At 61.4% G+C, this 56,374-nt stretch carries 52 protein-coding genes (1 of these 52 running past the window's edge); 32 read left to right on the plus strand and 20 right to left on the minus strand.

Going from position 1 to position 56,374, the window contains the following annotated elements; genetic code table 11:
- Nucleotides 1–70: 70 nt before the first annotated feature.
- From J3P79_RS13395 to J3P79_RS13430, 8 genes are all read left to right on the plus strand, one after another.
- On the plus strand, nt 71–1,087 hold the full coding sequence (locus tag J3P79_RS13395; protein ID WP_434611300.1) for an SDR family oxidoreductase: 1,017 nt from the start codon (nt 71–73) through the stop codon (nt 1,085–1,087).
- Between the two features lie 67 nt (nt 1,088–1,154).
- Nucleotides 1,155–2,660 carry a class I adenylate-forming enzyme family protein gene (locus J3P79_RS13400; protein WP_434611301.1) on the plus strand — a complete coding sequence of 502 codons (1,506 nt, stop codon included), beginning with the start codon at nt 1,155–1,157 and terminating at the stop codon, nt 2,658–2,660.
- Nucleotides 2,650–3,261 (plus strand): HAD-IB family hydrolase, encoded by a 612-nt coding sequence (locus J3P79_RS13405; protein WP_434611304.1) that lies wholly within the window; start codon nt 2,650–2,652, stop codon nt 3,259–3,261. Before J3P79_RS13400 ends, J3P79_RS13405 begins: the two co-directional genes overlap by 11 nt.
- A gap of 3 nt (nt 3,262–3,264) precedes the next feature.
- On the plus strand, nt 3,265–5,028 hold the full coding sequence (locus J3P79_RS13410; RefSeq protein WP_434611305.1) for an FAD-dependent monooxygenase: 1,764 nt from the start codon (nt 3,265–3,267) through the stop codon (nt 5,026–5,028).
- A gap of 100 nt (nt 5,029–5,128) precedes the next feature.
- Nucleotides 5,129–6,211 carry an acyl carrier protein gene (locus J3P79_RS13415; protein WP_434611307.1) on the plus strand — a complete coding sequence of 361 codons (1,083 nt, stop codon included), beginning with the start codon at nt 5,129–5,131 and terminating at the stop codon, nt 6,209–6,211.
- Nucleotides 6,212–6,295: 84 nt separating this feature from the next.
- Nucleotides 6,296–9,706, plus strand: a complete 3,411-nt coding sequence (locus J3P79_RS13420) for a beta-ketoacyl synthase N-terminal-like domain-containing protein (protein ID WP_434611309.1) — start codon at nt 6,296–6,298, stop codon at nt 9,704–9,706.
- Nucleotides 9,707–9,722: 16 nt separating this feature from the next.
- A complete protein-coding gene (locus J3P79_RS13425; RefSeq protein WP_434603146.1) occupies nt 9,723–10,199 on the plus strand; it encodes an SRPBCC family protein in 477 nt (158 codons plus the stop codon).
- A 74-nt stretch (nt 10,200–10,273) separates the two neighbouring features.
- Nucleotides 10,274–10,972 (plus strand): outer membrane protein, encoded by a 699-nt coding sequence (locus J3P79_RS13430; protein WP_434603148.1) that lies wholly within the window; start codon nt 10,274–10,276, stop codon nt 10,970–10,972.
- A 54-nt stretch (nt 10,973–11,026) separates the two neighbouring features.
- On the opposite strand, the gene J3P79_RS13435 is transcribed toward J3P79_RS13430, so the two are convergent.
- From J3P79_RS13435 to J3P79_RS13460, 6 genes are all read right to left on the minus strand, one after another.
- Entirely contained in the window at nt 11,027–12,184 is a 1,158-nt protein-coding gene (locus tag J3P79_RS13435; RefSeq protein WP_434603150.1) for a TIGR03364 family FAD-dependent oxidoreductase, read from the minus strand.
- A gap of 76 nt (nt 12,185–12,260) precedes the next feature.
- Nucleotides 12,261–13,280: a putative 2-aminoethylphosphonate ABC transporter substrate-binding protein gene (locus J3P79_RS13440; protein ID WP_434603152.1), complete on the minus strand. Its 1,020-nt coding sequence runs from the start codon at nt 13,278–13,280 to the stop codon at nt 12,261–12,263.
- 30 nt (nt 13,281–13,310) lie between these two features.
- Nucleotides 13,311–14,138, minus strand: coding sequence for a phosphonoacetaldehyde hydrolase (gene phnX / locus J3P79_RS13445; RefSeq protein WP_434603154.1), 828 nt, complete (start codon nt 14,136–14,138; stop codon nt 13,311–13,313).
- Nucleotides 14,139–14,158: 20 nt separating this feature from the next.
- A complete protein-coding gene (locus tag J3P79_RS13450; RefSeq protein ID WP_434611463.1) occupies nt 14,159–15,862 on the minus strand; it encodes a putative 2-aminoethylphosphonate ABC transporter permease subunit in 1,704 nt (567 codons plus the stop codon).
- 13 nt (nt 15,863–15,875) lie between these two features.
- A complete protein-coding gene (locus J3P79_RS13455) occupies nt 15,876–16,928 on the minus strand; it encodes a putative 2-aminoethylphosphonate ABC transporter ATP-binding protein (RefSeq protein WP_434603156.1) in 1,053 nt (350 codons plus the stop codon).
- Between the two features lie 119 nt (nt 16,929–17,047).
- On the minus strand, nt 17,048–17,911 hold the full coding sequence (locus tag J3P79_RS13460; RefSeq protein WP_434603158.1) for a LysR substrate-binding domain-containing protein: 864 nt from the start codon (nt 17,909–17,911) through the stop codon (nt 17,048–17,050).
- Nucleotides 17,912–18,071: 160 nt separating this feature from the next.
- Here J3P79_RS13460 and J3P79_RS13465 point away from each other — a divergent pair, with 160 nt between their 5' ends.
- Genes J3P79_RS13465 through phnE form a run of 4 tightly spaced genes read left to right on the plus strand, consistent with a single transcriptional unit; the run spans nt 18,072 to nt 21,302 of the window.
- Entirely contained in the window at nt 18,072–18,923 is an 852-nt protein-coding gene (locus tag J3P79_RS13465) for a putative selenate ABC transporter substrate-binding protein (protein WP_434603160.1), read from the plus strand.
- The gene (locus tag J3P79_RS13470) at nt 18,920–19,717 is read left to right on the plus strand and encodes a phosphonate ABC transporter ATP-binding protein (protein WP_434603162.1); all 798 of its coding nucleotides are present in this window, start codon (nt 18,920–18,922) and stop codon (nt 19,715–19,717) included. The genes J3P79_RS13465 and J3P79_RS13470 overlap by 4 nt, the downstream gene beginning before the upstream one ends.
- Nucleotides 19,711–20,538 (plus strand): PhnE/PtxC family ABC transporter permease, encoded by an 828-nt coding sequence (locus J3P79_RS13475; protein ID WP_434603164.1) that lies wholly within the window; start codon nt 19,711–19,713, stop codon nt 20,536–20,538. Before J3P79_RS13470 ends, J3P79_RS13475 begins: the two co-directional genes overlap by 7 nt.
- The gene (gene phnE / locus J3P79_RS13480; protein WP_434603166.1) at nt 20,535–21,302 is read left to right on the plus strand and encodes a phosphonate ABC transporter, permease protein PhnE; all 768 of its coding nucleotides are present in this window, start codon (nt 20,535–20,537) and stop codon (nt 21,300–21,302) included. Before J3P79_RS13475 ends, phnE begins: the two co-directional genes overlap by 4 nt.
- 12 nt (nt 21,303–21,314) lie before the next feature.
- On the opposite strand, the gene J3P79_RS13485 is transcribed toward phnE, so the two are convergent.
- Nucleotides 21,315–22,556, minus strand: coding sequence for an OprD family porin (locus tag J3P79_RS13485; RefSeq protein ID WP_434603168.1), 1,242 nt, complete (start codon nt 22,554–22,556; stop codon nt 21,315–21,317).
- Nucleotides 22,557–22,808: 252 nt separating this feature from the next.
- Here J3P79_RS13485 and J3P79_RS13490 point away from each other — a divergent pair, with 252 nt between their 5' ends.
- The 8 genes from J3P79_RS13490 to J3P79_RS13525 all read left to right on the plus strand — a co-directional run bounded on the left by J3P79_RS13490 (nt 22,809) and on the right by J3P79_RS13525 (nt 30,958).
- The gene (locus tag J3P79_RS13490; protein ID WP_434603170.1) at nt 22,809–23,747 is read left to right on the plus strand and encodes a LysR family transcriptional regulator; all 939 of its coding nucleotides are present in this window, start codon (nt 22,809–22,811) and stop codon (nt 23,745–23,747) included.
- Nucleotides 23,748–23,844: 97 nt separating this feature from the next.
- On the plus strand, nt 23,845–24,648 hold the full coding sequence (locus tag J3P79_RS13495; RefSeq protein ID WP_434603172.1) for a putative hydro-lyase: 804 nt from the start codon (nt 23,845–23,847) through the stop codon (nt 24,646–24,648).
- A gap of 23 nt (nt 24,649–24,671) precedes the next feature.
- Entirely contained in the window at nt 24,672–25,223 is a 552-nt protein-coding gene (locus tag J3P79_RS13500; RefSeq protein ID WP_434603174.1) for a nuclear transport factor 2 family protein, read from the plus strand.
- 55 nt (nt 25,224–25,278) lie between these two features.
- A complete protein-coding gene (locus tag J3P79_RS13505; RefSeq protein WP_434603176.1) occupies nt 25,279–26,220 on the plus strand; it encodes a LysR family transcriptional regulator in 942 nt (313 codons plus the stop codon).
- Nucleotides 26,221–26,307: 87 nt separating this feature from the next.
- Nucleotides 26,308–27,684 (plus strand): UDP-glucose dehydrogenase family protein, encoded by a 1,377-nt coding sequence (locus tag J3P79_RS13510; RefSeq protein ID WP_434603178.1) that lies wholly within the window; start codon nt 26,308–26,310, stop codon nt 27,682–27,684.
- Between the two features lie 170 nt (nt 27,685–27,854).
- On the plus strand, nt 27,855–28,562 hold the full coding sequence (locus tag J3P79_RS13515) for an HPP family protein (RefSeq protein WP_434603180.1): 708 nt from the start codon (nt 27,855–27,857) through the stop codon (nt 28,560–28,562).
- 134 nt (nt 28,563–28,696) lie between these two features.
- On the plus strand, nt 28,697–29,803 hold the full coding sequence (locus J3P79_RS13520; RefSeq protein WP_434603182.1) for an enoyl-CoA hydratase/isomerase family protein: 1,107 nt from the start codon (nt 28,697–28,699) through the stop codon (nt 29,801–29,803).
- Nucleotides 29,804–29,806: 3 nt separating this feature from the next.
- The gene (locus J3P79_RS13525) at nt 29,807–30,958 is read left to right on the plus strand and encodes an acyl-CoA dehydrogenase family protein (protein ID WP_434603184.1); all 1,152 of its coding nucleotides are present in this window, start codon (nt 29,807–29,809) and stop codon (nt 30,956–30,958) included.
- Between the two features lie 125 nt (nt 30,959–31,083).
- On the opposite strand, the gene J3P79_RS13530 is transcribed toward J3P79_RS13525, so the two are convergent.
- From J3P79_RS13530 to pssA, 7 genes are all read right to left on the minus strand, one after another.
- Nucleotides 31,084–31,857: an enoyl-CoA hydratase gene (locus tag J3P79_RS13530; RefSeq protein WP_434603186.1), complete on the minus strand. Its 774-nt coding sequence runs from the start codon at nt 31,855–31,857 to the stop codon at nt 31,084–31,086.
- A gap of 13 nt (nt 31,858–31,870) precedes the next feature.
- On the minus strand, nt 31,871–32,998 hold the full coding sequence (locus J3P79_RS13535; RefSeq protein WP_434603188.1) for an acyl-CoA dehydrogenase: 1,128 nt from the start codon (nt 32,996–32,998) through the stop codon (nt 31,871–31,873).
- A 9-nt stretch (nt 32,999–33,007) separates the two neighbouring features.
- Nucleotides 33,008–34,195: an acetyl-CoA C-acyltransferase gene (locus tag J3P79_RS13540; protein ID WP_434603190.1), complete on the minus strand. Its 1,188-nt coding sequence runs from the start codon at nt 34,193–34,195 to the stop codon at nt 33,008–33,010.
- A gap of 11 nt (nt 34,196–34,206) precedes the next feature.
- The gene (locus J3P79_RS13545; protein ID WP_039588542.1) at nt 34,207–34,968 is read right to left on the minus strand and encodes an SDR family NAD(P)-dependent oxidoreductase; all 762 of its coding nucleotides are present in this window, start codon (nt 34,966–34,968) and stop codon (nt 34,207–34,209) included.
- 16 nt (nt 34,969–34,984) lie between these two features.
- Entirely contained in the window at nt 34,985–36,649 is a 1,665-nt protein-coding gene (locus tag J3P79_RS13550) for an AMP-binding protein (RefSeq protein WP_434603192.1), read from the minus strand.
- Between the two features lie 155 nt (nt 36,650–36,804).
- Nucleotides 36,805–37,821 (minus strand): AraC family transcriptional regulator, encoded by a 1,017-nt coding sequence (locus J3P79_RS13555; protein ID WP_434603194.1) that lies wholly within the window; start codon nt 37,819–37,821, stop codon nt 36,805–36,807.
- An 11-nt stretch (nt 37,822–37,832) separates the two neighbouring features.
- Nucleotides 37,833–39,176 (minus strand): CDP-diacylglycerol--serine O-phosphatidyltransferase, encoded by a 1,344-nt coding sequence (gene pssA / locus J3P79_RS13560; protein ID WP_434603196.1) that lies wholly within the window; start codon nt 39,174–39,176, stop codon nt 37,833–37,835.
- A 124-nt stretch (nt 39,177–39,300) separates the two neighbouring features.
- On the opposite strand from pssA, the gene J3P79_RS13565 reads away from it, so the two are divergent.
- Nucleotides 39,301–39,867, plus strand: coding sequence for a TetR/AcrR family transcriptional regulator (locus J3P79_RS13565; RefSeq protein ID WP_434603198.1), 567 nt, complete (start codon nt 39,301–39,303; stop codon nt 39,865–39,867).
- Between the two features lie 70 nt (nt 39,868–39,937).
- On the plus strand, nt 39,938–40,417 hold the full coding sequence (locus J3P79_RS13570; RefSeq protein ID WP_434603200.1) for a DUF1348 family protein: 480 nt from the start codon (nt 39,938–39,940) through the stop codon (nt 40,415–40,417).
- Between the two features lie 39 nt (nt 40,418–40,456).
- Here the strand turns inward: J3P79_RS13570 and J3P79_RS13575 are convergent, their stop codons facing one another.
- A complete protein-coding gene (locus J3P79_RS13575) occupies nt 40,457–41,527 on the minus strand; it encodes a M42 family metallopeptidase (RefSeq protein ID WP_434603202.1) in 1,071 nt (356 codons plus the stop codon).
- 246 nt (nt 41,528–41,773) lie between these two features.
- Here J3P79_RS13575 and J3P79_RS13580 point away from each other — a divergent pair, with 246 nt between their 5' ends.
- On the plus strand, nt 41,774–42,172 hold the full coding sequence (locus J3P79_RS13580; RefSeq protein ID WP_434603204.1) for a hypothetical protein: 399 nt from the start codon (nt 41,774–41,776) through the stop codon (nt 42,170–42,172).
- 15 nt (nt 42,173–42,187) lie between these two features.
- On the opposite strand, the gene J3P79_RS13585 is transcribed toward J3P79_RS13580, so the two are convergent.
- Nucleotides 42,188–43,561 (minus strand): heavy metal sensor histidine kinase, encoded by a 1,374-nt coding sequence (locus J3P79_RS13585; protein ID WP_434603206.1) that lies wholly within the window; start codon nt 43,559–43,561, stop codon nt 42,188–42,190.
- Nucleotides 43,561–44,265 (minus strand): heavy metal response regulator transcription factor, encoded by a 705-nt coding sequence (locus J3P79_RS13590; RefSeq protein WP_039588550.1) that lies wholly within the window; start codon nt 44,263–44,265, stop codon nt 43,561–43,563. Before J3P79_RS13590 ends, J3P79_RS13585 begins: the two co-directional genes overlap by 1 nt.
- Before the next feature lie 409 nt (nt 44,266–44,674).
- On the opposite strand from J3P79_RS13590, the gene J3P79_RS13595 reads away from it, so the two are divergent.
- The 6 genes from J3P79_RS13595 to J3P79_RS13620 all read left to right on the plus strand — a co-directional run bounded on the left by J3P79_RS13595 (nt 44,675) and on the right by J3P79_RS13620 (nt 50,823).
- Entirely contained in the window at nt 44,675–45,355 is a 681-nt protein-coding gene (locus J3P79_RS13595) for a class I SAM-dependent methyltransferase (protein ID WP_434603208.1), read from the plus strand.
- Between the two features lie 36 nt (nt 45,356–45,391).
- A complete protein-coding gene (locus tag J3P79_RS13600; RefSeq protein WP_434603210.1) occupies nt 45,392–46,933 on the plus strand; it encodes a class I adenylate-forming enzyme family protein in 1,542 nt (513 codons plus the stop codon).
- Between the two features lie 78 nt (nt 46,934–47,011).
- Nucleotides 47,012–47,980: a class I SAM-dependent methyltransferase gene (locus tag J3P79_RS13605; protein WP_434603212.1), complete on the plus strand. Its 969-nt coding sequence runs from the start codon at nt 47,012–47,014 to the stop codon at nt 47,978–47,980.
- Nucleotides 47,973–49,154 carry an acyl-CoA dehydrogenase family protein gene (locus tag J3P79_RS13610; RefSeq protein ID WP_434603214.1) on the plus strand — a complete coding sequence of 394 codons (1,182 nt, stop codon included), beginning with the start codon at nt 47,973–47,975 and terminating at the stop codon, nt 49,152–49,154. The genes J3P79_RS13605 and J3P79_RS13610 overlap by 8 nt, the downstream gene beginning before the upstream one ends.
- A 34-nt stretch (nt 49,155–49,188) precedes the next feature.
- Complete coding sequence (locus J3P79_RS13615; protein ID WP_434603216.1) at nt 49,189–49,575, plus strand: ectoine synthase; 387 nt, start codon at nt 49,189–49,191, stop codon at nt 49,573–49,575.
- 48 nt (nt 49,576–49,623) lie between these two features.
- Nucleotides 49,624–50,823 (plus strand): MFS transporter, encoded by a 1,200-nt coding sequence (locus J3P79_RS13620; RefSeq protein WP_434603218.1) that lies wholly within the window; start codon nt 49,624–49,626, stop codon nt 50,821–50,823.
- A 13-nt stretch (nt 50,824–50,836) separates the two neighbouring features.
- Here the strand turns inward: J3P79_RS13620 and J3P79_RS13625 are convergent, their stop codons facing one another.
- A complete protein-coding gene (locus J3P79_RS13625) occupies nt 50,837–51,769 on the minus strand; it encodes an MBL fold metallo-hydrolase (RefSeq protein ID WP_434603220.1) in 933 nt (310 codons plus the stop codon).
- Nucleotides 51,770–52,013: 244 nt separating this feature from the next.
- On the opposite strand from J3P79_RS13625, the gene J3P79_RS13630 reads away from it, so the two are divergent.
- Both J3P79_RS13630 and J3P79_RS13635 read left to right on the plus strand, forming a co-directional pair.
- Nucleotides 52,014–52,487 carry a (2Fe-2S)-binding protein gene (locus J3P79_RS13630; RefSeq protein ID WP_030140625.1) on the plus strand — a complete coding sequence of 158 codons (474 nt, stop codon included), beginning with the start codon at nt 52,014–52,016 and terminating at the stop codon, nt 52,485–52,487.
- 13 nt (nt 52,488–52,500) lie between these two features.
- A complete protein-coding gene (locus J3P79_RS13635; protein ID WP_434603223.1) occupies nt 52,501–54,741 on the plus strand; it encodes a molybdopterin cofactor-binding domain-containing protein in 2,241 nt (746 codons plus the stop codon).
- Nucleotides 54,742–54,812: 71 nt separating this feature from the next.
- Here the strand turns inward: J3P79_RS13635 and J3P79_RS13640 are convergent, their stop codons facing one another.
- Together J3P79_RS13640 and J3P79_RS13645 are read right to left on the minus strand one after the other, a co-directional pair.
- Nucleotides 54,813–55,076 (minus strand): DUF2790 domain-containing protein, encoded by a 264-nt coding sequence (locus J3P79_RS13640; protein WP_434603225.1) that lies wholly within the window; start codon nt 55,074–55,076, stop codon nt 54,813–54,815.
- A gap of 180 nt (nt 55,077–55,256) precedes the next feature.
- Complete coding sequence (locus J3P79_RS13645) at nt 55,257–56,219, minus strand: AraC family transcriptional regulator ligand-binding domain-containing protein (RefSeq protein WP_434603227.1); 963 nt, start codon at nt 56,217–56,219, stop codon at nt 55,257–55,259.
- Between the two features lie 67 nt (nt 56,220–56,286).
- Between J3P79_RS13645 and J3P79_RS13650 the strand changes: the two genes are divergently transcribed.
- On the plus strand, nt 56,287–56,374 hold the 5' end (the start) of the coding sequence (locus J3P79_RS13650; protein ID WP_434603229.1) for a sterol desaturase family protein. Its footprint extends 767 nt past the window's final position; 88 of the gene's 855 nt are visible here — the first part of the coding sequence; the start codon lies at nt 56,287–56,289; its stop codon lies off the right edge, out of view.

Genomic DNA, 56,374 nt, shown 5'->3' on the forward strand with positions numbered 1-56,374 from the left:
TTGGATGAGCCAACACCTGTCCGGACGATGACATTGCTCGAACAGGTACCTCACAGGGAGCAGGATTTTAATGGAATATGCCTTCGTCACAGGCGCTACGGGCCTGCTTGGCAACAACGTTGTCCACGCGCTGTTGAAGCGCAACATCAAGGTCAAGGCGCTTGTGCGTTCCGTGGAAAAAGCCAAGAAGCAATTTGGCGGTCTGCCGGTCGAGTTCGTCGAGGGCGATATGCTTGATGTGAAGGCATTCAGCCACGCACTTGAAGGCTGCGATGCGTTGTTCCACACCGCCGCGTATTTCCGCGATAGCTATAAAGGTGGGAAACACTGGCAGAAACTTTATGACACCAACGTAACGGGCACCGAGCGCCTGCTTCAGGCCGCCTATGCTGCGGGGATTCGGCGGGCAGTCCATACCTCCTCGATTGCAGTGTTGAAAGGCGCCAAAGACCAGGTCATCGACGAAAGCATGTCCCGGGACGAGTCGGAAGCCGACGATTACTATTTGAGCAAGATCCTCTCTGAACAGAAGGTCCGGGAGTTCCTGGCTGTGCATCCGGACATGTTTGTTGCAATGGTGTTACCCGGCTGGATGTTCGGCCCCGGGGACATTGGTCCTACCTCCTCCGGGCAGTTCCTGCTCGACTTCGTTGGAAAAAAGTTACCCGGTGTTCTGCCAGGGAGCTTTTCCGTGGTGGATGCGCGGGACGTCGCGGAGCATCAAATCGCAGCTATTACCCGCGGTAGATCCGGTGAGCGTTATCTGGCAGCCGGCAATCATATGGATATGAAGAGTATTTTCCGCGCACTGTCCAATGTCAGTGGGATAAAGGCACCTGAGCGAGCTGTGCCATTGTTCATGTTGCGTGTTATCGCCTTCGCCTATGAGTGCTATTACCGAGTCACGAAGAAGCCGGTACTGATCAGTACTTCCACGGTCAAGCTCATTGAACAAGAACAAGGACGAACGCATTTCAGTCACAGTAAAAGTTCCAGCGAACTTAAATGTGCGTTCCGCCCTGTCAGCGAAACACTGACCGATACCTTGGATTGGTATCGCAACAACAATTATATAAAGCCCAACTGAACCGAATAGCCTGCCTCTGCAGTACTTTTTTATCTGGCCATAACTTCAAGGATTGAGAGGTTGGTGAATGAAAAGCCTTACCCATAAACAAGGTTTCCTGCATCGTTTCGTCGATTTTTCGGAGACTCACCCAGACAGCGTTGCGATCAGGAATCTGGACGCAGACGAAACCGTCACTTATAGGGCGTTGCGCATCCGCGCCGAAGAGTGCAACGGCCTCCTCCATGGCCTGGGCATATCCCCCGGCGAAAAAGTCGCGCTGGTCTTGCCCAACGGCGTTGATTTCATCGCCTATTACCTGGCGATCATCGGACGTGGCGCCATCCCCGTGATCTTGAATCACAAACTGACGGCATTCGAGCTGAGCAACGTGCTGAGGATTGCGCAGCCAGTGCTGATCGTGACGACCGATACGTTGTGTGAACAACACCTGGAAATATTGCAGCCGTTCCATTCCCTGATACTGGGTACCGGCGATGAGCCTTCGGCGTCATTACCAAAAAACGCAGTGGTCGCGTCCGTCTTGCCGCGCCTGGCATCGCCCTTGTCGTTACCGGAAGACGATGCAATCGTCTCGGTCCAGTTCACGTATCGGGGCGTCGGCAAACCCCTGGCCGTCACTCACCGCTACCTTGATCTGACGCAGTCAAGTGATGGCCTGCATGAGCAGTTCCATCCCCAGGGCGTCGGTTCGGTCCACTTGGTGACGCTGCCGCTGTACGCCATTTTCGGCCTGTCCGTGATGATGGTGTTTCCGTTGAGCATCGGCGCCACGTTGCTGATGACCAACACCCTGCTCAACCGCGACCTGGCGCAGGTCTTGTCTGAGTACCAGGTCACCTTTGCCTGCCTGGTGCCGGACGTCATTCGGTATTTCAACGCCCGGCTGGTAAAACGCAAAGGCGCGCTGTTGCCCCTGCACCCTCGACTGATGATCTATTCCGGCGGCAGCCATCTACCCGCCGATGAAGCCGAGAAGCTTGGAAGGCTGCTGGGTTGCGCCCCTGTACTGCAAGGCTACGGCTTGACCGAAAGCATGCCGGTGATCGTCCAAAGCTCCGTTGGCCCGGTTCATCGTGGCGCCATGGGCCAACCCATCAGCGGCGTCGAACTGAGGGTTGTCGACGCGCACGGACGGGACGTTGCGGCTGGGGCCATTGGCGAACTGTGGGTTCGTGGACCGATGGTCACGCCAGGCTATGAGGATGAGCCGCAGCTCAATGCCTATTCTTTTCGTGACGGTTGGTTTCATACCGGTGACCTGGTCTGGCGCGACGACGAAGGCCACGTGTTTTTCTACTGCCAACGCCTGCGCATCTCAAAAATAAAAGCGCAGATGGTTGATCTTGCGGAAATCGAATCCATCGCGCTCCGGCATCCCGATGCGGTACGTGCCAAGGCCTACATCGTCCCGGACCAAAAAGAAGTCAACGTATTGCACTTGTCCGTGGAGGGCAACGGCGGCCTGAGCCAGAACGATGTATCCACCCTGCTTGCGCAATATCTCTCTGGTTTCAAACTGCCCAAATTCATCGAGATTATCCCTCTCAAGGAAGAGATTCATGCACGCTGACAGCACGCAACCGGTACTGGCCGTTTTCGATTTCGACGGCACATTGACCGACAGGCACACCTTCTGGCGCTACATGCGCTTCATTGTAGGCACCCGGGCATTCTGGCTCAGGATCATCCCCCTGTTGCCGAAAATGCTCAGCGTCATTCTCGGGATCACTCCGTTGATGCAGGCGCGTCTGGCATTCATCGCCTGTTACCTGGGCGGTTTGACCGTCGAGCAAGAACGCGAGCACGCCAGGTATTTCATCACCGAGCAATTGCCGCTCTGGCTCAGGCCTGAAGCCATGCGGCGCCTGCAATGGCACCAATCCATGGGACACGTCACCGCGCTCGTCAGCAATTCACCAGAAAACTACCTGATTCCCTGGGGACAGGCCGTGGGTTTCGATCATGTCTGCGGCACCCGCCTGGCGGTCGCCGGTAACAAGCTGACGGGAGGAATATCCGGTACCAATTGTGTCGACCGGGAGAAAGTCGCTCGGCTCAGGGACTGCCTGAGCAACCTCGACGATTTCTACATCTACGCCTATGGCGATTCGTCAGGTGACGCAGCGCTGCTGGGCCTCGCCAATTCTCCCTTCTACAGAAACTGGTACTGATCGATGAACACTCTGAGCACGTTGGCCCAAAAGCCTTGCAAACAGCCAGGCAACGCTCCGACGGTGATGATCGTCGGTGCCGGTCCTATCGGCCTGTCGCTGGCGATCATGTTGAAGCAATGGGGCGTTTCTTTCCGCATCATTGAAAAGAACGCGGGTCCTTCCACCGCGACCAAAGCGATGGCCATCCATTCCAGGACCCTGGAGATTTTTCGTGACCTGGGCATTGCCGACCAGGCGATCGCCGAGGGTTTCACCATCAATCAGTTCTCGGTCCAGTCAAACGCCAAGCGTGTGCTGAACTATAACTTTTCCTACCTGGATGCGACCTATCCCCTGCTACTCAGCCTGCCGCAGCCGCAGACGGAGAAGCTCCTGCTGCAGCGGTTGAATGAGTTGGGCGCGGACGTCGAATGGAACACCGAACTGGTAGATCTTGAAAACCAGGCTGGGGCCGTGGCGATGACCTTGCGGCACGCCGACGGCCGCGACGAGTCCTTCACCAGCCGCTGGGCGGTGGCGTGCGACGGCGCCCGCAGCAATATCCGCAAACGCCTGGGCATGACCTTCGAGGGCTCCTCCTACGATCGTTTTTTCATGCTGGCCGACGCCGACATCGAGTGGTCCGGCAGCAAGGACGAGGGAGCGTTTTTCCTCGGTGCCCAGGACGGCTATGTCGCGGTTGCGCCGATCAGCGACCGGTCCCGCTATCGCCTTTTCATCGAGATGCCTTACGACCTGCCACCCGAAGGCGAGAACCCTCCCCTCACCCTGCAGAATTTCCAGCGGCTGTGCGAGGGGCGTGGGCAAAAGATGACGCTGTCAAACATTTCGTCGACCACCATTGCCTCGTTCCAGCATCGCCGGGTGGAGTCGTTGCAGCAGGGCTCGGTCTTCCTGGTGGGTGATTCGGCGCATATCGGCAGCCCCATCGGCGGCCAATGGATGAACCTGGGGATTTCGGAGGCCTACAACCTGGCGTGGAAACTTGCCTATGTCGATCAAGGTCTGGCCGAACCCTCGTTGCTGGACAGCTACAACGCCGAACGCTATCCGGTGGCCCTTGAAGTGGAAAACACTGCACATCGGCTCACCGGACTGATCACGGTCAGGCATCCCGCCCTGGTGTGGTTGCGCGATAACGTCCTGCCGCTGTTAAGCAATCGGCAAAAGATCCAGCGCAAGCTGCCGTCGATGATCTCGGGGCATCAATACCACTACGGTAAAAGTGAATACATCCAGGAATCGCTGACCCAGCAGCAGCGCTGGAGCTGGAAAAAGAAAGGCAAGAGAACCCCGTTCCAGCCACCAGCACCTCGCGCGGGCCAACTGGCGCCCGACGTCGAGCTGTGGGAACGGCAAGGTAAGCAGCCCAAGCGCTTGATCGATCTGTTCCAGGGATCGTTCACCCTGTTGATCTTCAGCGCGACCGACCAATTTTCCCCGGTGTTGCCAAGCCTTTATTCATTGGCCGCATCGGTAGAGAGAGACTACCCGGCCATCAAGGCCTACTGCGTCGTCGACGCGTTGAGCAGCATCGGGCTGCCGGCGGAGCAATCCACCCTGCTCGACCCGGACTGGCGTCTGCACAAGCGCTACCACGCCAAGGAAGGCACGCTGATGCTGGTTCGTCCCGATGGCTACATCGCTTTCCAGGGCGCCGACGCCATCACGCTGATGACGTACCTGATCGTCAGGTCCGGGCTGCGCAAGGGCGTCGGTAGAACACTGTTTTCCGAGATGGATGCGCTGGAACTGCAGCTTTAAGTCGCGACTGCTTGCCTCTTGATGACAGGGCCCCGGCGCGGGCCCTGGCATTCGACTATCGATTCAGAACACCTACCTATTCAGGGTTAAGGAGAACCTCATGCGCTTGCAGCTCAACGACGTCGTGCAGGAATTCATCGTGTCCAACGGAAAAATAGCCCATAGCTATTTTTCTCTTTCGGAAAAGATCATCGATTCGCTGTGCGAATCAAACATCGCCAAGGAATCGATCCTGATGCGCCTGCTGGAACAGGCGGAGACGGTCACGGCACATTATTTCAATGCGCATCAGCAGGTGCTCGAGGGCGTCTATGCCCATGGCATTGAAGCGCCCGCCAGTAAAAGCGTCGCGACGCTTGAGCCAGTACAGGGGCATTCTCCGGTTCTACCAGCGGCGCCTGTCGCCGAGCAACCTGTGGCGCCCAACTACGCGCAATGGCTGCGCGCCGAAATAAGCAAAGTTACAGGCTTCAGGAACGAACAAATCGATTTCGACCAGAGTTTTGAAAGCCTGGGCATCGACTCCCTGGGGCTGGTAGACGTCTTCGAGTCGTTGGCCCAGCACTTTCCGGACAAAAAGGACCTGACCTCGGCGCTGTTCGACGCCCCGACGCCAACGGCATTGCTCGCCAGGCTCGAAACCGATCCGCATGCGCCCGCAGAGGGTATAGAGGCCTGGGTAGTCGCACAGTTGGCGGTCATGACCGGTTTCACTGTTGAGCAGATTGACAGTGAACAAAGCTACGAAAGCCTGGGGATGGACTCATTGGTGCAGTTGGACTTCCTCGAAGCGGTTGTCGGCCAATGGCCACAGCTCAAGGCCAGGAGCAGCGAGCTGGCCAACGCCAAATCTGCCATGCAAACCGTTGCCTTGATTGAAGACATGCTCGCCAACGCCGAGGTGCCCGGCGCTGTTCCCGAGACGCCTGCATCCGCCGGCGCCCGCTCCGACACGCCGATCAGCGATGCGCTTTTCGATGCCCTCACACCGTTGGTTCCGCAAGCCGCCCAATCATTGGACATCCAGACGCCCTTCGCACAATTGGGGCTCAACGGTTTCGACCGGGAAGCCCTTTGCCAGTCACTGGCGCAGGCAACCCCCGCCAGCGAGTTCGCCGGCGAAGCCTTGATGTCGCGCCGCACGCCACAAGATGCGCTGTCGCTCCTGGCGAGAATGGGCTGACGCCATAGGGCAAGCGCAGCCAACACATGGAATGGAAACCGGGTGGTCGACAGGCCACCTGCTTAGAGTAGTCAGGAGACAGGTATGAGTGGCGCGGTTACAACAGACGCCGAGTTGTGTTTCAGCGCAATGGCCGGCGAATTTCCGGGGGCGCCTTCGATGGAGGCCCTCTGGCAGTTACTTTCCCAGGGCCGGATCGCGCCGATCCAGGCGATGCCGGCACGCTGGGAGCTGGACAGGCAGGCGATATTCTCGGCAAAGACTGGCGAGAAGGACCGTACTTACCTCGACAGCGCGTTTTGCCTGACCGACGATGCTTCGATCCCTTCGCGCCATGACGGTCGGCAGGTCGCCATCGGCAAGAAAGTGCTCCAGGCGCTGCTCTCCGAGCTGGCCGCCCAGGGCTCGGTGCCGGATACCGGGCGAACGGCGTTGATCGTCGCCACCTCCTGGTGCGACGAAAGCTATTTCGCGACCGGAACGACAACCAACACCGCCTTGCCGCGCGGGTTCACACCCGGCGAACAAGTGGCCGAACTGGCCCGCGCGCTTGGCTTGGGTGGGCCGGCGTTATCGGTGGACACCGCCTGCAGTTCCTTCCCTTACGCAATCGATATGGCCAAGGCGTTGCTCGACAGCGGGCAGGCGGACAACGCAATCGTGATGGCCCTCAACACCGTGCTGCCACCGGCGCTGTTCCTGGGCTTCTCGCAGCTGACGGCTTTCTCCGCCCGGGCCAGCATGCAGGCGTTCGGCGCGGACGCCGACGGGATCGTGCCGGGAGAATGTGCGGCGGCGTTCCTGATCGAGCCCGTCTGCGCGGCCGTGGCCGCCAAGCGCCAGCCCCTGGGTGTCCTGCGGGCTTTGGGCTTGTCTGCCGACGGTGCCGAAGGCTCGGTGTTCGCCCCCGGCAAGCAGGCTCAGTTCTCTGCCTATCAACGTGCCTATCGTGAACTCGATCCAGGCAGCGTGGACTATATCGAGACCCATGGCACCGGCACCCCGTTGGGTGACGCGACGGAGTTGGCTTCGCTGCATAGCTTCTTCACGCCCCATCGCCCGGCCGGCGAGAAGTTGACCATCGGCTCGATCAAATCGGTGATCGGTCACCCGCTGGCCGCCGCAGGAGGCGCGTCACTCGCCAAGGCCTTGATGATCCTGCGCCACAAGGGCATCCCGCCCCAACCCGCCTATCGGCCCAGCGCGAAAGTCGACGAGACTTGCCTGCGCCTTGCCACGCAGCAGGTACAACCCTTGGCCGAGCGTCAATCGGCGATCCGTATCGGCATTTCCAGTTTCGGCTTTGGCGGTGCCAACGCGCATCTGGTGGTGGATGAGTACGTTGCCGCCGAGCGCCCCGTCGCGGCCCGTGTCGTGCCAGGCGTCCTGACGCTGGACCTGGCCATTGTCGAGGCGGAAGCGGCGTTCGGAGCCTGCGATTCGCTGCAATCATTCAAGCAACAGCTCGACCAATCTGCCGCCCCGTCCGTGGCATTCCCTTATGGACGTTTCGTTGATTACAGCGGCGACGTGAGCCAACCGTTGTCGGGGAAATTCCTCGCCCGGGACCAAGTGATCGATATCGCCGGTTTCGGCATGGGCCCCAAACCCCTGGCCCATGTCGATCCGTTCAAGCTGTTGATCACCGATCGGGTCAACCATCTGCTGCGGCGTTTGCCAGGCGTGGCGGGCTCGCCCGGCACCGCCATGGTGATGTGCTGCAACATGGGTGGGGAACGGTTCAGCAACGCCTACAGCAGCGCCGAGCATTTTTACGCCCGCGGTCAGGGCACGCCGCCAGGTGTTGAGGTGACCGATGTGGCGACCATGCTGCCGAACATGCTGTCCGGCTACCCGGCGCAGATTTTCGATTTCAAGGGTTTCCATCAGACGCTGGCCGGCACACCAGGGCTGTTCTGGCATACCCTGCTGGCTTCGCCACAATGGTTTGGGCAAGGCATCTCGACGCTCCTGCTCGGCGCCGGACGCTTCATCAGTAGCGAGATCGAGATCGACCGTGCCCGGCGCAGCAGAGCGGTGCAAGGTGAAGGGCTTGGGCTGGTCGCCCTGCGTCCGTACCAGCCAGATGCCGGCGAAAAACCACTGCTGGTGATTCGCTCGGCGGTGCTTGCCCATGCCGCCGGTTCCCTTGACGAAGCCTGCCAGTTGGTGGGGAAAGCGACCGGCGAGTACCCGCATCAGCAAGTCTGCGAACTGGCAGCCGATGGGGTTCAAGCCAGCGGATCGCTTCGAGAGAAAACCGGATTCCTGGCGGAAGCCAGCGGCATCGAAACCTTGCTGGCCGTGACCTTGAATCCATCGGTTCACTCGGTGATCGAAGTCCGCGAAGCGGGCAAGCCATTGATGTGGCTGTTCACTGAACGGCTTCGGGAATGGGCGCCAGCGGCAGAGCCGGCCCCTGCCATCAAACATCCGTTCACGCTGCGGTTTGCCCATCCGGTGCCTCACTCGGCACAGGAAGTCGTTGCGCCGACACGTCCCGGCCATGTTGTCCGCGAACCGCAACACGACGGTGTCGACGTGCTGCAACTCAGCGACATGCTGACCAGCACCGTCCTGGCCGGTTTGCGTGTTCGCGTCCGCGCCATGGAAGGGCTTTTCGCCTTGCAGCGGGGAACCGGATCCCAGCGGCCGAGCAACTGGCAACGGCGTGGGCAAAACACCGTGATCACGCACATCCAGCGCGACTCGCGGTCGCTGCGCGCCGAGCTGGTGGTGGACGAAGCACACCCCTACTTCTTCGATCATCCGCTGGATCACGTCCCCGGCATCCTCCTGCTCGAAGGCGTCATGCAACTGGCTGAGCTGGCCATGCCTTCACTCAACGGACGGGTTGCCTACGTCGAGACGCTGAGCATCAGATTCCAGCAGTACGTGCAAAAGGAAGGGACCATCGAGCTGCACCTGGAACAAGAGCAGGACGCCCTCTTCCAGGCCAACGTGTTCCAGGGCGGCAAGCTGATGTGCACCTGCGCCCTGGGATTGGCCTACAGCTCGGCCTTCGAAATCTCACCACCGGGCGAATTCACGGCCCGTCGTTGTGGCAACAAGGCCCTGTTGCACAAGGCCAGGGAGGAAAACGTCATCGTCAGCGACATGAGCGGCGTTGCCCAAGGGTTGAGTGTCGATACGATCAAGCTGCCGGATGGGCATTTTTTCCATGAAGGCGACCCCGCGCATTTTTCGATGGTGTATTTCCTCGAAGTCGCGCGCCAATGCTACATGCAGATCGCCCACGGCCACTTGCGGATCCCATTGAATACGCCGATGAACCTGTTGACCCTGAGCTTCACCCTCGACAAGCCAATCCCCAGGAACAGCCCACTCTCGCTTGCGCCGCAGGCCGACGTTGTTGCGCAGCTGCAATCCTTCAAGACCAACCGCATCCATATCGACCTATTCAACCAGGGCGAGAAAATCGGCCAGGCCAACATCACTGCCCAGGTGCTGAGCCACACCGCGCCGGCAGCCTGAGAGGCGAGGAAACCCCATGAACGATGTCACCGTGAAACGCATAGTCAAATCGCCGCCTGCGCTTATCTGGAATATCTGGAGCGACTTCCCGCAAGCGCCACTGTGGGACACCGATGTACGCCGTTGCGAACTCGATGGCCCGTTCCAGGCCGGAACGCTTGGCAAGTGCGTCCTGAAAAATGGCCTGCAAATGCCATTGAAACTGGAGGGCGTGGAGTTCCAGGAAAGCTACCGCAACAGCGCCAGATTGCTGTGGATGCACTTGGAGTTCGACCACCGGATGCGCCGGCTTTCACCCGGCGAAACCCAGGTCATCCATACCGCCAGCATCACCGGCCCCTTGAGTTTCCTGTACCGGGGGCTGGTGCGAAAAGCCTTGGCTGCGGCGATGACCACTGCACTCGACAACCTGGCCGCGCTCGCTGAGCGGCGTGCCGACACCAGCGGCACGCCCGCAAGCGAGAAACCGCAAAGCCATCTGCACCTTGTATGACGCAACGTCGGGCGTTGCGACGATAGCGCTGGCGCCCGCTGATCTTTTTGATAACGGAACACTTCGGACCGAGCATGAACCTACTGAAAAACACTCAATACCTGGCGATGGGCATCATTGGCTTGGGCGCTGTCGTGCCGGCATTGAGCTGCGCCGATGCGCTTGGCCCCTACGCCAGCCTGATGGCCGGCATGAACTGGGTATCGGCGCAGGACTTGAACCAGAACGACCTGGATTTCGTCGAGATGGAATTCAATCAGCCGCTCGACTCCGGCTACGCCACCGGGCTGGCCCTGGGCTGGCGATTCCCGGTCGGGCTGCGGCCCGAAATCGAACTGAGCTATCGCAAGAACACCCTGACCCAATTCAATAATCGCGTCTATGAAGGCGGCGGGAGCATCGACGGCAAGGGCGAAGAGGAAGCCACGAGCCTGATGGCCAACCTTTGGTACGACGTCTTGGACCTTCCTGCGCCGTTCGACCGGTTTACCCCGTACATCGGCGGCGGCCTGGGCTATGCCACCTTGACGGTCAGCGGCCTGGAGGCCGGGGGCGTCGAGTTCGGCGGAACCCATCGCGACACGGTGTCGGCTTATCAACTGGGCGCAGGAGTCGGTTACGAGTTCACCGAGAACTGGTCCATGTCGGTGGATTACCGGTGCCTGAAAACCAGCGAAGCACACTTCGGTGACATCGAGCGCCTGCCCCAGGGCGACGTGAGCACCGAATACGAAGCCCAATCGGTGATGCTCGGCCTGCGTTACTGGCTCTGATGCGACAGACCGACGCCCTGCCCAGGCCGGGCGCCGGTTTCGAACCACGGCAGGTCAAGCCGCTGTGCTTTGCGTTCCGGGTTCGCCCAGCACAGCGGCGATCGTGCGTTCGCCCAACGCCAAGCCGACACTCATCCCCAATCCGGTGTGCATCAACACCGCAGTGACCCCCTGCGCCGCTTCAACAACACTGAACGGCCCAGGCCCGCGCGCGCCATAGACGCCTTGCCAGCGCTCCAATACGTCGATTTCGCCACCCAAGGTGTGCTGCGCCAGATCGATCAGAATACGATCCACCTGTTCGCCATTGAACGGTGAGATATCGCTGCCATAGACATGGGAATCGCCAATGATCAGGTCGCCATGAGGTGTCGGGCTGATGAGCAGATGCACCCCATGGGTTTCAAGTTCCGGTTGGTGCGTACGGATCTGCGTGCGGATCGCATCCGCTTCGGGCAGGTCGGCAAACGCGCCATAGTGCACGCAGCTCAATCCTGTCAGCAGCGCATGTCGCAAGGCCAAGGGCCGGCGTGGGCGCACACGGAGCATCTGCAGGCCGCACACCTGCGGTTCAAGCGCGGCGAGTGGCTCGGCCAGCAGCGTCTGGTAGTCATGGCCCGAGCACACGACGATGTGCCGCGCGGTGAAGCGTCCGGCACTGGTCAGCGCACGATGGGGCTCGACGTCGCGGACCAAGGTCGAGAAGTGGAATTCGACGCCCAGCGCCCGGGCCAGATAATCGACGATCTGCGGTATCGCCTCGCGGGAGTACAACTGTTGATCATCGAGGCCGAGCAGCGCAGCGCGGTGGTGGGTAAAGCGACCGTCGTACAATGCCCCCAACGCATCGCCGCGCAGCAATTCGGTGCGATAGCCCAGGGCCGCGCCTCGCCCGTTCACGAACGCTTCGAGCAACGCCTCTTCGGCTTCCGTCCGGGCAAACAGCAGCGAACCTTGCTGATGCAGGTGCAATCCAGCCGCCTGGCCGAGGCGCTTCCACAGACCGTTTGCCTCACGCGCCAGGTCCAGCATGATGCCCGGCGCCTGGCCGCCGACCAGGGCTTGGCCGAAATTGCGAATCGAGGCACCCAGCGGCGTATGGCTGCGCTCGAACACCTTGACCTTCAGGCCGCGCTTGGCACCGGCCCAGGCGTGGGCCAGGCCGAGAATACCCGCGCCAACGACCAGCAGGTCGCAGTCGTGCTCAGACATGAAAACTCCTTGGTAATCGAAATATCAGATGAGGCCCGCATGACACCGCCGGGCCCGGGGAAAACGAGGCGACCGGTTATTTGGCGACCGGTTCGGATTTACCGTCGTAACGCTTGCGCCACTCGGCCAGGATCCTGTCGCGGTTCTCCGAAGCCCAGTTGAAATCATTGCGGATCAGGCGCTGTTCATAATCCGCCGGCAGCTCCGGCAAGCGTTCGGCGATGCCCGGTTGCGCCAGGACGGCGAAGTTGGCCTTGTACAGCTCCATGGCCTCGCGGCTGGCCGAGAAGTCGGCGAGTTTCTTGGCCGCTGCCAGATTGCGGGTGCCCTTGACGATGGCGGTAGCTTCGATCTCCCAGCCCAGGCCCTCAGCGGGCAACACGATGTCCAGCGGCGCGCCTTTGCGCTTGAGTTGGATCGCCGGGTATTCGAATGAAATGCCGATGGGGAACTCGCCCGCGGCCGCCAACTTGCACGGCTTGGAGCCGGAATGCGTGTACTGGCCGATGTTGGCGTGCAGCTTGTCCATGTAGACCCAGCCCTTGGCTTCGCCGAACGTCTGCAGCCAGGCGCTGACATCCAGGTAACCGGTGCCCGACGATGCGGGATTGGGCATCACGACTTTGCCTTGGTACACCGGGTTGGCGAGGTCTTCCCAACGGGTGGGTTTGGGCAGCCCGAGCTTCTGCGCTTCCACCGTATTGAAGCAGATGGAGGCGGCCCAGACGTCCATGCCGACCCAGGTCGGCGGCGTGTCGGCGTCACGGTACTGGGCGGAAATCTGTCCCAGGTTGGCCGGGCTGTAGGCGTCCAGCAGGCCTTGTTGCTTGAGAATCGCCAGGCTGGAGCCGGCAAGTCCCCAGACCACATCGGCTTGCGGACGATCCTTTTCCGCCAGCAACTTGGCAGTGACGATGCCGGTGGAGTCGCGTACCCATTTGATCTCGATGTCCGGGTTCTGCTGCTCGAAGGCTTGCTTGTAAGCCTTGAGTTGTTCGACTTCGAGGGCGGTATAGACCGTCAGTTCGGTATTGGCGTGGGCTTGGAAAGCACAGGCGGCCAGCAGGCCGGCGGCCAAGGCAGTGCGTTTGGACATGGTACGGCTCCGTATCGGTCAGTGGGGCTTTCAGGCGTGGGACGGCAGTGCGCCGCGGGCCAGTCGGGTGTTGATGTCGTCGATCACAGCAGGCAAATCGGCAATCGTGTCGATCAGGTAATGCGGGCGGCTCGGGGCAAACAGACCGTCGATGCGCGTGCGCTCGGCCGCCAGCTGTTCTGTCGACAGGGCCTGGAACCGGTCCCAGTCGAGCCCAAGGAAGTTGCCGGAAAAACGCAGCGCCACCGTCCACATCCCTGCCCTGCGGCCTTCGAGGATGCCGGGCTCGGTGTCATCGACCTTTACACAACCGGCAACATCGTCCAGGCCCAGGGCGATCACATTGGCCAACGCCTGCGCCGGGCTTGGCCGGCCTCTGGGCACATCGTCGGTGGCGACCACGTGGTCTGGGCGGTAGCCCTTGGTCGCGGCCAATTCCACGACCTTGTCCATCACCAGCCGGGGGTAACCGGAGCAACTGCCGATCTTCAGGCCACGTTGGCGCAGTGCGGCAATGCTCTCGAGCGCGCCGGGGATCAGGTCCGAGTGCTCAGCGACCTTGGCGATCTGCATCGGCATGAAGCGTTGGTAGATGGCCGTCACGTCGTCATCGCTCGGCGCACGGCCGAACCGGCGCACAAAACGTTCGGCCACCGCCGGTTGATTGCACAGGGTACGAATATGGTCCCACTTGCCCATGCCCATGGGGCCACGGGCTTCCTCCAGGCTGATCTCGATATCGAAACTGGCGAAGGCTTCAACGAAGATCCGCGTCGGGGCGAACGAACCGAAGTCCACCACGGTGCCCGCCCAATCAAGGATGGCCGCTTGCAGGTGAGTTGGCGTCTGGTAGTGCATCAGAATCTCCAAGGGATATTTCAAAGACCCGGCGCCGGCTGGCGCCAGGCCTGGGAGCTACGCAGCAGGCGCCGCGAGAGCGCGGCAAGCAGCAGCGAGACGCTGGCCGAAGTCAGCAGAATCAGGGTCGACATTGCGGCGGCACCGCCGACGTTGCCGGCGTCGTCCATGTTCAAGACCGCCACTGCGGCCAGCACGCTGTCGGGGCTATAGAGGAAGATCGCAGCCGAGACCGTGGTCATTGCCGAGACGAACAGATAGCGGATGATGTCCAGCAGCGCCGGCAGGCACATCGGTAGGGTCACCCGCACGAAGTGCCGCGCCAACGGCACCTTGAGTGCGAGGGCGGCAGCCTCGAATTCATCGTCGAGCTGACGCAGGGCCGCGCTGGCCGTCATCTGTGCGGTGGTCAGGAAATGAGCGACGGTGCAGACCACCAGCAGCGCCAGGCTGCCGTACAGATTGCCGAGCGGATTGCCCGGCAGATTGAAAAAGAACACGTAGCCCAGGCCCAGCACCAGGCCGGGGACGGCCATTGGCACAAAACTGAGCAGCCGCAGGATTCGGGTCAGCGCGGTCTGTCGGGTTTTCTCGATCAGGTAGGCACCGGTGAAGATCAGCAGGCTGCCGAACAAGGCACTGCACACCGCCAGAAGCAGACTGTTGCGATAGGCCAGCCAGCCGCCGGGTAGCTCGGAAAAGCCATAGTTGTCCAACGACAAGGACAAATCATAGGGCCAGAACTGCACCAATGAGGCGTACACGGCCATGCCGAACACACCGAGCAGCACGCAGCAAACCATAGCCGTCAGGCCCAGGAAAAACGCATCCCGCCCGGCTGACGGTCGAGGGTGATAGACCTGGGCACGGCCGCCCATGGCATCGCGCTGACTACGGCGCAGCCACACGTCCACCGCGAAACTGAGCACGGCTGGCAGCAACAGGACCAAGCCGATCAGCGCCCCGCGTCCGAATTGCTGCTGGCCAACCACCGCTTTATAGGCTTCCAGGGCCAATACCTGATAGTCACCGCCAACGGTCACCGGCACGCCGAAGTCGGTGATGCACAGGGTGAACACCAGGCAGAAGGCGGCGAATACACCCTGCCGGCTACCGGGCCAGGTGATGCTGCGAAACGCCCGCCAAGGAGACGCGCCCATGCTCGACGCCGCATCGAACAGCCGCGCATCCGCCAGCGCCAATGCCGACATCAACACCATCAGTGCATGGGGAAAGGTGTAGATCGCCTGTCCGAGGACAATGCCCCAGAATCCGTAGATGTTTTCAGCCATGAGGTCACGCAGCAGTCCCTGGTTACCGAACAGGTAGATCAGCGCGATTCCCGGCAGCATCGACGGGGCCAGCAGCGGCAGCAGCGAAATGCCCCGCCATAAAGGCTTTGCGGCGATGCAGGTGCGCTGCAAGGCATAGGCGAACGCGTAAGCCAGCGGCACCACGATCATCGCAACGGTCATGGAAGCCGTCAGGCTGTTACCCAACAGCCAACGGAAATTCGCACTGGCGAACAACGCCAGCGCCGCATCCAGCCCCCCGCCCTGGCTCGCATCACCACTGAAGGCACGCCACAACATGGAAAGCAGCGGCAACAGGACTGCCACCACCAGCAACATCAGCAGCAACCATTGGCCGCCGCGAACAAACAGGCGATCGGCGAAATCACCGGTCACCTGTCGCGGTTGAAACACGGCCGGCTTGAGGGTCATCGTGATGTCCATATCAAGCGAACACCTGCAGGCAATGGGGCGGCAGCGCAACGCTCATTTGCGCGCCACTCAACGCGGGCATGGCGTGCGGTTCCAACTCAGCCAGCAAACCATGGCCTGGCAGCGCGTCGAGTTCGAAGCTCAGGCGGCAACGATTGCCGAGGAACGTCAGCTCCCGCAGTTGCGCGTCGAACAGATTGGCTTCAGGTGTCGAGGGATTGATCCGCACCGCTTCCGGACGGCAGAACAGACGCCCGCGAGGATGGATGTCATTACCTTGCACGGTGAGGTTCAGATTGCCAACCCGCACCTGCCCATCCTGGCCCCGCTCGAACGGCAGCCAGTTGCCCTGGCCAATGAAATCGGCCACGAAGGCTGTCGCCGGCGCGCGGTAGATTTGTTGTGCACTGGCGAATTGTTCGACGCGGCCCTGGTTGATCACCGCGATCCGGTCGGCCATCAGCATCGCCTCGTCCTGGTTGTGAGTGACCATCAACGTGGTGATGCCCAGGCGTTTTTGCAGCCCGCGCAACTCCGTACATAGATGCTCACGCACCCGCGCATCGAGGGCTGACATCGGTTCGTCGAGCAGCAACAGCGAGGGCGCCGGGGCCAAGGCACGCGCAAGTGCCACCCGCTGCTGCTGGCCGCCGGAGAGTTGACCGGGGTATTTCTTCTCGCTGCCACACAGCCCGACAAGGTCGAGCATCTCGTTGACCCGTCCGCGAATCGTCTCGCGGTTGTTGCCCGCCAAGCCGTAACCGACGTTCTGCTCCACCGTGAGATTGGGGAACAGTGCGTAGGATTGGAACAGGATGCCGTAGTCTCGCGCTTGCGGCGCCAGGCTGGAGACATCCCGCGCGCCGATCATGATGGTCCCGTGATCCTGCCGCTCCAGGCCGGCAATGCAGCGCAGCAACGTGGTCTTGCCGCAGCCGGATGGCCCGAGCAGGCAAACCAGTTCACCTGCGGCGATGTCCAGCGACACGCCATCCAGCGCCTTGAAGGCACCGAAGCCTTTTTGGATGTCGCGTATCTGCATGTCTACGGAGCGTGTGCTTGTCATGACGTCACCTCGATGAGCGGTTGGCTCGACGTGGGTCATGGTAGGCAGGCAGTACGAAGGCTTGATTGCAGTTGGCTAAAAGCTGCCGATAGTGCCATCGGCAAATTTGCGTAGCGGGCTCAGGACGCAGCCTTCTCTCGGGCCAGGCCCAGGAACGCCGACGGCAGCCGGGCCTGGCGGCGCTCCTTGAGGCAATAAAGGTACTCGGCGATCAGCGGCGCGCCTTCCAGCTCCACCACTTTGAGCTGCGGATTCTCCGGCACTTCATGACGGGCGATGATGCTGATGCCGATGTTGCGCAGGACCGCTTCGCGAATCGACTCGCGACTGCCAATTTCCAACAGTGGCCCTGTCGCCACGCCGGCTTCGCGCAGCAAGGTTGTGGTGAGCGCCCGGGTGGTCGAGCCTTTTTCCCGCATCAATAGGCAGTGCCCGGCCAATGCACCGGGTGCCACACGATCGTGGCTCGCCAGCGGGTGGCTGCGGTGCATCGCCACGACGAGCGGGTCGTGGCCCAATACCAATCGGGTCAGGCGAGCGTCTTCGACCAGTTGCGAGGACGCGGCCAGGTCCACGCGGTACTCCTCCAGCGCCTCGATGACCTGCAGAGAGTTGCCGATTTCAAGGGTCACCTCACACAGGGGAAACTGATCGCGAAAGCCCTTGATGATATCGAGCACGTAGTACGGCGCCGTGGCGCCAATTCGCAGCGTGCCTTGCACCTGGCCGCTGTTGCGCAGGAAAAACTCGATGTCGGCTTCCTGTTGCAACAGCTTCTGCACCATCGGCAACAACTGCGCGCCTTCGTCGCTGAGGGTCAGGCGCCGACCGCCGCGAAAGAACAGTTCGACGCCATACTGGGCTTCCAGGTTGCGGATCTGCGTGGTCACCGTCGGCTGGCTGAGCCCCAGCTTCTTGGCCGCCTGGGTCACGCTGGCCAGGCGAGCAACCATGTGGAAAGACTTCAGCTCGGCGCTGAGCATGATGTTGATGCTCCAGAAATAGGATGGGGGCAAGCGACTATAAAGATTTACCTGATCACCGGAAACGATCAAAATCGCCCCCACTCGTCTACCCTCACAACGCGCCCGGCACGAACGCCTGGCGCTTGAATATTCATGCTTCCATGCACCGGAGATTTTCATGCTCAAGCGTTCCCTGGCACTGGCCGTCGGTTTTACCCTGACTGTAAGCGCTGTCCTGGCGCAGGCTGCCGACACTCTGAAAGTCAGCGCGATTCCCGACGAGGCGCCGACCGAACTGCTGCGCAAGTTCAAGCCACTGGGTGCCTACCTGGAGCAGCAGATCGGCATGAAAGTCGAGTTCGTGCCCGTGAGCGACTATCCCGCCGTGGTCGAGGCGCTGGCCACCGACAGGATCGACCTGGCCTGGCTGGGCGGCTTCACCTTCGTCCAGGCCCGCCTGAAGACCGGCAACGCCATTCCGCTGGTGCAACGTGAACAGGACGCGCAGTTCACCAGTAAATTCATCACTGCCGACCCGGCCGTCAAATCCCTTGCCGACCTCAAGGGCAAGAGCTTCGCCTTCGGTTCGATCTCGTCCACCTCGGGCAGCCTGATGCCGCGCTACTTCATGCTCAAGGACGGCATCAAGCCGGAAACCTACTTCAGCCGTGTTGGCTATTCGGGCGCCCATGACGCGACCGCGGCCTGGGTCCAGGCCGGCAAGGTCGATGCCGGCGTGCTCAACGCCAGCGTCTGGGACAAACTGGTCGCCGCCGGCAAGGTCGACACCAGCAAGGTCAAGGTATTCGCCACTACCCCGGCGTATTTCGACTACAACTGGACGGTGCGCGGTACCCTGGATCCAGCGCTGGCGGCGAAGATCAAGGCTGCGTTCCTGGCACTCGATCCGGCGAACCCGAAAGACAAGGAGATCCTGGATCTGCAAGCCGCTAGCCGCTTCATCGAAACCACGCCCGAAAACTACAAGGGCATCGAAGAAGCCGCACGCGCCGCCGAACTGCTCAAATGACATTGCGCCTGACCCAGGCCAGCGTCGTCCATGTCAACGGCGCCCAGGCGCTGCGCGGTGTGGACCTGCACCTGCGTGCGGGGGAACAGGTCGCGATCATCGGACCGTCCGGCGCCGGCAAGTCCAGCCTGCTCAACGTCCTTGCCACCGCGCTGCGTCCTGGTAGCGGTGAGGTTGACGTGCTGGGCGAGCGGGTCTGGCAACTGTCGGCGCGCCAGCGTCAACGCCTGCGCTCGCGCATCGGGCTGATTCATCAAGCGCCTCCCCTGCCCCCGCGCCAACGCGTGATCACAGCGGTACTGGCCGGCAAGCTGGGGCAATGGGGTATCGGCAAGAGCCTGCTGAACCTGCTCCACCCGCTGGATATTCCCGGGGCACGCGCGGCCTTGGCGCGCCTGGACCTGGGCGAAAAGCTGTTCGTGCAATGCCAGCAACTGTCCGGTGGACAGTTGCAACGCGTCGGCATCGCCCGCGTGCTGTACCAGGCACCCGAGGTGTTGCTGGCGGATGAGCCGGTATCGGCGATGGACCCGGTGCTCGCCGAGCACACGCTCTCGGTGCTTTGCCAGCATGCCCGGGAACATCAGGTCACCCTGGTGACCAGCCTGCATGCGGTGGACCTGGCGCTTGCGCACTTTTCCCGGATCATCGGTTTGCGTGACGGCCAGGTACTCTTCGACTTACCGACCGAAGCGGTCGACCGCCGGCAGCTCGATATCCTTTATGCCAACGAGCAGCTGGAGTCGCTGTCGAGCCCGCCACCACCTTCGAGCGTGCAGATTCCGCGATGCTGAAGCGTGACGCTCGGGACCCCGCCGCCCGCCCTCGCCTGCTCCTTGGCCTGCTGGCCGTTGCCCTGTTGTGGCCGGGTATCCATTTCAGCGAACTGGACCTTGGAGTGCTGCTGGCCAGCGATAGCCAGAGCGAGATGGGCCGGTTCGTCGCCGCGTTCTGGCCACCGGCCCATGACGAAACGTTTATCGAACTGCTGCTGCAAGCCACGCTGCAGACGCTCGCCATTGCCACCGCTGGCATGGCCTTGGCCCTGCTGTTGGCCGTTCCCGCCAGCCTGCTCGCCAGCCGGGCGTTGTCGTTGTCTGCCGCGTACCGCGCTGGCAGGCCCGGCTATTGGGGCCAATGGTTGCGTTGGCCGGTCCGCGCGCTGCTGATTTTCCTGCGCAGCGTGCCGGAGATCGTCTGGGCCTTGCTGTTCGTCCGTGCCGTCGGCCTCGGACCGACGGCCGGGGTGCTTGCCATTGCGATCACCTACAGCGGCATGCTGGGCAAGGTCTACGCGGAAATCTTCGAATCCGTCGACCAGCGCCCGGCTCACGCGCTGATGCAGGCCGGCAGCGGTCGGCTCGCCGCGTTCTGCTACGGCATCCTGCCCAACGTCGCCGCCGAGTTGCTCTCATACACGGTGTACCGCTGGGAATGCGCCATCCGCGCCTCGGTGGTGATGGGCTTCGTCGGGGCTGGCGGGCTGGGCCAACAGATGGACCTGTCGTTGCGCATGTTCGCCGGCGGTGAAGTCGCGAGCCTGCTGTTGACGTTCCTGGCGTTGGTGCTGCTCGCCGACCAGCTCAGTCGCGTGCTGCGCTGGAGGTTGGCATGAATCGCCTGTTCAACGCGCTACTGCTTCTGGGCATCGGCGCAGCGGTGGTGGCGTCGTTCATCTATCTGGGTATCGACCTGGCCGTCCTCGGCGAGCACTCGAACCTCAAGCAGATGGCCGCGTATGCCCAGCGTTTCCTGACGCCTGACCTGAGCCCCGCCTACCTGAAAGCGATCGGCCATGGCGCGCTGGAAACCATCGCCATGTCCGCCCTCGGCACCCTGCTCGCGGCGGTGTTGGGATTGGCCTTGGCGCTGCCCACCGCCGGGCGCCTTGGCTGGCCGTTGCAGAGCGCATCGCGCCTGTTGTTGAACGCCCTGCGCGCGGTTCCGGAGCTGGTTTGGGCCGCGCTGATGGTGCTTGCCGCCGGGCTTGGCCCCAATGCCGGTACGCTGGCGCTGGCCCTGCACACCGTCGGCGTTCTCGGCCGGTTGTTTGCCGAAGCCTTGGAAAACACCCCGTCGCAACCCGCCGACGCCATCCGCCTCCAGGGTGGCAGCGCCCTCTCGGCCTTCTGCTACGGCACGTTGCCCAACCTGATGCCGCAACTGCTGGCCTACACCTTATACCGCTGGGAAAACAACATCCGCATGGCCAGCGTCCTGGGTTTCGTCGGCGCCGGCGGCCTGGGCCAGATGCTTTACGTCAGCCTCAGCCTGTTCCAGGAGGCCCAAGGCAGCACGGTGATCCTGGCGATGTTGCTGCTGGTCTTCACCGTCGATACGTTGAGCAGTTGGAGTCGTCAGCGCTGGGTCAAGGCTTGACCGTCAAGGGGTTCACCACAACGCCATCGTATAGCTGACGATCAACCGGTTCTCATCCAGGTCATTGCCGAAGTTCGAGCGCACCGTTGCGTTGCGCCATTTCAAACCCAGCCCCTTCAAGGTGCCGTCCTGCACCACGTAGGCAATGTCGGTGTTGCGCTCCCATTCCTGGCCCTCTCCCGGCGCGGCGCGCTGCACGTTGTCGCCGCTGATGTAACGGGTCATGAAGGTCAGGCCCGGCACACCGATGGCGGCGAAATTGTAGTCGTAGCGGGCTTGCCAGGAGCGCTCGTCGATGTTGGCGAAATCGCCGATCTGCACGAAGTTGACCAAGTACGGGTCGCTGCGGGAGATGTAGGGGAACGGATCGTCGCCGCTCATGCGCTGATAGCCCAGGCCGAACGCGTGGCCGGCGAGGCTATAGGTGAACAGCGCGCCGAATGCCTGGTTGTCAATCGCACGGAAACTGCCATCCTCAGCGCTGCGCGAATAGCGCACGTCACTTTTCAATGACTGGCCGTTGCCCAGGTCCAGGGTATGGATGAAGCCGAGGTAGTTCTGCTGGTAGATATCCTCAAGCTTGCCGTAGCGGTATTGCGCCGTGAGGTTGGGCAGGAATTGGTAGTCCGCCCCGGCGAGCTGGAATTTGTCGCTGGTGCCGCCGATTCGATTGGCGGTCATGTCCTGATAGTCGGTGGAGTCGACAAAATTGATTTGGGTGAGCTGCCCGGCGGTGAGCTTCAGACGGTCGATTTCCTGCACATTCAACAGTCCGCCCTTGAAGGTGCCCGGCAGCAGGCGCGTGTCGTTGGAATTGACCACCGGGTCCTTGATCTGCAGCGTTCCGGCTTTCAACGTGCTGTTGGACAAGCGCATCTTCGCCGTCAGGCCGACTTCTCCGTAGCGATCCTGGGAGCCGCCGGACCGGTCCGCCGGCAAAAGATTGGTGCCGGCGGTGCCACCGCCCGAGTCCAGTTTGAAACCGGCCATGGCCAAGGCGTCCAGGCCAAAACCCAAGGTGCCGGCCGTGTACCCCGACTCCATGCGCAACAAGAACCCTTGGGCCCACTCCTCGGCTTTGTCCCGAGCGCCCTCTTGCCTGAAATCGCGGTTGAAATAGAAGTTGCGGGCTTCCAGGCTGGCCTTGCTGTCGCCAATGAAATCGGCGTGGGCGATCGGTGCGCCGATCAGGCCCAGGCCGAGCAACGGACCGACGGGCGAACGGCTCCAACGGGTGTCGATGAAACGGGGCATGGCGTGCTCCTTTTTATGGGCGCGAACGATCCCTTCGGGGACGGCGTACGCGCCTCGCTTATTGTTTGGGGCAGTGTCTGTTGGGGGCGACGCACTGCAGGGTGCGTCGTGGGGCGGATTCTTCGCATTGATGCGGTCCAGCGTCAAACGGGAAAAAATCAGGCGCGGACATAAGAAAATTTGATGCGCGTCGAGCCTCGACCTGGAGTAACAATTGCAACCATAAGAACGATAAACGCCAAGAGAACCACCATGAACCTCAAGTTTCTCGAAACCTTCGTCTGGGTTGCTCGCCTGCAAAGCTTCAGCCTGACCGCCGAAAAGATGTTCAGCACCCAGGCCGCGATTTCCAGTCGGATCGCGTCGCTGGAAGACGAGTTGGGCCTGCGCCTGTTCGTGCGTGATTCGCGGGGTGTTTCATTGACGCCGGAAGGCATCAAGGTGCTCGAGTACGCGGAACAGATGCTCGAAGTCCAGCGCGCCCTGAAACAGTCGTTGGACAAAAGCACCCCGCAGCAGGGCCTGGTGCGCATCGGTGTGATGGACACGGTGATCCACACTTGGCTCAGCCCATTGATGTCGATGCTGATGCAGGCATTCCCCGCCGTTGAGATCGAAATCACCGCCGACGCGGCGCGCAACCTCTGCGATCAACTGCAAAAAGGTTACCTGGACATCGCTTTCCAGACCGACCTGGTCCGCCATGAAAGCGTGCGCAATCTGGAATTGGGGCATTACCCGATGCACTGGATCGCCGCCAGCCAATCGATTTACGCCCGACCCTATGCCTCGCTGACGGAAATGGCGAGCGAACGCATCATCACTTTCGTCAAGCAATCGCGACCGCACCAGGATGTGCTCAACCTGCTGTATGCCCATGGCGTCGGTACGCCGAGGGTCAGTTGCGTCAATTCGGTCTCGGCCATGACCCGACTGATACGCGACGGTTTCGGCATCGGCGCGTTGCCGGCGGCGCTGGTGGCCAAGCCGCTGGCCCGTGGCGAGTTGATTCAGCTGGAGCCCGGTGCGCCTCTGCCCCAGCTCGATGTCGTTGCATCGTGGCGCGCGGGCGTGGGGCTGGAATTGATCGAGAGCATCGTGCAGATGAGTCGACAGGTGGTTTGCCAATACGCCACGGACGTCGGGCCGCTGCGCATGGTGGCGGCGCCGGGGCTATTGAAGGTCGAATAACTTTTACTTGTCAGGGGGTAGCAACTTTCCTTGTTGGACGCCGTCGCCCGGGTTTTCTACAAAGGGATCTCTAACAAGAACCAATGGAGCCCCCACGATGGATTCATCAGCCCTGACATTCGAACAACTGCAGCAATGTTCACCGCAGGCCTTGCGCCAGAACATTGCGGCCGGTCGATACGACGGCCACACCAGCGGCCTGGGCCAGGGTCGGGTGCAAGCCAATATCGTCATCTTGCCTGGGGATTGGGCCGACGAATTCCTGCGCTACTGCACACTCAATCGCCAGGCTTGTCCCGTGCTTGACGTCACAGAACCGGGCGATCCTGTCCTGCGCAACCTGGGCGCTCCCATCGATATCCGCCACGAAGTGCCGCGCTACCGGGTCTTCGACCACGGCGAGTTGAATGAAGAGCCCTCGGACATCGAACACCTTTGGCGCGATGACTTGGTGACGTTCGCCCTCGGCTGCTCCTTTTCTTTCGAGCAGCCGTTGCTTGAGGCCGGCTTACGGTTGAGGCACATCGAGTTGGGTCGCAACGTTGCCATGTTCCGCACCAACATCGACACACGCCCCACCGCGCGACTGTCTGGCAAAATGGTCGTGACCATGCGCCCGATGAAGGCCGCAGCGGCGATCCAGGCGATCCAGATCACCGGGCGCATGCCCAACGTCCACGGCGCCCCGGTACACATCGGGGACCCGGCACTGATCGGTATTCGCTCGCTGGACGCGCCGGATTACGGTGATGCAGTACCGGTCGAAAGCGATGAGATACCAGTGTTCTGGGCCTGTGGCGTGACGCCGCAATCGGTGGTCCAGGCTTCGCGTCCGCCGCTGTGTATCACCCACGCGCCGGGCTGCATGCTGGTAACGGACCTCTGGAACAGCGCACTGTGACGCCTCAACCACAAGGAGATTTGATGGACAGCCCGCGACGATCTATCGAGCAGTACATCCGCGCCAAGGACGGCAACCGCCCTCACCTGCTGGCCCAGGCTTTTACCGATGACGCCACCTTGGACATGGTGGTCCGCACCGGGTCCATTTCGTTCCCGGATCACGTCGAAGGCCGTGGCGCCATCGGTGATGTGCTGGTCAGCCGATTCAACCAGACCTTCGAGAACGTCTACACGTTTTGCCTGGACGCTCCTCTCGAGACCAGCGCCGAGACCAGCACCGAGGCGTTCCAGTGTCGATGGTTGGTTGCCATGTCTGACAAGCACAGCGGTGAAGTCCGGGTGGGTTGCGGCCGGTATCACTGGCGGTTCATCCCCCAGTCGTGGTTGGTCGGGGGACTCACCATTACTATCGAACACATGAGCACCCTGCCGGCAACCGATCTGCCGGCGGTCATGGACTGGGTGTCGCGCTTGGCCTATCCATGGTGCAGCGTCCAGGCCGCCATGGACACGGTGCCGGACTCAACCAAGCTTCAAGACGTGATCCAATACCTGTCAGCCAGATGGGGCTGACCGGTTTGATTTCCCTGCGGTTTTCCTGGCTTTCCGTTTCGAGGAGCGGCACGACATGAACATCAAGTTCCTGGAAACCTTTGTCTGGGTTGCCCGGCTGAAAAGCTTCCGGCTCACAGCGGAAAAGCTCTTCACCACCCAAGCGTCCATTTCCAGCCGGATCGCCGCCCTGGAAGATGAAATGGGCGTGCGCCTGTTCGTGCGCGACCCCAAAGGCGTGTCGCTGACGTCCGAAGGCCAACGGGTGCTCGAATATGCCGAGCGCATCATGGACACCATGCAGAGCATGAAGGCGGTGATCAAGGATCCGCGCCAAGTACGAGGGCGGATTCGCATCGGCGCGATGGACACGGTGATCCACACCTGGCTCAGCCCGTTGGTGACACGCCTGATGGAATGCTACCCGGCGCTGGAAATCGAGCTGTCGGCCGACACTGCGAGCAACCTGTGCTCGCAGTTGGAAAAGGGTTATCAGGACATCATCTTCCAGACCGATATCCTGCGCCTCGACAGCGTGCGCAACACCCTCCTGACCCGTTATCCGATGCATTGGGTGGTGCGCACCGGCTCAGCCTATGACCGTGACTATGCATCGCTGGACGATCTGTCCCAGGAACGCATCGTGACCTTTTCGCGCAACTCCCGGCCGCACCAGGACATCCTCAACCTGCTGCACTCGGCCAATATCGTCTCGCCACGCATCAATTGCGTGAACTCGGCGTCGGCCATCACGCGCCTGGTGCGCGACGGCTTCGGCATCGGCGCCATGCCCGCAGCGCTGGTCCAAGGCGAACTGACCCAGGGCACATTGAGGCTGGTGGACGGCGTGCCGCTGCCCTCGGTGATGGACATCGTCGCGAGCTGGCGCACCGGCGCCGGGATGGAACGGGTCGAGGATATCGTCAGCCTGACCCGGGAAGTGGTCGACGAGTTCGTCGCGCAATTGCCCGCTCAGTACCGGTTGGCGGCGGATGCGGCCGCTACAGGCTGTCAGTGAACTGCAACATCCCCTCCCTATCCTGAAACAAGCGCACCACGGTGTACCGCCGGGTGCGGCGGCTCGGGATGGTCCAGGGAGTTTGCCATGAAGATCAGCGTGTTCGGCAGTGGTTACGTTGGATTGGTACAAGCCGTTGTGTTGGCCGAAGTCGGCCATGACGTGGTGTGCATGGACATCGACGAAAAAAAGATCGAGCACTTGCGCCAAGGCCAGGTCAGCATTTTCGAACCCGGCCTGGCGACGCTGGTGCGCGAGGGACTCGATGCCGGGCGCTTGCGTTTTACCAGCGACGAGCAGGTTGCCGTCAAGCATGGGCAGGTCCTGTTCATCGCCGTCGGCACGCCGTCCAGGGAAGACGGCTCGGCAGATCTTCGCCAAGTCCTTGCCGTCGGTGAGGCCGTGGCACGCTACGGCGAGCAATCGCTGGTGGTCGTGGAAAAGTCCACCGTGCCGGTGGGCACGGGCGATATCTTGCGCGCACACATCGACAAATGCCTGCTCAAGGCCGGGCGCCTGCTGCAGTTCGATATTGTCTCCAACCCGGAATTTCTCAAGGAAGGCTCCGCCGTGGCCGATTGCCGGCGTCCTGATCGCATCGTGATCGGCTGCGAGCGTGAAGAAGTGCGCGAAACCATGCGCGAACTGTACGCACCATTCAACCGCAATCATGACCGGATCCTGTTCATGGATGTGCGCAGCGCCGAGCTGACCAAATACGCGGCCAACGGCATGCTGGCGACCAAGATCAGCTTCATCAACCAGATCGCCGAGCTGGCCGAACACCTCGGTGCCGACATCGAGTCGGTGCGCCAAGGCATCGGCGCCGATTCACGCATCGGCTACCACTTCATTTATCCGGGGTGCGGCTACGGCGGCTCGTGCTTTCCCAAGGACATGCGCGCCTTGATCCACACCGCAGAGCAGGCGCGTTGCTCCAGTGACCTGCTGCAAGCGGTGGAAACCATCAATCTGCGGCAGAAACACAAGCTGTTCGAACGCATCAAGGCGTTCTACCAGGGCGATCTGCGTGGCAAGACCTTTGCGCTGTGGGGCTTGGCCTTCAAGCCCAACACCGACGACATGCGCGACGCCCCGAGTCGCACGCTGCTGGAGGCCCTATGGGCGGCCGGGGCCAGCGTCCGGGCGTTCGATCCCGAAGCGATGCAACAGACTCAGTTGCTTTACCCCAACGAATCGAAACTGATGCTGATGGGCACGCCTGAGTCCGTGCTGGCAGGCTCGGATGCGTTGATCATCTGCACCGAATGGCAGTCGTTCAAGGCGCCTGATTTCCAATTGATCCGGCAGCGCCTGAAGGCACCCGTGATTTTTGATGGCCGCAACCTGTATGACCCGGACCGCATGGCGGACAAAGGTTTTACTTACTTTCCGATGGGCCGAGGACAATCCTGCAGCTTGCCCATTGCCCAGCAACCTTGGTTGCGCGCCAGGATCGCCTGACTTCTACTTCAAAATAAATGCACTCAACCAGCATTAATATGAATTTGTAAGCAAGGGTAGCGACCGGCACACTGTGTATCGTTCCTCCCCCAACTGTTGGAACACTTAAAGGGCTTTCTGGGACTCTCCCGTAAGCCCATTTTTTTGTTCGTTTTTTGGATGTCTGCTTCATGCTTTCTCGCTGGTTCCCCGCTGCTATCAATACCCGTCCCACCGAATGGAGCCGTGCCGCAATCGGCATGGCCCTGGGAACAATGTTCAGTGTCTGGCTCTGTGGCCAGGTGTTCGGCCTTGAGGTGGCCCAGCACCTGATCGGCCCGCTTGGGGCCTCGGCAGTCTTGTTGTTCGCCGTGTCGTCGGGCGCCTTGGCTCAACCCTGGTCAATCTTCGGCGGATACCTGTGTGCGTCGGTCGTCGCGTTGCTGGTCGCCCATGTATTGGGCCGCACGCTGGGCAGCGCTTGCCTGGCGGCCGGCATGGCGCTCGTGTTGATGTGCTGGCTGCGTTGCCTGCATCCACCGGCGGGTGCCCTGGCGGCCACGCTGGTGCTGGCGGATGCATCAATTGTCGCCTTGGACTGGCAGGCGGTTGGCGCCGCAATGCTCGCCGGTTCTGGCCTGCTCGCCTTTGCGTTGGCGTACAACAACCTGACGCGCGTGCGCTATCCCAAGCGCGCCAGCGAGCCGGTCGCCGTCATCCCGGCGGACCATCCACCCGTGGATCGCCAGGCCATTACCGCCGCCGACTTGAAATCGGCACTTGAGGAAATGGAAGCATTTTTCGACGTAACCCCTGAAGATCTCGAGCAATTGATCCACGCCAGCGAGCGTCATGCCAAGCGCCGCAGCATCACGGAGGTGCTGTCGGGTCGCGGCTGAGCCTGTGGCTGCTATAAATATGCAGACAGGACCTGCACGTATCCCGGTTGTGCAATGCAAATTTGCACTGTTACGATCCCGACCGGGTACGCGCTACGTTATTCATAAATAACAACAAAAGCAGGGAGTTAGCGATGACAGCTCAGGTTTCATCCCAAGCTGCGGGCAGCGTGGAAACCGCGCCATACGAGGTGCTGGTCGACGTCCGCAACCATATTGGCCACTTGACCCTGAACCGCCCCGCCGGCCTCAATGCCCTCACCTTGGGCATGGTGCGCAGCATGCAGCAGCAACTCGATGCCTGGGCGCAGGACGCGCAGATTCGTGCGGTGGCCCTGCGCGGTGCCGGCGGCAAGGCGTTCTGCGCCGGCGGTGATATCCGCTCGCTGTACGACAGCCACAAGCAGGGCGACACCCTGCATGAAGACTTCTTCGTCGAGGAATATGCCCTCGACTTGACGATCCACCACTACCGCAAGCCGATTCTGGCCCTGATGGACGGCTTCGTGCTCGGCGGTGGCATGGGCCTGGCGCAAGGCGCCGACCTGCGGGTGGTGACCGAACGCACCCGCCTGGGCATGCCCGAGGTATCCATCGGTTATTTCCCGGACGTGGGCGGCAGTTATTTCCTCCCGCGCATTCCCGGCGAGCTGGGCATCTATCTGGGCGTGAGTGGCGTGCATATCCGCGCCGCGGACGCGTTGTACTGCGGACTCGCCGATTGGTACCTCGATAGCCGCAAGCTCGCCCAGCTCGATGAACGCCTCGATCGCCTGGAGTGGCGCGACACGCCTCTCAAGGATCTGCAAAGCCTGCTGGCGAAAATAGCGGTCCAACAACTCCCTGCCCCGCCCCTGGCCGATCTGCGGCCCGCTATCGACCATTTCTTCGCCCTGCCCGATGTGCCGAGCATGGTCGAGCAGTTGCGCCAGGTCACGGTTGCCAACAGCCATGAATGGGCGCTCGAGACCGCCGACCTGCTGGATACCCGCTCGCCGTTGGCCATGGCGGTGACCCTGGAGATGTTGCGCCGCGGTCGCCACCTGAGCCTGGAAGACTGCTTCGACCTCGAGCTGCACCTGGACCGCCAATGGTTCGAGCGCGGTGACCTGATCGAAGGCGTGCGCGCCTTGCTGATCGATAAAGACAAGAGCCCGCGCTGGAATCCGCCGACCCTGGAGGCGCTGGACGCCGCACGCGTGGCGAGTTTCTTCGACGGCCTCGACTACCACGGGAACTAGAACATGCAAGACCTTGAGCTGACCGAAGAACAAGTGATGATCCGCGACATGGCCCGTGATTTCGCCCGCGGTGAAATCGCGCCCCACGCTCAAGCCTGGGAGAAAGCCGGCTGGATCGACGATGGCCTGGTGGCGAAGATGGGCGAATTGGGCCTGCTGGGCATGGTCGTTCCCGAAGAATGGGGCGGCACCTATGTCGATTACGTGGCCTACGCCCTCGCCGTGGAAGAAATCTCCGCGGGCGACGGTGCCACGGGGGCGTTGATGAGCATCCACAACTCGGTGGGGTGCGGACCGGTGCTCAATTTCGGCACCGACGAACAGAAACAGACCTGGCTGGCGGACCTTGCCAGCGGCCAGGCGATTGGCTGCTTCTGCCTGACCGAACCCCAGGCCGGCTCCGAAGCGCACAACCTGCGCACCCGCGCCGAGCTGCGGGACGGCCAGTGGGTGATCAACGGCGCCAAGCAGTTCGTCAGCAATGGCAAACGGGCGAAACTGGCGATTGTGTTCGCCGTCACCGACCCGGACCTGGGCAAGAAAGGCATCTCGGCTTTCCTGGTGCCGACGGACACCCAAGGTTTCAACGTCGATCGCTCCGAACACAAAATGGGCATTCGCGCCTCGGACACCTGTGCAGTGACATTGAGCAACTGCACCGTCCCCGAGGCCAATCTGCTGGGCGCCAGGGGCAAAGGCCTGGCCATCGCGCTCTCCAACCTCGAAGGCGGCCGCATCGGCATCGCCGCCCAGGCACTCGGCATTGCCCGCGCGGCGTTCGAAGCGGCCCTGGCCTACTCCCGCGATCGCGTACAGTTCGACAAGCCGATCATCGAGCACCAGAGCATCGCCAACCTGCTCGCCGACATGCACACCCGCCTGAACGCCGCTCGCCTGCTGATTCTCCATGCCGCGCGCCTGCGCAGCGCTGGCAAACCATGCCTATCGGAAGCGTCGCAAGCCAAGCTGTTTGCATCGGAAATGGCGGAGAAAGTCTGCTCCTCGGCGATACAGATCCATGGGGGTTATGGGTATCTGGAGGATTATCCGGTGGAGCGCTACTACCGGGATGCGCGCATTACTCAGATCTATGAGGGGTCGAGCGAGATACAGCGGATGGTGATTGCCCGGGAACTGAAGCACTACCCGATGTAATTGCACGAAAAGCATCGCGAGCAAGCTCGCTCCCACAGGGTTTGGTGGTGTACACAGTGGCCCGTACACCTCAACTCCACTGTGGGAGCGAGCTTGCTCGCGAAAGCTTCAGTGCTGGCGCTGCATTACTTATCCTGAAACTCTGCGGCACGCTTGGCCACGAACGCGGCCATGCCTTCCTTCTGGTCCAGGGTCGCAAACGCGGCGTGGAATACCCGGCGTTCGAAGCGCACACCTTCGGACAGGCTGACTTCGAAGGCGCGGTTGACCGATTCCTTGACCATCATGCTGATGGGCACCGATTTGGAGGCTATCAGCGCTGCGGTTTTCAGTGCTTCGTCCAGCAGTTCATCAGCCGGCACGATGCGCGCGACGATGCCGCAACGCTCGGCTTCAACCGCATCGATGAAGCGCCCGGTCAGGCACATTTCCATCGCCTTGGCCTTGCCCACCGCGCGGGTCAGGCGCTGGGTGCCGCCCATGCCCGGCAACACGCCGAGGTTGATTTCCGGCTGGCCGAACTTGGCGTTGTCGCCGGCCAGGATGAAATCGCACATCAAGGCCAATTCACATCCGCCGCCCAAGGCAAAACCGTTCACTGCCGCGATGATTGGCTTGCGGCGATTGGCAACACGGTCGCTGTCGCTGAACAGGTCATCCAGGTAGATCTGCGGGTAGGTCAGCTCGGCCATTTCCTTGATGTCGGCGCCGGCGGCGAAGGCTTTTTTCGAGCCGGTCAGCACGATGCAACCGATTTTCGGGTCGGCTTCCAGGCGGTCCAGCGCCTGGTTCAGCTCGCTGACGATCTGCGCATTGAGGGCGTTCAGCGCCTCGGGACGGTTCAACGTGATCAGGCCGACGCGGTCCTTGATCTCCAATAAAATCGTTTTGTAATTCATGCAGGACTCCTGTTCAAAGATTGCGCGAAATAACCATGCGCTGAATATCACTGGTGCCTTCGTAGATCTGGCAGACCCGCACGTCGCGGTAGATGCGCTCGAGCGGGAAATCGTTGAGATAACCGTAACCGCCCAAGGTTTGCAACGCCATGGAGCAAACCTTCTCGGCCATTTCCGAGGCGAACAGCTTGGCCATGGACGCTTCCACCAGTGCAGGCTGGCCGTCGTCCCGTAGCGCGGCGGCATGAAGAACCATCTGCCGCGCCACGGCGATCTGGGTCGCCATGTCGGCCAGGCGGAACGCCACGGCCTGGTGCTCGATGATTGGTTTGCCGAAGCTCTGGCGCTCGCGGGCATAATCACGAGCCGCTTCGAACGCGGCGCGAGCCATGCCCACCGATTGCGCCGCGATGCCGACGCGTCCACCTTCCAGGTTCGCCAGGGCGATCTTGTAGCCCTCGCCCTCTTCTCCCAGTCGATTGGCCACCGGGACCTTCACGTCTTCGAAAATTATCTGACAGGTATCGGAGGCATGCTGGCCGAGTTTGTCTTCAACCCGTGCCACGCTGTAGCCCGGTGAGTCGGTGGGCACGATGAACGCGCTGATGCCGCGCTTGCCGGCGCCCGGATCGGTGACCGCAAAGACAATGACCACACCGGCGTTCTGCCCGGACGTGATGAACTGCTTGCTGCCGTTGAGCACATAATGATCGCCCTCGAGCCGCGCCCGCGTCTTCAGGCTGCTGGCATCGGAGCCGGCCTGGGGCTCGGTCAAAGCGAAGGCGCCGAGCATCGTGCCGCCGGCCAGTGGCGTGAGGAACCTGGCCTTCTGTTCATCGTTGCCGAACTTGAGGATCGGCACGCAACCCACCGAGTTATGCACGCTCATGATGGTCGAGCATGCGCCATCGCCGGCGGCGATTTCTTCCAGTGTCATCGCGTAGGCCAGGTAACCGGTATCACAACCACCCCACTGTTCGGGCACCAGCATCCCGAAAAAGCCGAGCTCGGCCATTTCTCCGATCGCTTCCTTGGGAAAACGGTGCTCACGATCCCACTCGGCCGAGAACGGTTTCAAACGTTCCTGGGCGAACTGTCGGGCCATGTCGCGGATCTGCGTCTGTTCTTCAGTCGGGAGCATGGGCATTCCTTAATACAGGCATTCAACGGCCATGGCCGTGGCTTCGCCGCCGCCGATGCAGATGGCCGCGACGCCGCGCTTGAGGCCTTTCTGGCGCAGGGCCGACAGCAAGGTCACCAGGATGCGTGCGCCGGACGCACCAATCGGATGGCCCAGGGCGCAGGCACCGCCATGGATGTTGACTTTGTCATGGGGGATTTCCAGCTTGTCCATGGTCACCAGCGCTACCACGGCGAAGGCTTCGTTGACTTCGAACAGATCGACGTCCCCAAGCGACCAGCCGGTCCTGTCCATCAGCTTCTTGACCGCGCCGATCGGTGCCGTGGGGAACAGCCCCGGGGCATCGGCAAACGCCGCATGGCCATGAATCACCGCCAAGGGTTTCAACCCGCGCTGTTGCGCCTGGCTCTGGCGCATCATCACCAGGGCCGCGGCGCCGTCGGAAATCGAACTGGCGTTGGCCGCCGTCACCGTGCCGCCGTCGCGAAAGGCAGGCTTGAGCGTGGGGATCTTGTCGATGCGAGCCTTGGGCGGTTGCTCGTCGTGGCGAACGGTGACCTGTTCCTTGCCAACCATGACCTGCACCGGCACGATTTCGGCATCGAAACTGCCGTCCTGGATTGCCTGTTGGGCGCGGGTGGTAGACGCGATGGCGAAGGCATCCTGGGCCTCGCGGCTGTAGCCGTTGGCCTCGGCGCAGTCCTCGGCAAAGGTGCCCATCAGGCGTCCCTTGTCGTAGGCGTCTTCGAGGCCGTCGAGGAACATGTGGTCCAGGACCTTGCCATGGCCCATGCGCAAACCGCTGCGGGCGCGATCCAGAAGATACGGGGCGTTGGACATGCTTTCCATGCCACCCGCGACCACGACATCGGCGCTGCCGGCGATGAGCATGTCATGGGCCAGGATCGCCGCTTCCATGCCCGATCCACACATCTTGTTCAGCGTGGTGCAACGGGTCGATTTATCGAGCCCGGCGCCCAGCGCTGCCTGCCGTGCCGGCGCCTGGCCTTGCCCGGCGGCGAGCACGCAACCGAACAGCACTTCTTCGACCGCGCCGGACGCGATGCCGGCACGCTCGACGGCGGCCTTGATGGCGGCGGAACCCAGCTGCGGCGCGGTCAGGCTTTTGAGTTCGCCCTGGAAACCGCCCATCGGGGTGCGGACGGCGCTGACGATGACAATCGGATCGTGGGACATGACAAATCCTCCTATTTGGCGGCCATGCGCAAGGCGCCGTCGAGACGGATCACCTCGCCGTTGAGCATGCTGTTTTCAATGATATGCCGGACCAGCGCCGCGTACTCGGCGGGTTTGCCCAGGCGCGGCGGGAACGGCACGCCGGCGGCCAGGGAATCGCGCACTTCAGGGGTCATGCCGGCCATCATCGGGGTTTCGAAGATGCCGGGGGCGATGGTCATCACGCGGATGCCGAAACGCGCCAGTTCACGGGCGGCAGGCAGGGTCAGGCTGGCGATCGCGCCCTTGGACGCCGAGTAGGCGGCCTGGCCGATCTGGCCGTCGAAGGCCGCTACCGACGCGGTATTGATGATCACACCGCGCTCGCCATCGGCGTTGGCCTCAGTTTCGGCAATGGCCGCAGCGGCCAGGCGCAACAGGTTGAAACTGCCGATCAGGTTGACGTTGATCACTTGGCTGAAACTGGCGAGGGCGTGAGGACCGTTCTTGCCGAGGATCTTCTCGCCGCGCACGATGCCCGCGCAGTTCACCAAGCCATTGAGGCCACCGAATGCATCGACTGCAGCCTTGACCGCGGCTTCGGCCGCCGCTTCGTTGCTGATGTCCGCGACCACGCTCTGGCAGCCAAGCTTTTGTGCCTGGGCAGCCACGGCGTCGGCATTGAGGTCCACCAGCATCACCTTGGCGCCAGCCTTGACCAGCATCTCACCGGTGGCAGCGCCGAGGCCGGAAGCGCCACCGCTGACGAGGAAAATCTTATTGTCGATCTGCATCATGGTTTCCTTGGATTCAAGCTGAAACGTTCTGCGCCGCGGCTTCTTGGGCCTTGGCGATTTCCTGATTGCGCAAGATAAAGCGCTGCAACTTGCCGCTCGGGGTTTTCGGCAAGTCGCTGACAAATTCGATTTCACGGGGATAGGCATGGGCCGCCAGGCGCTTGCGCACGTGCTGGCGCAGTTCTTCGGCCAGCTCTGGCGCGGCGCGGTACTGGGCGCTGAGCACCACGAAGGCTTTTACCAGCTCGGTACGCTCCGGATCGGGCTTGCCGACCACGGCGGCCTCGACCACCGCCGGGTGCTCGATCAGCGCGCTTTCGACGTCGAACGGGCCAACGCGATAGCCGGACGTGGTGATCACGTCATCGCTGCGCCCGACGAAGCTGATGCTCCCGTCCGGATTGAATTCAACGGTGTCGCCGCTCAGGTAATAATCGCCGACGAAGGCCTTGGTCGGCCCGCCCTGGTAACCGGCGAACCAGCACATCGGCGATTGGCTGCGGTCGACGGCAAGAATGCCCGGCTGACCGACACCGAGTTCCTGATGGTTTTCATCCAGCACCACGATCCGGTGGCCCGGCGAAGCGAAACCTGCCGCACCCTGGTGCACCGGATGGTCGAGACCGTGGTGATTGCACAGCACCATGCCCAGCTCGGTCTGGCCGTAATGGTCGTGGATCACCACCTCCAGGTTGTCGGCAAACCAGCGAATCACTTCCGGGTTCAGCGGCTCGCCGGCGCTGCTGACGATACGCAGCTTGCCCTTGATCGACCGGGCGAACTGGTCGCCGCCGGCAATCAGCAAGCGATACGCGGTGGGCGAACCCGCCAGGTTGGTGATGCCGTATTTATTGATGACCCGGCAGGTGCTGTCCAGGGTGAACGGGCCGTCGTAGAACGTGATCGGATGCCCCATCGCCAAAGGCCCGGTCACGCCGAAATAGATGCCGTAGGCCCAGCCGGGATCGGCAACGTTCCAAAAGGCGTCTTCAGGGCGCAGGTCCACGGCGTCGCGCATGTAGCTCTGGAACGCGACGATGGCCTTGAGCGGCACCGACAGTGCCTTGGCCGGTCCGGTCGTGCCAGAGGTGAACATCAGCAGGAACGGATCCTCGCCGGTCAGCATCACTGGCTCGCAGTGGCTGGAATGGTTGGCAACCTCGGCCCAGAAGCTGAAATCGCCACGAACGATGCCCTGCCCCTTTTCGCCGCCGACCGTAACGACGGTGGGACAATCGGCCACTTCGTCGAGTTTGGGGCGGTTGGTGGCGTCGGTGACCACGACCCGTGCGCCGGAGCTGCCGAGGCGATGTTCGATAGCCTTGGGACCGAATGCGGTAAACAGCGGCTGGTACACCGCGCCGATGCGCCACGTGGCGAGCACCACGATCAGCAACTCCGCAGTGCGCGGCAACAGGCCAGCGACCTTGTCGCCCTTGCCGACACCTTGGGCGCGCAGGAAATTGGCGAAGCGCGCCGCGTTGTCCTGCAGGTCACGGTAAGTCCAGGTCGCGTCACTGCCGTCACGGCCCTCCCAGAACAAGGCGATGCGCCCCGGCAAGGCGTGCCGGTCGCAGCATTCGACGCAGGCATTGAGCGCTTCGAGCGTGCCGTGCAACGCGGCATTGACGGTGTGCAGGTAATCGAACTGCGACGTGGCGGACGAGTAATCGCGCATGACCAGAATCCCTCTGTACTTTTTATTGGTGGGGGAACCGTGAATAGCAGGCAAATACTCGCGCCGAAGTGCCCGCGCGGCAATGGTCAAAACCCTCAAGTTGCTTGACTGGTTTGGCCATGGACCAAAGTAGGCATTGGCTGCTCGCGATGGCGTCAGCCAGCCTCGTTGAGGATCAAACTGCGATAGTGACCGGGATTGGACCCGGACCATTTGCGAAACGCCTTGTAGAATGAACTGGCGTCGGAAAACCCCAGGCGCGAGGCAATCTCCACGAAGCTGATGGAGGGTTCGGCCAGCCAGGCAATCGCCAGCTCCTTGCGCACACCATCCTTGAGCGCCTGGTAGGTTTGCCCCTCCTCCGCCAGCCGCCGGCGCAGCGTCGAGGCAGAAACGCACAGCCGCTGGGCCAGGGCCTCGGTTTCCGGCCACTGATCGGCGGGCAACTGACGCAAATCATGCCGGATACGACTGGCGAGGCTTTGCGGGTCGCGGTATTTGACCAGGATGTTCGCAGGCGCCTGCGCCAGGAAACGCTTGAGCTCCTCAGGCGTGCGCCGGATAGGCAAGTCCAGGCAGTCAGCGGAAAAAATCATCCGCGTACGGGGCCGGTCGAAGCGCAGGTTCTGGGAGAACATGACGCGGTAATCATCGCAGAAGTCCGGCTGCGGGCAGCGCAACTCCACGGACAGGATCGGGATTCGCCGTCCGGCCAGCCAGCAGGCCACGCCATGCACGATCATCCAATAGGTGAAATAGGTAAAAGCGCGCCGTGGTTCCTGGTCATCTTCAAGCAGGACGATTTCCGCCAGGCTTTGCTGGCGAACCCATTGCGCCGGCAAATGTTCAAGCATCAGCGAGAGGAAACCCAGCCCCGCCGTCAGCCCGGCCGCCAACGTCGGTTGAGCCATCGCGCAACGACAGAGAAAGGCCAGGCTGCCGGACTTGAGCTTGCGCGGGTCCATGCCGAAAAACTCGTCATCCCGGCGCCTCGCCAGCAGGCGCCACAGCTGCGCATAGGCGTGGGCCGGGACCCGCGCCTGGGCATCGTCGAGCAACGCCGGGTCGATGCCGACTTTGCGCAGCACCTCGTCGGTAGCCGCGCCCGGGGAACAGCTCTGCAGCAGCGCTTCGCGCACCAGCTGGACCGAGATGGTGTCTTTTTCCGTCATGACCCGGGTTTTCACAGGATCCGGTAAAGCAGACGCTCTATTCGCACCCGGCTGACGCGTTTGAGGAACTTGGCCACGGCTGCCGGGTAATCCGGCAATGTTTCCAGGTCCAGGTAGCGTTCGATCCGCTGGGTGTGCCGATAAATCTGTTCGAGCTCGGCCTGGCGCGGTCCCGACAACTCGCCCTTGGGGTCGTCGAGCAACAGGGCATTTTCCAGGTCCAGGCGAAACGCCCGTGGATTGAGGTTGTTGCCAGTGAGCAAGGTGTAGCGCTCGTCGACCCACATGCCCTTGAGGTGATAGGTGTTGTCGCCGTCACGCCACAGGTGCAGGTTCAACTGGCCGCTGTCGATGTAGCGCTGATGCCGCTTGGCAAAGCGACGCAGGCTGATTTCGTACAGATAGGGCAATGCCGCAATGATCTTGAACGGCTCGCTCGGCGGGATATAAAAATCGTTGGCGGTCTTGTCGCCCACGATGATGTCGATCCGCACGCCGCGGGCCAGGGCGCGGTTGATTTCCCGGGTCACGGCCAACGGCAGGTTGAAATACGGCGTGCAGATGGTCAGCTGCTTGCGGCTGCTGGCGATCAATTCGCCGATCACCTTGCTCAGCGGGTTGTTCTTGCCGACGCCCAGCAAGGGGCTCACCGACAAGCCGTTCTTATCGAGGCTGCCCGCCGTCGTGTCATACGCTGCGTACTTGAGGCGACTGCGCAAGTCGCCGATGTCCTTGCGCAAGCTGCGCGTGCTGGGCAGGTTCGGCAGGTCGAGGCGATGCACGGCCCTGGAGGCGATCAGGCCGTGCTGCACCAGATGATGCATCGAATCGGCCAGCGCAGCGTTCCGCAGAAGGTGATATCGGTCGTAGCGGTACTTGTCGAATTTGTGCAGGTAGACGTTGTTCAGGCTCGCGCCGCTGTAGAGCACAGCGTCATCGATCACGAAGCCTTTCAAATGCAGTACGCCGAATAGCTCGCGGGTCTGCACCGGCACGCCATAGATCGGCACTTCGCTGGCATGGGTGCGGGTCTGTTGCTGGTACCACGCCGAATTGCCCGGCTGTTTCTTGGCACCGATCAGCCCGCGCTGGGCTCGCAACCAGTCCACCACCACCGCGATGTCCAGTTCGGGGCGCGCGGTTTTGGCGGCATGCAAGGCATCGAGGATTTCCTGGCCCGCCTCGTCCTCTTGCAGGTAGAGGGCGACGATGTAGATACGCTGGGTGGCCTGGGCGATCTTCTCCAGCAGGCAACGGCGAAATTCGGCGGCACCGTCGAGAATGGTCACGGCCTCGGCGGTGAGTGGAAAGCTGCGCAGCTTGGGCAGCAGGGAGCGTTTGAAAAGCGACGGCATAGGGCTCGCAAAAGGTCGAATCCGAAGAGCCAATGAGCTTACACCATGATGCGCGGCTTGGGTCTCCCCGTCGTGACGAAAAAAACATTTGACCAAGAAGAATGATCGTTCTACTGTCTTTCGCATGAACGAAATCACACGCAATGACACACAAGACATCATCCTCGATGTCGCCGAAAAGTTGATCTACAAAAGTGGTATCGCCGCCACCGGAATGGATCTCCTGGTGAAAACCGCCGGCGTCTCCCGGAAAAGTATCTATCGCTACTTCGCGAACAAGGAGGAACTGGTGGTCGCTGCACTCAAGCGCCGTGACGAGCGCTGGATGCAGTGGTTCAGCAGCGAGGTGGACAAGGCGCCAACACCGCTCGCACGACTGCTCAACCTGTTTCCCGTGCTCAAGGGCTGGTTCCAGAGCGACGGCTTTCGCGGGTGTGCTTTCATCAACACCAGCGGCGAAACCGGCGATCCGCAGGATCCTGTCCGCCAAGTGGCAAAGCTGCACAAACAGAAGTTGCTCGACTATGTGACGCGCTTGTGTACCGAGCAAGGCGTGGAGCAACCGGAGGTACTTGGCCGACAGCTACTTATCTTGATTGACGGCGCGATCACCCTCGCGTTGGTCATGGGCGACCACGACGCTGCCGATCAGGCCCAGGACGTGCTGAAGGCTTTGCTAGCGATTAAATAAGCAATACCCGCACCCGCAAGACCGCCTGTAAGACCGTAATGCACTCATCATTCATGATCTGGAGATAACCATGTCGTCCGCTGCCGAAGTTCGCCCACCGCTGCCGCCGTTCACCCGTGAGTCGGCCATCGAGAAAGTTCGCCTGGCCGAAGACGGCTGGAACTCTCGTGATCCGCAAAAAGTGTCGCTGGCCTACACCCTCGACACTCAATGGCGTAACCGCGCCGAGTTCGCCCATAGCCGGGAAGAAGCCAAGGCGTTCCTGACCCGCAAATGGGCCAAAGAGCTGGATTATCGCCTGATCAAGGAGCTCTGGGCCTTCACTGACAACCGCATTGCCGTGCGTTATGCCTATGAATGGCACGACGACTCGGGTAACTGGTTCCGTTCCTATGGCAATGAGAACTGGGAATTCGATGAAAACGGCCTGATGCGCAATCGCTACGCCTGCATCAACGACATGCCGATCAAGGAAAGCGAGCGTAAATTCCACTGGCCGCTGGGTCGCCGGCCCGACGATCACCCGGGGCTTTCGGAACTGGGGCTGTAACCCCAACCCTGTGGGAGCCACTGGCTCCCACAGTTTTTTTCATCCTTTGGCTCGATTCAGCAGGAACTCCAGCAACGTTGCCGCGCAGGCCTCGATGCTTCCTTCCACGATCAATTCATAGCCATGGGTGTTTTCCGTCGGTATCGCAATGCAACCGCCCTGGGCCGAGACCCCGCTGCTCATGATTGCACTGGCGTCGCTGGCAAAATCCGCAAGCAACGCAAATTGCGGCGTCAACCCGCTGCGTCTACCGGCCTGGTACAACTGGTCGACGATCCCACGGTGGTAACAGCCGTTCTTGTCGCCTGTGTTGATAATCGGGTCGACGCCCAATCGGGTGGCGTATTCCGCGACCACGGGGCCGACCTCGACTGCGACCGTGGCGTCCCCGGGCAGGTGACTGGCGGCATAGAGTGCGCCGGCATTGGACTCTTCTTCTTGCGTGGTGAAGACCAGATACACATCGTCCGGCAGCTCTTTACGGCGTTCACCCAACAATGTGGCGGCCTGGAGCGTGGCGACCATGGGCGCGCGGTCATCCAGGAAATGCGCGGCGATGGCATCGCCCACCCGGAACGGTCGCCGCCAGTGCTGGCTCAACACCACCCGCGTGCCGGGGCGTACCCCATGGGCCTCCAATTGCTCGCTTGAGCAGCGGGTGATGACGTGGACGTCACCCCAATTGACGTTTCCCGACAGGACGTCCGCACCTTGATGGGTTTCACCGGTGCTGTGCATCGACCCGAACGACAGCACACCTGGGATGAAATCCCGGTCGCCAAGGATATCCACTGGGCAAACGCCGAAATTGATTGGATTGGCACCTCCCAGGGCCACCACCCGCAACGTACCGTCAGGCTCGATGCGTTTGACCAGCATGGCGATCTCGTCCAGGTGCGCCATGATCCGGATGGGTTGATTGGCCTTGGTATCCGACCGGGTTCCCTTGATCAGGCCGATGACGTTGCCGGCCGGGTCGATCCAGGTTTGGTCGCAGTGCGGTTCCAGCTCCCGCAGGCAAATGTCGCGCACTTCATGTTCCTGTCCGCCGGGCCCGCGGGCCATCAGCAACTCTTCGAGCAGCGGCAAGGTGGACGGATTGGGTTGCATCGGATGGGTCTCCTTTTCTCCGGGTGCGGCCAGGTGACGAAACGGGCCGCAACGTGTCTGTCTTCTTGAACACGCCTGATGCCGGAAAATTTGATCGGATCCTGGCGAAACTGACGAGCGGACCTTGCCCGCACGCGGACAGGCGGCCCGCCCGAAGGGTTGACCGACGCGGCGCCAGGCATCACATTGCCGGGGTCGCCCCTACGCCAAAGGCGGTTTTGTTGTGTCGCTGACCTTGTGGAGCCCATGACCGCGTCGATTCCGATCCGTCCCCCCTGCCCGCCTGGTGTCTGTGATTGCGGGCGTGATGCGTTGCTGCAAGCGCCGGGCAGCGATTTACGCATCCTTTGCCTGAATCGCCAGGAGGAAAAGCGCCTGCTTGAGCGATTGGAAAATATCCAGAGCCTGGACGAGCTCGAACGGCTGCAGCAGCGGCTGTATGACAACCTCGGTGTACGAGTGACCATCGAGCCCGGTTACAACGAGGTTCGGACGATGCGCGGTATTGCCATCGAATTCCAGGAGCAGCCTGGGCTGTGCCGCAAGATCCGCCAGTCGATCCCGGCTGCGATCCGTCGGGGGTTGGAAAAGCGGCCTGAAATTGCTTGGCGGCTGTTGGATTCGCGGGATCTGTTTCGCGACTGATGGGTCATCGTGACGCTAGCGTGCCGCCTGGCTCGTCAAGGAAAACCCGAAGGTATTGAGGCCGTCCTTGCTGTGGGCAAATACCCGCCCGCCGTGCATGGACGCCACTGCCCGCACGATGGAAAGCCCCAAGCCGTGATGCGCGTCACTTCGCGCCCGGGCGGCGTCGGCCCGGTAGAAGCGCTCGAACAAGCGCTGCAGGTGCACGTTATCAATCGGTTCGCCGGGATTGGACACGCTCACCTCGGCCTGCATGCCGTGCCTGACCAGGCTCACCGTAATCGTGCTGGTCGGCACCGCGTATCGCGCCGCGTTCTGGATCAGGTTGGCCAGGGAACGGTGGAACAGGCGCCGGTCGATACACACGCGCATGTCGCCTTGGATTATTACGCTCAGCTGCTTGTCGTGCAGGACCGGCTCCAGGTACTCCACCGTCTTCGACGCCTCTTCATAAAGCGAAACATCGCTCAGTTCGGTTGCGCGCTGGCCGCTTTCGGCCCCCGCCAGGAATAGCATGTCGTTGACGATGGCGCCCAGTCGCTCCAGTTCTTCGAGATTCGATTGCAGCAAGTCCTGGAGTTCATTCACATCCCGACCATGGGCCAAGGCCACCTGGGTCTGGCCGATGAGGTTGGTCAAGGGTGTGCGCAACTCATGGGCGACATTGGCGTTGAACCCTTCGAGCTGGCTCCAGGCGGCTTCCTGGCGAGCCAGGGCGCCATTGAACGACACGGCCAGTTCCTGCAACTCCCCCGGCAGCGCCTCGGTGTCCAAGCGTTGTTTCGAATCTCCCGGCGGCAGGCTGTTGGCCTGACGGCTCAGGCGCCGCACCGGTCCCAGGCCGAAACGCGCGATCCAATAGCCCAGCAGCGCGACCAGCCCGACCCCCAATGCAGACGTCAGGATCAGCGTCTTGGTGAAGTTGTCCAAAGTCTTCATGAACGGCGTCGAATCGAGCCCCACGATAAAACGCAGCTCCGGCCGGCTGCCCATGGCAGCGATGGTTTCGATCATCAGCACCATGGGACGATCGCGGTCAGGTATGGCCACGGTGGAAAACCCATCCGGACGCTTGGACCAATCCTGGCCGTCCGGCATCGCCCCGCCATAACTGTAGGCCGGGTTGTCGACCAGGACCCAGTAGCGCACGCGCTCGTCGGCGGGCGTCAAGCCGTCGAGCTTCTGCCGCAGCCCGACCCAGAATTCAGGCGAATCATATTTGGCGAGCACCGGGTCGAGAACCGAATGCCGCAGGATCAGCTCGTTTTGCATCTGGTCTTCGAGCGATTGCTTCAATGAGCAGCGCAGCAGCGTTGCGCTGACTGCGGTAATGAGCATCACCGCGAGGGCAAACATCAGGGCGAGCCGCTTGGAGATCGATCCTTTCATCACAGCGCCCCGACTTGCCTATCGTCCGCTTCACGGCTTTCCAGCACATAGCCCATGCCGCGCACGGTATGCAGCAACTTGCGCGGATACGGCGCATCCACCTTGGCACGCACGCGCTTGATCGCAACCTCCACCACGTTGGCGTCGCTGTCGAAGTTCATGTCCCAGACCTGTTCGGCAATCATCAATTTGGAAAGGATTTCCCCCTGGTGTCGCGCCAGCAGGCTCAACAGGCAGAACTCCTTGGCCGTCAGGTCCAGCCGAAGCCCGCCCCGGGTCACCTTGCGGGCCTGCAGGTCGACCTCCAGGTCATCGATGCGCAAATGCGTGGGATCGGCCGCGTCATCGGCGCGGCGGCGGATCAAGGCCTGGACGCGCGCCACCAGCTCGGCAAAGGAAAAGGGTTTGCCCAGGTAGTCATCGGCACCTTCGCGCAAGCCCCTGACGCGATCATCCACCGTGCCCCTGGCCGACAACATGATCACCGGGGTCTTCTTGTGCAGGCGCAGGCCCTGCAATACGCCGTAGCCGTCCTTGCCCGGCAACATGACATCGAGGATCACCACGTCGTAGTCCAGCTCGAGCGCGTAGTGCAAGCCATCGATGCCGTTGGTCGCGACATCGACAATGTAGCCGAGCTCGCTCAAGCCACGGTGGACATAGGAGGAGGTTTTTTCTTCGTCCTCGACAATCAGCAAGCGCATCAGGTGACTCCTCTCCGAAAGCGGGGCAACCAGAAGAGTCTAGACGCAGAAGGTGTCGGGAGGCTGACAGCTTCCTGACATTCCTGACAGGAAACCGCCCGCGAACCAGTCATGACCATGCGCTATGTCACTTGATCGTGACAAAATTTTTGGATCCAAAGCTCGCCTTCATCTTGACAGGGCCAACAGACGCGATGAAATATGGCACTTCGTTACGGCCTGTTCTTAATCGCATTCAGCTCGGACGCTTAATAATAATTAAAAGGATTTTTCATGATGATATGTCGCCTCAGACGCCGTCCATTACTTTGTCTTGTTCTTCCGGATTAACACTTTATAGTTCCGCTCGGGGCTTTTCGGAGTTTGCCGATCAGTTGTCTGCGGGCGTATGGCGGTGGAGGAGAAAGGTATGAAGGTCGTCAACAGTGCTGCCCTGAAAGAGTGGTATAGCAATGAATACAGCGCTTGTGACAACGGCACTTTGTTTGGCGAGTTGCGAGCGGAGTTCAAACAATTTCTATCCCGGCTTCCCGACGGCCCCGGCGATGCACTGGAGCTAGGCTGCGGAGACGGCCGCAACCTAACGGCCCTGGCGCGCAAGGGCTACCGCCTGACTGGCGTGGACATGGTCGACAGCACGGTACAGAGTCGCACGCGCAATCCATGGTTAAAGGATCTTGACTTTCAGCAAGCGGATATTCTCACTTATGAACCCGTTCGCGAAGGCTACGATGTACTTGTATGTTCCGAAGTTCTGCATTTCTTCCCTGAGGACAAACTTCAGGAAGTCATGAGCAAGATAATCGGCGCGGTCAAACCTGGCGGATATGTTTTCCTCGACCTGTTATCCGATCTGTCTCGTTTCTTTCAGGCGAGCGGAGAGCCTTTTCGATGGGACAAAGAAGCTGGCTTATCTATCCGAGACAGCGAAGGACTCTTTGATAGTTGGCTGGGCAACTTCGACATCTTTGCTTTCAACCATTTTTTCGACCAGCAGAGTTGGCCTCTGAGCAGCGCTGATAACTTGCCGATTGCCCCCTATACATGGCAGGGCACCTACGTTTCGGTGTGCGCGCAAAAGCGCAAGTAACGTCGCGGCAGTTAGCTTGAAAGGAGATATTGAGCCATGCAGCTTTTGCATCAGGTCATCGCAAACAACGCCAGTCGATACCCAACGAAACCGGCGATCATTCTGGACGGGCAAGCGACCTCGTACCAGGCGCTGCAAGAACACGCAGACGATATCGCTTCGGTGCTGCCAATGCTTGGCATCGTTCCGGGGGACCGAGTCGGCCTATACGCGCGCATCTCCGCTGACCTAATCGCCGCTTTTCTGGGCTTGCTGCAAGCGGGGGCGATTACCGCCGCCACTCATCACACTTTGGGTCGTACCAAACTGATCCATCAGCTCAAGCATTCGGGTGCCCGTGTGTTGATCACGGACTGTACCGATGATCTGCAGGGCCTGATGGATGACGCCGGGCTTGAGCGGGTGTTGCTTACCATTCCATCCAAGGTCGCAATGCCGGGAGTTTTTCAACTGACCGACATCATGGCCACCTATCGAGATAAAAAGAACGCGGCTGCCCCATTATTGGCGGACGACTTGGAACGGCCCACCTCGATTTTCTACACGTCAGGGTCAACCTTCAATCCAAAGGGCGTGCTCGTCAATCACCGCATCATGCTGGCTGCCTGCGATCGGGTCACCGGTTATCTGCAAAACGCCCCCGACGACCGAGTTCTCAGTTACTCCACCCTTGCATCCGACTACGGCGTCTACAACGTGCTGATGCCGCTATACGCAGGCGCCACCAGCGTTATCGAAAGCCGAGCTGCCGGCAGTGCGGAGGATGTGCTCGCGGTCGTCGAGCGCGAGGCAGTTACCGCCCTGCACGTTTTTCCCCCCGTGTTTTTCCTACTCGCCGATGCCGGCCCGCATTGGCAGGCGCGGGTGGCCAAATTGCGTTACATATCCAGCAGCGGACAGGCTCTTCACACGCGCCATATCCAGCGCATCCGTACAGCCCTCCCTCATGTACGAATCTTTTCGAACTATGGGCTCACCGAGTGCAAACGTGTGAGCTACCTGCCTCCAGATGAAATCGACCGTCGGCCGACGTCGGTAGGTAAACCTTTGCCCGGCGTCAGCGTGTACTTGATGGATGAACAAGACAGGCGCATTGAACACCCCGGACAAGTGGGCGAGCTGTTAGTGACGAGCGATTTCTTGATGCTCGAGTATTGGAACATGCCTGAAGCCAATGCCAGTGCGTTTGTCCATGATCGCTTCGGCCATTCGCGGCTCTATCGCACCGGCGACCTGTTCAGGCTCGACGCCGAAGGCTACCTCTACTATGTCGCCCGCAAGGACGACGTGTTCGCTCGCAACATCTGGAACGTCAACCCGCGGGAAATCGAGCAATGCCTGGCCTCCCACCCGGCGGTCGCCCAGGTGCTGGTAGTGCCGGTCGCCGACGAGTCCGCCGGCCACGTGCCGAAGGCCTGCATTGTGCTTGATGCTGAACATCGCGAGACCCCTGAGCAGGCGCTGCTCGATTACTGCAAGGCACGTTTGGACTGGCATATGGTGCCGTCCCAATGGGTGTTCCTGGACGCCTTGCCGAAAACCGATTCGGGTAAGTTTTCCGCCAGGGGACTGAACTGATAGAGGAGTCATGTCATGAAGACGTCCCGCCAAGCCACGGACGGCAGCCGCCTCGACCGAGAGCTGGAGCAAAGCGCCATGTTGAAACTCGCCGGACACTTCCACAGCTTGGCGACGGGTGCCAGCCAGGTGCCCATGCAGTCCCTTGACAGTCACCTACGCTCAACGATCCAAGACCCGAGCGTCCTCGACTACCACGACCGCCTGATAGAAGGCGCAGGACCACTGTTCTCGCACTTTCTGGCCAGCGTCCCCTACGTTCTGGAAGAACTGTCCAGGATTGGAGCAGCTCTGACCCGCCTGGCCGAGGCCAATCACACAGCAACAGGCCAAACCTTCAGTCTGTTCGAAGTGGATGCGTTTGACGGCAGTAATGGCCGCGCCCTTGCTGGCCATTCGAAAGGCCTCATCCGCAGTTTTACTTCATCGCCGAACCAGGCCAATCAACTCACATTCGACCGGCATGCCAACCCCGCGCTGTCGCAGTTCTTTGCGCAGTCCGTGTTCAAGGTCACACCCGAACTGCTGCAAACCCCCGGATTCGCTCGTTTCAACCAAGGGTTCGATTTCATCTATGAAATGGCGGCGTTCCAGTTCTACAACCGCGACCGCGACCGCCAGATCAGCCATATCAAACAGTTCCTCAAACCCGGCGGGCTGGTTTTTTTCCTTGAGAAGCTCAACCACCCCGATCCCGAAGAATACCTGCGACGCGAGCGCATCAAGGACGAGGTCTTCAAGACGCGCTACTTCAGCGATGAAGAAATCCGCTGGAAGCGCCAGCAGATGCTTGAGCAAATGGAAAACGGCCAAGTGACCTTGCAAGAGCTGGTCACCGCACTGGCTGCCCGGTTCAGATGTGTCTACCTGTTATGGAGCAGCAGTAACTTCTGTGAATTCGTTGCCTCAGACGACTCGCAGCAGATCGAGATGTTCGTCAACCTTTTGGGACCGGTGATCCAGCCCACCGAGTTCTGTTTCGAGGGTCAACGGCTCGGCATCGTAGTGCCCAAGCAAAGTGCTGCCGGGGAGCGAAGCGATGCATGATCTTCCAGGCCTGGCCTTTCACCGCGATGCCCTGCCCTCGCTGTGCCAGCGAGCCGTTCAACACCTGCCCAAATGGCGGGAACGGGCTGCGGCTGCCGAAGCGAGCCGACGCTTGAGCCCCCACACTTTCGAGGAACTGTTTGCCGGAGGCTGGCTGGACCTGCTGTCCCCGCGCGCACCGTTCACAAGCGCCGGACATTGGCCGACGCTCGTGGAAAGCGCTCGCATCGCCGCTCGGGCATGTGCGTCCACGGGTTGGATGGTGGCGCTGGTCGGCGGTCACGGCGCCATCGCCCGGCGATTGCCTCCGGCCTGCATGGATCTGCTATACGCTGAAGGACCGCACCAACTCTTCGCCTCAGCCTCCATCAGTGCCGATAGCGTGCTGTCGTTTGAACCGGGAGGGGTGCGGGCCGACGGTCGGTGGCGCTTCAGCTCGGGCATTGACGACGCGACTTGGATAATGCTCAACGCCCCCTGCCCCAACCACCCGGACAGTGCCCATACGCCGCGCTTTCTGGTGCTGGTCGCAACCCATGAAGTCGAAAGGCTCGACAGTTGGGATACCTGCGCAATGGCCGCAACGGGGTCTCACGATGTGCTGACCCGCGGGGTGTTGGTCCCCCATGATCGGGTGTTCGCGCTCCATGAAGTGTTTGGGCAGGGAACGCAAGGGTCGACATCCGACTACATCGACCGGGTCCCCCTGGTGCCCTACCTCACGACGTCGATCATCGGTCCGCTGCTTGGGTGTGCAGAAGGCGCGCTTGCGGCGTTCGTAACGGCGTTCGAAGGCTCGTTGACAGCCAGCGACCCTCGGATCGCCGAACAGGCGGCCCATTCGGCAGTGCAGTTGTACAGTGCCGAGCTTCTGTATGCCTCGATCGTTACGCGGCTGCACAACGCAGGACTCCATAATTGCGCGCTGGAGACTGCGCACCTGCTACAACTCAAGCGCGACCGCGCCTATCTGGCGCACCAATGCGTGCAGGTCGTCCGCCGTCTGGTGGAAAGGCTCGGTGCCTCTTCCTTGGTAGCTGGCAATCCGCTCCAGCGCCATTGGCGTGATATCCAGGCGATGGCCGCGCACCGGGACGTTGCCTGGAACGAAACGATGCGGGCCAGTGGCGATGCTCTCTTGCACCCCACCATTGGCGACCCCCCACGACATTGATTTGTTTCCAATCGGCTATCCCAGAGAGGTTCCCATGTTCATCCGCAACCTATCCGATGTCGAAAACACCGCTCATTTCGTCGAGTGGGGCGCCGGCACAAGCCACCGCCTGCTCACCGAGCGCGATGCCATGGGCTTTACGCTATGCCATACCATTGTGCGCGCCGGTACAGAGTCGCTGCTGCAATACCGAAACCATCTGGAAGCGTGTTATTGCATCGCGGGGGAAGGCGAAGTCGAAGACATGCAGGGAAACGTCTTTACGATCCGGCCAGGTGACGTCTACGTGCTCGATCAGCATGATCGACATTTCCTGCGTGGCGGCAAAGAACAAGACCTGGTTCTGGTCAGCGTCTTCAATCCGCCGCTGCGGGGTGATGAGCGGCACAATCTCAACGACAGTTCGGGGTCGGCCTACTGATGCTTCGCCTGACCACCACACCACTTTTGTTACCCGCAGGACGTTTCTATGCGTAAGGATTACCTCGCTTTTTTCATCTCCTTGTTTTTATCGAGACTGGCGGATCAGATTCTGTTGTTCATCGTGCCACTGGTCGTGTTCCAGACCACCCAAAGTGCTTCATGGGCCGGATTGGCATTTTTCATCGAATCCCTGCCGCGATTTCTAGCGTTCCCCTTGTGTGGCGCGCTATGTGACAAATACTCACCCAGCCGGATTCTGCATATCAGCCAAGTATGCCGGGCCTTGCTCTGCGTCGTGGCGATGGTTCTTTATGCAATTTTCGGTGGCATCGCGTGGGTCGTGGTGCTGTCAGCCGTATGCGGGGTGCTGACTACACAAGGCATCATGGCTCGTGAAGTATTGATGCCACATATTTTTCAGCACTACAGCTACACCAAGACCCTCTCTTACTCGCAGATAGCCGACCAGACCGGGTTGGTTCTCGGGCCGCTGTTGGCGGCACTGATGCTGGAAGTATGGGCTTGGCACTGGGTGGTGCTCTGGATCGCCGGTCTGTTTCTGCTGGCCGACCTGAGCATGGTGGTATGGCAGCGCCTCAGCCGCATTTCCCTGGAGGTATTCGAGCAACACCAGGACATCTGGTTGCAGCCGCTGCGGATCGCGTTCGGGCATATCCAAGATTTGCCGCAGTTGAAGAAGATCATTCTGTTGGCGGTAGGCGTCAACCTCATCGTTGGCGTCACCTTGGCCACTTCAGCGGCGATGGTGATCGGCGAGTACAGCGCTGGCAAAGACAGTTATGCAGGTTTGCAAGCCGCCGGCGCCGTGACCACGATCATCATCCTGTTCTTTCTCGCCCGAGTGGCCCTGCCGCTTCGGATCCTGGGTGGAGTCGGCTATTCGATGATCGCCGCGGGCGCTTTTATAAGCGCCCTGAGCCCCCATCTATCCGGCTACGTCTTGGGGTTCCTGTTGATCGTCGGCTTCGACAAGATGTTCAACGTCTACATGCGCACCATCCGGCAACAGGTGATCCCGCCTCAGGACTTCGGCAAGACCGTAGGCGTGATCACACTGCTCAATAACCTGTCACAGCCTCTCGCCGGCCTACTGGTCGCACTGTTCGCGTCGTCTTGGGGTACGCAGGACGTCATCTTGATCCTGGCCGTGATGACCACCTTCCTGGGCGCAATAGCCTTGTGGTGGTTTGACAAAGCGTCAAGCTGGGCCCGGACATCCACCTAGGGCCAGCCGACGCTCAATAATCCCAGGACCCCGCCACCCAACGAAACGCATCACCGTCGATCGCCACCCGGCCTACGGACGGAAACGACAGGTGCGTTGCCACGAACAGCTCGCCGCTCGCCGCGGCCTCACGCATGAGGCGTATGCGAACGCGCACCGCTTCTTCAGGATCATGTTCGAAGCCGTTTTGCCAGTCAGGATGGTCGAAGGCCACCGGGAACAAGGCGTCACCGGCAAACGTGAGTTTTTCGCGGCCAGACGTCACATGCACCACACTGTGCCCCGGGGTATGCCCACCGGTGCGCTTGACCACGACGCCCGGCGCCACTTCATATTCGTCTTCAAAAGTCTGCAGTTTGTCGTGGTACGCCTCCATGAACTGCCGCGCGGTCGTGTGCAGCACGTCGGGTATCGGCGCAGGCATGACGGTGCGCGAGAAGTCCGGTTCCGCCCAGAAGTCGACTTCGGTCTTGCAAACATGAATTCGAACATCCGGACGCAGGCGACTCCTGACCTCATCGACCAGCAGCCCACCAATGTGGTCCATGTGCATATGGGTGATGACCACGTCGGTAACGGAAGAAAGTTCGATACCGGCCGCTTCCAGTCGCTTGGGAAACAGTCCGGCGCGGGGGAAGCCGGGAAACTGCCCGCCCAATCCGGCATCGACCAGCAAGGTCTGCTCTGCGCTGCGCACCACCAGCACGTTGAGCGCCCAATCGAACGCGTCCGGGCCCAGGAACATGTACTTGAACCAGGCGGCACGGGCGGCGGGGTCGACATTGGTGGACATGGTCGAGGTCGGCAGCGGCAACACGCCGTCGCTGACCACCAGCACGTCAATGTCGCCGACCTTGAGTGCGTAGCGCGACGGGACAAGCTCCTCGGTCGCGGATGTTCCCTGGACTGCGGTTTTTTTCGCCGGGTCTTGCAGATGCATCGTCATGATCGCTCTCCTGTACTGAATGAGGTTCCGTGTTGACGGATCACCTGGAGAACGAGTGTGCATCGCGGCGCGGCGCGCTCGGTATCATACGCGGGTATGCGATGCCTACATCTTGGCGTGGTCGTTTCAAACCAACGGCTGGCAATTTGCACGATTGGGCAATCATCGGACCGAATCGTGCAAGCTAACGCGCCCAATGCTTCCTATAGTAATCGGTGCCCAACCATCTGGAGCTGGTCCGACTATGAGCGCCCTCAATATCAATGGCCGTGAGCATACGGTCGACGTAGATCCCGGCACCCCGATTCTCTGGGCCTTGCGCGACACGCTGGGCATGACCGGCACCAAGTTCGGCTGCGGTGCGGCCCTGTGCGGCGCCTGCACCGTTCATCTGGATGGCCAGGCCATTCGCTCCTGCGTGACGCCGGTTGCCGCGGCGGTTGGCAAGAAAATCACCACCATCGAGGCCGCCACCGATGGCAGCGACCCGGTGGGCAGCGCCGTGCATGAAGCCTGGGTCAAGCATGACGTGGCGCAGTGCGGCTACTGCCAGAGCGGCCAGATCATGAGCGCGACCGCGTTTCTCAAGGCCCAGCCCAAGGGCAAGCAGCCGACACCGGCCGAGATCGACTCGGCCATGGCCGGCAATATCTGCCGCTGCGGCACCTATGCCCGAATCCGCGCCGCGGTGGCCGACGCCGCCAAAGCCCTCGCCTGACAGGGAATTCGCCATGCTGAACGAGATTTTTCCAACCGAACTTCCCCGTGCTTTGCAGCACCTGCTCGAACGCGATGACGCGGACAGTCCCGCGACCCTGCCGCGCCGCAGCTTCCTCAAGATCGTCGGCATCGGCGGTCTGGCCTTGGGTGCCTTTCCGCACCTGGCCTTGGCTCAACAGGCCAATGGCGCCGGCGAAGGCCCGCTCAAGCCGACCCAACAACCCTCGGCCTTCGTGCAGATCGCGCCCAACGGCGAGGTGACGGTCACCATCAATCGCCTGGAGTTCGGCCAAGGCGTACAGACTGGCCTGCCGATGATCCTCGCCGAAGAGCTCGACGCCGACTGGAACCTGGTGCGCACGCGCAACGGCAGCAACGACGCCGCCTACATGGATCCGGCCTTTGGCATTCACCTCACCGGCGGGTCCAATTCGATCAAGAACAGCTACACCCAATACCGTGAACTGGGCGCCCGGGCCCGGTCGATGCTGCTGGCCGCTGCGGCGGCGCGCTGGAATGTCGACGCCGCCAGCCTGACCACCCAAAACGGCACCGTGCTGGGCCCGGGCGGCCGCAAGGCGACTTACGGCGAACTGGCCGAAGCCGCCATGGCGATGCCCGTGCCGGAGAAAGTCTCGCTCAAGGATCCCAAGGATTTTCGCATCATCGGCCAGGCCACCACCCGCCTCGACGCCAAGGCCAAGAGCAGCGGCCAACAGGATTTCGGCATCGATGTGCATCTGCCGGGACAACTGACCGCAGTGGTCGCCCGGCCGCCGGTGTTCGGCGCCCGCATCGCCTCCCTGGACGACGGCGCCGCACGCGCCACCAAAGGCGTAAAAGCCGTGTTGCGTGTGCCGCTTGATGGCGGTGCCGAAGGCGTCGCGGTGATCGCCGACGGTTATTGGCAGGCGAAACTGGCGCGTGATGCGCTGAAAGTCGAATGGGACGTGGCCAAGGTCGAAAAAGTCGACACGGAAAAACAACTGGCCCAGTACCGCGAACTCGCCCGCCAATCCGGGCCTCTGCACTTCGATGCCGACATGAAGCCCCTGGCTAGCGCGCCGCACCAGTTGGAGGCCGAGTTCGTATTCCCTTATCTGGCCCATGCGCCCATGGAGCCGCTGAACTGCACCGTCCAGCTGTCCGAGGGCCGCGCGCAATTGTGGGTGGGCACGCAATTCCCCGGTGGCGACGGCGCGGCGGCGGCCAAGGTGCTGAATCTCAAGCCCGAGCAAGTCCAGGTGAATGTGCAGACCGCTGGCGGTGGCTTCGGCCGGCGCGGCGTGCCCACCAATGACTTCGTCGTGCAGGCCTGCGAAGTGGCCAAGGCCGCCCGCGCCGCGGGGCTCGATGCACCGATCCGCACCCTGTGGAGCCGAGAAGACGACATCAAGGGCGGCTACTACCGCCCCATGCACCTGCACCGCGCGCGCATCGGCTTCGACGACAGTGGCAAGGTGCTGGCCTGGGACCATGCGCTGGTCGGCCAATCCATCCTCACCGGCACCCTGTTCGCCGGGCAGATGAAAAATGGCATCGACCCCACCGCTACGGAGGGACTGCGAGATCCGTATCCATTGCCGATGCGCTTGACCGTGCATCATCCCAAGCTCAACGTGCCCGTGCTCTGGTGGCGCAGCGTCGGCTCGACCCATACCGCCTTCGTGATGGAAACGTTGCTCGACGAAATCGCCCGCACGACCAAGCAAGACCCGGTGGCGTACCGGATGAAACTGTTTGGCGACCAGAACCCGCGCCACCGCGACGCACTGCAACTGGCGGTGGACAAGAGCGAGTATGGCAAGCGCGCGCTGCCCGTCGGTCATGCCTGGGGCGTGGCGGTACATGAATCGTTCAGCTCGGTGGTGGCCTACGTGGTCGAAGCCTCGGTGCAGGATGGCCGTCCAGTGCTCCACAACGTCACGGCGGGCGTGCACTGCAACCTGGCGGTCAACCCGCGCAGCGTCGAAGCCCAGGTACAAGGCGCCGCCCTGATGGGCCTGTCGATGTGCCTGCCAGGCGGCGCCGTGACGTTGAAGGACGGCGTCGTGCAGCAAAGCAACTTTGCCGACTTCAACGTGCCGCGCATCACTGACATGCCGCAGATCTCGGTTCATATCGTCCCCAGCGCCGAACCACCGACCGGCATGGGCGAACCCGGCCTGCCTGCCTTGGCCCCTGCGTTTGCCAATGCCATCACCAGCCTGACGGGCAAACCGCTGCGGCAGTTGCCGTTCAGCCTGGCTTGATTGGGAGTGGAAGCCAATCCGGTGGCGAGGGATTTATCCCCTCGCCACCGTCATATGGGGCGCCCGTTTCTTCAATTATCCTGACCGCAATTCTGCCCGATCGCACTGTAATCCAGCGCCTGGATCGCGCCAGTGGAGTCCAGGTAGGTCATGCGCGATTCGACGACGCCGCAGCCCGCCCCCGCCCCTTCCTTGACCGACAGCACCTTGGCGATGTCCAGGTGGTCGCCGTACATGTAGGTGTGCGGCTTGACGGCGTCCTGGGCGTTGGCTGCCACGGCGCCGAGGCTGAGGATGGCAAACAGGGAAGCGATGCTGAGGTTCTTGACGTTCATGGCGATGTCTCCGACGTTTGAGTGAGTACGTGAGACGGCTTGTGCTGTCTCGATGGGCTCATTTGACGCCGGTGACGTATCTCGGGTGTGTCACTGAAGGGCCGAAAGGAATCTGTTCGTATCGACACAAGGTCTGGATACACAGCGATACAATCCCGCTGAAATATCGAAGGCTGTCAGCTATTTCAACGCTCGCCACCGACCCCGCGCATGCAGATACGCCGCGACATCGCCGTAACCCAACTGGGCGGCGATTCCCAACAGCGACTCGCCTTGCATTTCCAGGTGCAATTCCAACTCCGCGCGAACCTGGTCGAGCAATTGCCTGAAAGTTGTGCCTTCGTCCTCCAGGCGTCTGCGCAGTGTCCTGGGAGTCTGGTGCATCGCTTGGGACAGCTCGTCCAGGCTCGGTGCCGTCCCTTTTGCCAAGGTCCTCCGCACACCCTCGGCCACCTTGCCTGACCAGCCGGTGAAGTTGCGATGGGCGGCCATTCGCCGATCCAGCTCCTGGGTTAGCAATTCCAGCATGCCGTAATGACGGGTCTGCATTGGCAGCGCCAGGCTTGGGGCATCGAAATAGAGGGCGTTGGACGGGCAATTGAACTCCACATGGCTGCCAAACCACTGGCTGTATTGCTTGTGATACGCCGGGCGCGGATGGCTGAACCGGGCCAGGATCGGTTGCACCGCCTGCCCTGTCCCCTTGCGTAATTGCGCAATGGACATCACACCATAATGCTCAACGACATAGCGCGCCAACTCGCCGGGCGCATCGACATTAAGCTCGACGCCGATGCCGTAGCCATCGTCGAGCAGTCGTACAGAATCGGTGTCCGCCGCAAGCGGCGCGTAGCGGGCCCACAGCCGCATGGCGGACAACACATCGGGGCTGTATAGGCACAAATAGGCCAGGACATGCCAATCCTGAGGCGTGAACACGGTGAACAGCTTCAGCCCGATGGCAGGATCGACGCGCGCTGCCTCGCGCCAGAGCTGATCGAGTTCGACCAGGCTGTAATCACGGTTTCGCTCGCGGGCATGCGCATCCAGATAACGCTCCAGCACCAGGCCCAATTTGCCTCGATGAAAACGCTGGGACGAACGATTGGCCTGTTCTCGCTCGATTTTGTCCGTTTCGCGCATAGGGACGGTCTACTCGCTGGCTTCTAATGAAATGGCATTGCCCGCTGGGGCCTGAATCGAGAGTGCCATGAATACAACAATGCTCGTCAACAATCCTTCTTTTGTCGTGGCCGGGATTTTCCTGGTCTTCATCTTGCTGGAGCTCGCCTGTTCCG

It is taken from the genome of Pseudomonas sp. R1-7 (genome assembly GCF_051132105.1).
Lineage (GTDB): Bacteria > Pseudomonadota > Gammaproteobacteria > Pseudomonadales > Pseudomonadaceae > Aquipseudomonas.

Excerpts from the sequence above, each read along its gene's own strand:
- J3P79_RS13630 (WP_030140625.1), top strand. The coding sequence starts at position 52,014 with ATGAGCGCCCTCAATATCAATGGCCGTGAGCATACGGTCGACGTAGAT.
- J3P79_RS13430 (WP_434603148.1), top strand. The coding sequence starts at position 10,274 with ATGAACCTACTGAAAAACACTCAATACCTGGCGATGGGCATCATTGGC.
- J3P79_RS13635 (WP_434603223.1), top strand. The coding sequence starts at position 52,501 with ATGCTGAACGAGATTTTTCCAACCGAACTTCCCCGTGCTTTGCAGCAC.
- pssA (WP_434603196.1), bottom strand. The coding sequence starts at position 39,176 with ATGCCGTCGCTTTTCAAACGCTCCCTGCTGCCCAAGCTGCGCAGCTTT.
- J3P79_RS13395 (WP_434611300.1), top strand. The coding sequence starts at position 71 with ATGGAATATGCCTTCGTCACAGGCGCTACGGGCCTGCTTGGCAACAAC.
- J3P79_RS13605 (WP_434603212.1), top strand. The coding sequence starts at position 47,012 with ATGTTGAAACTCGCCGGACACTTCCACAGCTTGGCGACGGGTGCCAGC.
- J3P79_RS13500 (WP_434603174.1), top strand. The coding sequence starts at position 24,672 with ATGGACAGCCCGCGACGATCTATCGAGCAGTACATCCGCGCCAAGGAC.
- phnX (WP_434603154.1), bottom strand. The coding sequence starts at position 14,138 with ATGCACTACCAGACGCCAACTCACCTGCAAGCGGCCATCCTTGATTGG.
- J3P79_RS13400 (WP_434611301.1), top strand. The coding sequence starts at position 1,155 with ATGAAAAGCCTTACCCATAAACAAGGTTTCCTGCATCGTTTCGTCGAT.
- J3P79_RS13575 (WP_434603202.1), bottom strand. The coding sequence starts at position 41,527 with ATGCAACCCAATCCGTCCACCTTGCCGCTGCTCGAAGAGTTGCTGATG.
- J3P79_RS13555 (WP_434603194.1), bottom strand. The coding sequence starts at position 37,821 with ATGACGGAAAAAGACACCATCTCGGTCCAGCTGGTGCGCGAAGCGCTG.
- J3P79_RS13485 (WP_434603168.1), bottom strand. The coding sequence starts at position 22,556 with ATGCCCCGTTTCATCGACACCCGTTGGAGCCGTTCGCCCGTCGGTCCG.
- J3P79_RS13585 (WP_434603206.1), bottom strand. The coding sequence starts at position 43,561 with ATGAAAGGATCGATCTCCAAGCGGCTCGCCCTGATGTTTGCCCTCGCG.
- J3P79_RS13490 (WP_434603170.1), top strand. The coding sequence starts at position 22,809 with ATGAACCTCAAGTTTCTCGAAACCTTCGTCTGGGTTGCTCGCCTGCAA.
- J3P79_RS13530 (WP_434603186.1), bottom strand. The coding sequence starts at position 31,857 with ATGAATTACAAAACGATTTTATTGGAGATCAAGGACCGCGTCGGCCTG.
- J3P79_RS13540 (WP_434603190.1), bottom strand. The coding sequence starts at position 34,195 with ATGTCCCACGATCCGATTGTCATCGTCAGCGCCGTCCGCACCCCGATG.
- J3P79_RS13600 (WP_434603210.1), top strand. The coding sequence starts at position 45,392 with ATGCAGCTTTTGCATCAGGTCATCGCAAACAACGCCAGTCGATACCCA.
- J3P79_RS13475 (WP_434603164.1), top strand. The coding sequence starts at position 19,711 with ATGCTGAAGCGTGACGCTCGGGACCCCGCCGCCCGCCCTCGCCTGCTC.
- J3P79_RS13620 (WP_434603218.1), top strand. The coding sequence starts at position 49,624 with ATGCGTAAGGATTACCTCGCTTTTTTCATCTCCTTGTTTTTATCGAGA.
- J3P79_RS13460 (WP_434603158.1), bottom strand. The coding sequence starts at position 17,911 with ATGCTCAGCGCCGAGCTGAAGTCTTTCCACATGGTTGCTCGCCTGGCC.
- J3P79_RS13410 (WP_434611305.1), top strand. The coding sequence starts at position 3,265 with ATGAACACTCTGAGCACGTTGGCCCAAAAGCCTTGCAAACAGCCAGGC.
- J3P79_RS13405 (WP_434611304.1), top strand. The coding sequence starts at position 2,650 with ATGCACGCTGACAGCACGCAACCGGTACTGGCCGTTTTCGATTTCGAC.
- J3P79_RS13565 (WP_434603198.1), top strand. The coding sequence starts at position 39,301 with ATGAACGAAATCACACGCAATGACACACAAGACATCATCCTCGATGTC.
- J3P79_RS13615 (WP_434603216.1), top strand. The coding sequence starts at position 49,189 with ATGTTCATCCGCAACCTATCCGATGTCGAAAACACCGCTCATTTCGTC.
- J3P79_RS13495 (WP_434603172.1), top strand. The coding sequence starts at position 23,845 with ATGGATTCATCAGCCCTGACATTCGAACAACTGCAGCAATGTTCACCG.
- J3P79_RS13545 (WP_039588542.1), bottom strand. The coding sequence starts at position 34,968 with ATGCAGATCGACAATAAGATTTTCCTCGTCAGCGGTGGCGCTTCCGGC.
- phnE (WP_434603166.1), top strand. The coding sequence starts at position 20,535 with ATGAATCGCCTGTTCAACGCGCTACTGCTTCTGGGCATCGGCGCAGCG.
- J3P79_RS13510 (WP_434603178.1), top strand. The coding sequence starts at position 26,308 with ATGAAGATCAGCGTGTTCGGCAGTGGTTACGTTGGATTGGTACAAGCC.
- J3P79_RS13455 (WP_434603156.1), bottom strand. The coding sequence starts at position 16,928 with ATGACAAGCACACGCTCCGTAGACATGCAGATACGCGACATCCAAAAA.
- J3P79_RS13415 (WP_434611307.1), top strand. The coding sequence starts at position 5,129 with ATGCGCTTGCAGCTCAACGACGTCGTGCAGGAATTCATCGTGTCCAAC.
- J3P79_RS13535 (WP_434603188.1), bottom strand. The coding sequence starts at position 32,998 with ATGCTCCCGACTGAAGAACAGACGCAGATCCGCGACATGGCCCGACAG.
- J3P79_RS13590 (WP_039588550.1), bottom strand. The coding sequence starts at position 44,265 with ATGCGCTTGCTGATTGTCGAGGACGAAGAAAAAACCTCCTCCTATGTC.
- J3P79_RS13640 (WP_434603225.1), bottom strand. The coding sequence starts at position 55,076 with ATGAACGTCAAGAACCTCAGCATCGCTTCCCTGTTTGCCATCCTCAGC.
- J3P79_RS13595 (WP_434603208.1), top strand. The coding sequence starts at position 44,675 with ATGAAGGTCGTCAACAGTGCTGCCCTGAAAGAGTGGTATAGCAATGAA.
- J3P79_RS13570 (WP_434603200.1), top strand. The coding sequence starts at position 39,938 with ATGTCGTCCGCTGCCGAAGTTCGCCCACCGCTGCCGCCGTTCACCCGT.
- J3P79_RS13525 (WP_434603184.1), top strand. The coding sequence starts at position 29,807 with ATGCAAGACCTTGAGCTGACCGAAGAACAAGTGATGATCCGCGACATG.
- J3P79_RS13470 (WP_434603162.1), top strand. The coding sequence starts at position 18,920 with ATGACATTGCGCCTGACCCAGGCCAGCGTCGTCCATGTCAACGGCGCC.
- J3P79_RS13625 (WP_434603220.1), bottom strand. The coding sequence starts at position 51,769 with ATGACGATGCATCTGCAAGACCCGGCGAAAAAAACCGCAGTCCAGGGA.
- J3P79_RS13515 (WP_434603180.1), top strand. The coding sequence starts at position 27,855 with ATGCTTTCTCGCTGGTTCCCCGCTGCTATCAATACCCGTCCCACCGAA.
- J3P79_RS13420 (WP_434611309.1), top strand. The coding sequence starts at position 6,296 with ATGAGTGGCGCGGTTACAACAGACGCCGAGTTGTGTTTCAGCGCAATG.
- J3P79_RS13645 (WP_434603227.1), bottom strand. The coding sequence starts at position 56,219 with ATGCGCGAAACGGACAAAATCGAGCGAGAACAGGCCAATCGTTCGTCC.
- J3P79_RS13465 (WP_434603160.1), top strand. The coding sequence starts at position 18,072 with ATGCTCAAGCGTTCCCTGGCACTGGCCGTCGGTTTTACCCTGACTGTA.
- J3P79_RS13520 (WP_434603182.1), top strand. The coding sequence starts at position 28,697 with ATGACAGCTCAGGTTTCATCCCAAGCTGCGGGCAGCGTGGAAACCGCG.
- J3P79_RS13440 (WP_434603152.1), bottom strand. The coding sequence starts at position 13,280 with ATGTCCAAACGCACTGCCTTGGCCGCCGGCCTGCTGGCCGCCTGTGCT.
- J3P79_RS13450 (WP_434611463.1), bottom strand. The coding sequence starts at position 15,862 with ATGACCCTCAAGCCGGCCGTGTTTCAACCGCGACAGGTGACCGGTGAT.
- J3P79_RS13580 (WP_434603204.1), top strand. The coding sequence starts at position 41,774 with ATGACCGCGTCGATTCCGATCCGTCCCCCCTGCCCGCCTGGTGTCTGT.
- J3P79_RS13425 (WP_434603146.1), top strand. The coding sequence starts at position 9,723 with ATGAACGATGTCACCGTGAAACGCATAGTCAAATCGCCGCCTGCGCTT.
- J3P79_RS13505 (WP_434603176.1), top strand. The coding sequence starts at position 25,279 with ATGAACATCAAGTTCCTGGAAACCTTTGTCTGGGTTGCCCGGCTGAAA.
- J3P79_RS13610 (WP_434603214.1), top strand. The coding sequence starts at position 47,973 with ATGCATGATCTTCCAGGCCTGGCCTTTCACCGCGATGCCCTGCCCTCG.
- J3P79_RS13435 (WP_434603150.1), bottom strand. The coding sequence starts at position 12,184 with ATGTCTGAGCACGACTGCGACCTGCTGGTCGTTGGCGCGGGTATTCTC.
- J3P79_RS13550 (WP_434603192.1), bottom strand. The coding sequence starts at position 36,649 with ATGCGCGATTACTCGTCCGCCACGTCGCAGTTCGATTACCTGCACACC.